This is a genomic window from Helicobacter cetorum, from assembly GCF_900198405.1.
Lineage (GTDB): Bacteria > Campylobacterota > Campylobacteria > Campylobacterales > Helicobacteraceae > Helicobacter > Helicobacter cetorum_C.
This window is the reverse complement of record NZ_FZMR01000006.1, coordinates 1-57671: the sequence shown is the minus strand read 5'-3', so window position 1 is coordinate 57671 and position 57671 is coordinate 1. Positions and strand designations below refer to the sequence as shown.

Below are 57671 nucleotides of genomic sequence, written 5' to 3'. Positions count from 1 at the left end.
ACTGCTAGTGGCTGTGCCTGTAAAAAACCTTTTCAAAAATCAAATCATTTTCATTAAACCCATCTAAAAATTCATGGATTTCTTCAATGTTCTTTAATAAGAAGATATGAGGGCCTTTTAGAACCACTAATCTATCTGCAATAAAAATATCTTTTTTTAAAAAGTTTAAATGTTGCTCACTAAACATGGTTAGAGAGTTTGTAATACACCCTCTCTAAAAGCGTAGCTTGAGATAAAAGAGCGCTGATTAGATAAGTCGTTACTTTTAATCTAAGGACTTCATTGATGTATTTCATATTCATAGACAATGACCCCCCACCATAATGCATTTCAATATTAGAAATAACTTCTAATTCGGCTGAAGTTGGTTCTTCTTTCATGTTTTTGCTCCCTTATTTAATTGTTTTGTTACAATTTTTTTATAAGATCTGACAATCTTTCTTCCAATGTGTTTTTTTGCGTTTTAAATGTTCTTCTATGGCCTCTTGAATAAATGAGCTTTTATTCTCATTGAATATGCCAAATTCTTTAAGATAAACTTCTAAATCTTGCATGGTCTTTATAGATAAAGAAATGGTAAAAATTTTCTTCCCATCTTTTTGCTTGGTATTTTTAAAATTCATTATTGTTCCTTTGTCTCTAAATTTAAATAGCTTTCTAGCTCTTTGTAAAAAGAACTCCCATTCATTTTTAGCCTTACTATCTTTTCTTTCCATAACTCCTAAGCCCTCGATCACTGAACGCTTATAGGCAATTCTCTCGCTCAGTATATTGTTCATTAAAAATATGCTCTCATTCGCATTATTTTCCTTGATAAAATCAATGAGAGCCTTTTTCTCTTTAAGGGTAGGAATGGTGGGAATGCGATTCATTACAATATAGACTTTTAAGTTCTCATTGAGCGTTTGAATATCACTCACTCTTTCTAACATTTCTAACAGCACGGCGGTATCTAATAGGTATTTAGCTAGTTAAGGTTGTGGCTAAAGCCAAGAATTTACCCTTTGTTAAAACAGGTAAGCAAAATACCGCAGTCTTTAAAAGCACGAGAAATTTTGCGGATAGCTTGTCTTATAGTCTAACTAGCCAAACTTTCCGCTCAATTAGAGGCTAATATCCAAGCTGAGCTTTTTGCAAGAAGTGCGCCTTTAATCAACAGACAAATCCAGCAGTTAGAAAGCTTAGGCGTAGAGGATATGAAGTATCAAGGCAAGTTCTGTAAAAAAGTAGTGAGTGATAGCGGAAAAACCACTTGCTATCCTATGAAATACATCACCGAGCAATTAAATAATGAATTACTTAATTATAAAGGCGAATTAGCCAAAGAGCTTCAAAAAGCAGGCACAGATAAAGCCAAACAAGCTCAAGTCTATGCCAATATGAAACAAAAATTTGAAATGCTAACGATTGATTATATCAAAGATATTGCGAGCAATCTCACTTTTTTAAACGAGACTATGAGCCTAATTTCTAACATGCTGGCTAAAGACTATCAAGAACAACATGGCTATGTGAATAATGTTAAGCCTGTAGCCGAGCAAAATGTCCAAATGCAAAAGTTAAACAATCAGTTGAGCCAAGCTTATCAAGCAAGTCTCAATCAATATGGTTTCCCTAAATCTAAAGCTCAAAGTGGCTCTAGCAGTGCTAGTAACAGCTCTAAATTAAAGATTGAATAAGAAAGTTTAGAAAGTTTGGGTATAATGGCAAGCGTAACCCATTTGGTTGGGCGAGAGCTTTCCCTTAGAGGTAAGTTACCCTACCTAGTAGTAGGGAGTATTCTCTTATATGATTTCTTCTCTTATTCTTTCTTTTAGAATTTCTAAAGTCTCACTTGATACTTCAGCGAGTTTGTTGCGCCTACGCCTAATATCAAACACTCTTAGTTGGTGCAATAGAGCCATTTGTTCGGTATGGTTGCTATCTATAAAAGAATAATGATAAGGGCGTGCTTTTTTATGTGTTTTACTGCTTAAGGGAATACCTAGAAAAAGAGATTTAGAGATTTTTCTCACTACTAAGACAGGTCTTACAAAATCATTAGACTTTCCATAGACTTCATAGCCTATGTTATAGCCAATGCTAACCCAATAAATACTCCCAGCTACTATGGTGCGTCTAGGGGGCTTAGTATGGATTTGTTTCTTTTGTTCGTTCCATTTATCAAAGGGTGCGTTCATACCGACTATTCCCAATCCCTAACAGGGGCAGAAAATCTCTCAACTGAGATTTTAGGTCTTAGCATGTTAGAGGCTTTAGAAATGCCCTCTTGGGCTAGATGAGACGCTCCGCCTGTAGCAACGCCTAATGCACTATTACCCACTGCACCTACGACACCTTTTGCAACGCCCATTGCCCCACCTTGTCCTCCACTAGCATTCACATAACCTCTCTTAGCCATGCCAGCAACCGCCGCTCCTATCATACCGCCAGTTTGAACGACATTAGAAATCATATTGCCTGCATCAGATACTGCACCTTGTGTGCCAAAAATGGCGTTAATCATTTCAGGGATTTTTTTGGCAAATAAAATTAAGATGATTGTAAGAATAATAGCAAAAACACAATGCATGAGAGTATTTGTAATGTTGGCATGATTAATGAATGCAGTTAAATCTAAATTTCCTAAAGCATAATCAATTCCAAACATATTAAAACTTGACACTATCATAATCAAAGGCATGTAAAAAGTCAAAGATACTAATTTTTTAACATAAGTCCAAGCAAAACCTCTTGTCTGCTGAAAAAAGACTAAGGGAATAAATAATACATAAAAGAGTTTATAAATAGTGTATTCTAGGAAACTAACTACAATGTAGAGCATGATAAAAACAAAAAGTGCAACATTGGCAATCAAATATGCACCAATAAATAAAAAACAAATTAAGGGTTTTAAGATATTGTTAATGCCCATCTTTATATCCCACATTTTATCAATTACTTGAGAAAAACTTTCCCATGTTTTTTGAATGTTTCTTTCTATAATAAAACTTCTATTTCTCAAGCTACTATTAATATTACCAACATAACCATTAATCTTTCTATCAGCTTTTTGAACAACATAGGCTACGAAATTTGCTGGGGTTTCAATTATCCCAATAAAGTTTTTTTGCGATTGAGCTGGATTGCTTATGCTCCAATTATAAAATACCAAGTATCCTAGAAAGACAGCAATCATAACTAAGTGTTTGCGTTCAACTAAATCTTGGTTTTTTACTCTATTGACAATATATAAGACAATAAGAAAGGCAAAAAGGCTATTCATAGCAGTATGAACCATACCACCCATTTCTTTTGAAAAAGTTTCAAGAAGAGTATTAAAAAAAGTTTCTATTTCGCCTATAAAGGCTTTACACCAATTTACATCATTTGCTAGCGTAGATTGAACGCCTAATGGATTACCACTAGCCATATCTTACTTCTCTTGTGAGACTAAATACGCACTTTTACATTTTAAATTATCATCTTTAAGCATAACGCCACTCGCTAAAAGATTGTCTGCAATTTGTTTGTAGCAAACACTAAGGGTAGTCTTTCTCAAAGTAGCATCTTTTTTAAAGCTTTCATAATAACTCAGCTCTTTGTCCTTTTCAATTTCTGTTTTTAAATCGTTTTTTAAATCTTGAAGTGCTAATTTATCGTTTTTTGGGTCATAACTATGCTTTAAGATTTCTTCTTGGTCTTTTATGTCTTGTTTGATAGACTTTATTTCTCTTTGTTGTTCTTTAATCTTGTATTTGTAATTTTCTAAATCAATATTTTTGCCATTATAATAATTGCCATAAACATAATCAGCCAATGAAACCAACAAAGCACATCGTTTATCATTTTTTAAACCATCATCACCATTCTTAGCTAGATTTTCGCTCATTTTAGCATAGCAAGGGGCAATTCTTTTGTTAAGCTCAATTGCATAACTACGACTACTGCTATTGAAACCTCGCACGCTGTTTTTTATCATCTCTTTGTCTTTTTCGCTGAAAGGTTGTCCTAAAGTGAGTTGTTTGTCTAGGTCTGCAAAAAATGCTCTTTTCTTTGTTAATTCTACTTTTTGAGCTGTAGCAATTTGTGCGTTCTCACAATTGCTTTGATAATTAGGGTGTGCCTTAACATAAGCAATTGCTTTTTCTGGGTTCATTTTGTCTAGCATGGCATCAACATTCTTACACTCCGCAATAGTCTTTTCCCTTTCTTTATCATTTTTTACAAAATAATCCACGCTTTTAGCACTTTCAGCATAGCTCACGCCCATTAAACCTACCAAACACAGCGAAATAAATTTCAAACGCATTGAATATCCTTTAACCACTAATTTTACATTGATTTTCTAAAGCCTTATTTTAGTATAATCTAGCTAATAATGTAGCAAATAAGGGGATAAAATGAACTATAAAGAACTACTAGAATTTAATGATTACGCTATGGATTTAACTATTAGAATGGCACATCATAGCACCGCAATAGAGGGTAATACCTTGACACAAAATGAGACAGCGAGTATCTTAATTGATGGGGTTATTCCAAAGGCTATGAGTGAGAGAGAGTATTATGAAGTTAAAAATTTTCAAAACTTTATCCCCATACTTTTAAAATCTTTGCAAGAAAAACAAATTATAGACAATGAATATATTAAACATATCCATTCAATCATTATGAAACATTTAATTGAAAATTGTGGGAAGTTTAAAACGATTGCTAATGTGGTTTTAGGGGCAAATTTTGAACCAACTGCTCCTTTTAAAGTGCCTATGGCTTTAAAAGATTGGTGCGATAATCTTTATTATCAGCTTAATAACGCTAAAGATGACACACAAAAATTAGAAATTATTATGGATAGCCATATTAAGTTTGAGCATATCCACCCTTTTAGTGATGGCAATGGTAGGACAGGGCGTATGCTAATCTTTTATAGTGTCTTAGAGCAAGATTTAGTGCCTTTTGTGATTTCTAAAGACAATAAAAAAGACTACATCTTAGCTATGAGAGAAGAAAATGTGCCTATGCTAGTAGATATAGCAAAAGAGGCTCAAGAAGTGGAAAGAAAAAGAGCTATGGGTTTTTTAGAAAAATACAACAATCAATTACACTTTGATAACAAAAGAGAGCAAAACAGAACTATCTCTTATCCAATAGCAAACCCCATTATAAAACCTAACCCCAAACACCCCTATAACAACCGATTTGCCAACAATAGAAATAAAGGGGGCAAAGATGATGATAGGTTTGGTTTGTAGGTAACTATCTAGTTACATTTCCATTCCGCCATTGTTTTTGTCATTTTTTTGGTATCTGTTATTGGGCGTATTATGGGCGTATCTGTTAGAGTGATTGTTTAAGGGCATGTTGTTGTGGCTTAGCTCTTTAGATAGTTTGTTTTCTAAGAAATTTTTAGCTGTTTGAATGTCTTTTTGGATTTTTGGGTTATCATCAATAATCTTATCTAGGCTTTCAATATTTTCAAAACTCTTGTTTTCGCTGACATTATAAAAGTTGAGCGATACGATAGGATAAAACTCTTTAATCTTATTGGCAACCTCTAATGATTGTAAGAATTTGGCATAAAAAGTATCTTCTTCAACTCTACGCCCTTCTTTATCCTCTCTAATTCGTGTGTATTCTTTAGCTGTTTCTAAATGGCGATAGATATAAAGGATTTTGACTTCATATCCCTTTTTAAGCGTTCTAGAAACATTGCTTTTTTGGATTTCTAAATGCGCAAAATTGCCATCCATAATAAAGCCATAGTGATTTTTTAGTGCCTCTGTAAAAAGATATTCTACGCCCTTAGAACTAGCCTTTTGAAATAAGGAGGCATTTTTGCCATTGTAGTGGGGTAAGATTTTTCTAATAGCATCCGCCTCTATGATGTCAATCTTGTGTTCTGTAAGCAGACTAAGTGATGCCTCACTTTTCCCAGCTCCAGGTCCACCAGCCATAAAATAAGCTATTTGGTTCATGGATTTATGCTTGATGAAAAAATCAATAATACCTTGTTTGTTGTTTTTAACATACTCCAAAGCCTCTTCTTTGATTTTCTCATCGGTCAAATCAATGGTTTTGTTTAAAAAATTATGGATACTCTTTATAAAATCTTCACTGCTCATCATCACTCCTAATATTAGTAGCCCTTATTATACCCAACCTATCTAACCTTAACTCGCCTTTCTCAACCCCTTAAACACTTCTTCATTAGGCTTTAAGGGAATGTTTAAGCATTTAAGCAATCTTTTGTTCTTAAAGTAATAGTTGGCTTTGAGCTTTAAAGGTGTTGCTTTATGCCCGCTTACTAGAATAATCACTTCATCTTTGTTGATATTCATAATATCTTGTGCAGAAACCAATTCATAGCCCTCTTCAGAATAAGAGCTTGTTCCACCAAAAATCACTTGATTTTTTTCAGTAGAGCGATTTCGTTTTTCTCGTGTATATTTGCCTATTTCTTCGCTAAGTTGTTTGGCATAATCTAAGTCGTCCATTTTAAAGACAATCTTATACGCTACGGTGCTATTAACAATCCTAGCCTCTTCTTTGCCGCAGTATTTTTCTATGAGTGCATTAGATTGCGTGATAAATATAATCACCACACCATAGCTCCTACTTAATGCTGGCATTTCTAATAAGAATGTAAGTTTTAAGCGTCCTCTAAGTTTCAAGTTAAATTCAATTAAAAATCATTTGGAAATATAGCACAAACTTTTTAAACAAAAGCTTAAAGAATAATTTCATTCCTTTAGCATTAGCTACAAGTTCTTATAAAATGAGCTGGAAGTTCTTTGGCTCTAGCTGTAAGTTATCATGCGAGTTTCTAGTAAGTTCTAAGGGTGTGTCATTCTAGTTCTTAATCGTATAGACAACCTAGTTCCTACCATTAGAGCAAACAAGTTCTTAATCTATGTTGATTATAAGTTCATACTACTTGCTTGTTAGTTCTTACATTTGGCTATAAGTTCTTTTTCTGTAGACACTTAGGTTCTAACTCATGGCTCTTAGTTCTCTAGCTTTTGCTTACAAATTCCTACCAATGTAGCTTACAAGTTCGTATCAATGGGCTGTAAGTTCTTTTTTGTTAGCTACTAAGTTCTTATTATTTAGCTATCTAGTTCTTAATGTTTTGGCTACAAGTTCTTTCAGTGAAAGCCTCTAAGTTTTTATAGCATTGCTGACAAGCTCTTGGCTATTAAATTTTTAGTAAGGGAGCTAAAGTTCTTGAATTAAATTTTTATCCTTTACTAGATTAAAAATTTAGCTCATCTCTCAAACCACTCTCTTTAAAAACTTTTAACAAAAAGTTAGCAAAAACCCTTTTTTTTTAAAATCTAGCTCTAAGCCCCTTGAATACGAAGTTTTAACCTAATGTGTGTTGACATTTGGTGTTATCCTGCACCTTTTTTGATTTGGTTCTCTTTTTTAATTCTTTGTGCTATTCTACAAGGAATTAAAAATCGCTAGATTTAAAATCAAAAGTCTAGCGTTTAAATTAGCGTTAGCTTGAATAAAATTTGGGCGTTTTTAACGCCTTGTTAGTAAGGGAATAAAGTCAGCTTGAAAGCATGTGTCTTAGATAAAAATTTAGCGTTGTTATTAGGCTTTAAAGGGCTTACTTGCTAGATAGAGCTATAAGAGATACTAAGCTAGATAATCACCCTATGGACTTGTCTTTCTTAGATGATATTTTAGAGCATATGCGAAAGCCTAGACCTAGTGATAGCGAAAAAATCGATAAAAGATTGCTCATTAAATTCAATCAATTTAGTTACAACAACAAACACATCAAATCAAATCTAATTGGCAATCAAAAAGCTAGTCCTGTGTTGATTAAAAACATAGGGCAAATGAAACGCTCCCATTTAGAAAATGCCCTAAGCTATACTTTAGAAAACAGCGAAACAGCCTATAATGAAATGTTTTTAGAGTGTGATAAGCAATTTATCTTAGAGACTTGGCTCAATGACTTTGATTTGACTAAGGATTATAATGAGGCAATGCACTTAGTCTTTTCTATCAAAGATAAACCAGATGAAGAAACTATGCATGGGCTTTTAAACTCTACTTGGGAGACCTTAAAAGTAAGGTTGCCTGAGTATAAATTCGCTCTAGTCCACCATACACACCAAGACCATGCCCATATCCATTGTTTTATCAATAAAACTAATCAACTAACACGAAGAAGACTGCGTTTTAAAACCCGTGAAGATTGTAAGGAATTTTTTAACGAACTAAGAAGTGAGTTTGCTTATAGGCTAAATGAGCAATTATTAAGCGAAGGATACCTATATGTCAATGAACCTAAGCTCAAGGAATTAGACAATATCAAACTTCAATTACAAGACTTAGAAAAAGAAGAGAAAGCCTTAGAACAAACCAAAACCCCACAAGATGAGTGGGACTTAAACAAGGCTTTACAAAGCGAATATTTACAAGAACTCAAAGATAAAAACAAAGCCCAAGCCCTAGACATTCAAAATAACCAAAGCTTGCCTTTGAGACAAAAGATTTCTGAATTTAAAATCGCTCTCTTTAACCACAAAGACACAAGCGATGATGAAAAAGAAAGCCTAGATATTGATAGAATAGACAAAAGAAAGCCAGTGAGCGAACACTTAAAAAACACAAGCAAACACGAATTATACGAGTTACTAGGCTTTTATCAAAAAGAGCTTGATAAAACAGAGAGCCATTCAGCCTTTAAGAACTTTCATATTCTCAATGACTTAGACAGAGACTTTGAAAGAGAGACTAAGGGCTTTTCTCTTTTAAAGAAAAAAGAAATGCTACTAAGTAAGCTAGAACACCTAGACAAACGCCTTTTAGATAAAAACTCACATTTACTATTAGCTCAATTAAGGAATGTTGTTAAAACCAAGCAAAACACACAATACAACACTCTAACTAATCCTGTCTTTTTAGCCAAAGCCTTAGAACTTCCTAAGGATAAACGCCCCACTCTCAAAACTTTTAAAAACGCTTATTTTAGTGCTAGAAAGTATCAATTCATACTAGAGAACTTTAAAGTTAAACAAGATGACCCTACTTATAAGCTTAATGACAATACTTGTGAGCTAGTGAGTAAGCAATTACAAGATTATCAAAAGACTATGCTCTTATTAGCCAAAGAGAGATTGCTCTTTTTAGAACAAGACTTAAAAACAAAAGAAGAAGAGTTTAAAAGAGCCAAAGAGAGCTATTTCAAAGCCCTAGAGAGCTATAAAGAGACCTTTTCGTTAAAAGAAAACCAAGACTTTCTCAAACAAAACAAACAATTTTCTAAACTCTCTAAGGATATTGTCTATATCTGTAATGAAATCATAGGGGCTAATAGGTTCTTAACCCACTATGACATTTCGCAACTTCAAAAAGTCCTAGAACACGCTAAGGATATTAAGCTAGAGCAAAAGGAAGTTCAAACTATCATTAAAGAACCTAACAACGATGAACCTTGGATTGAATTTGCCAAACTAGAACAAGCTAGAGCCAAAGTACACTATCAAGCTATGCTAGAAAAAGAAAGGGCTAAACAATTAGCTAAAGAGCCAAAGAAAACCTTGCACCCTGATGAGATTGTTTATGACCCTAAGGCTCATGCTGGATTGAAAGAAAATGATGACAGCAATAACGATACTATAAAGCATACTAGAAGATAAATCTTACTTGACTTTACAAAAAAAAAAAAACGATACACTCATTCTTTAATTTCATATAAAGGAATGGCATGTTTAAAACTTTGTTTAAGTTAGTGAGTATGGTTGGAATAACAACTCTCTTACTAAGTGGTTGTGGGGCTTATTTTGGCAATGGTTATGGTTATGTGGCTAAAGAGCAAACAAAAAATAGTTTTAGTGCGATAGGAAAATCTTGTAGCTGGAAATTATTAGGCTTTATCCCCATAAGTAAGGACAACACTATTCAAAGCGCTATTAGAGATGCTTTAAGAAATGGGGGTAATAGCTTACAAGATATGGTTGTGCAACAAAGCTTGACTTATTATCTAGGACTTGCTACGCAAAGTTGCACTATTGTAGAGGGCAATCTAGTTTCAAAATCTGTTAGCAAATAAAAATTCAGGAAATCTTATGCGTTACTTAATTGCTTTTTTTGTCCCTTGATTCGTGTTTTTTACGATTAAAAGATACATTAGTGGTTTTTGTTGTTTATTTTTGCAATTGACTATTATAGGTTGGATACCTGCAATGGTATGGGCGATTGTTGCAACAAGTAGTTATCTCACCGATAAAAAAATCAAAGAGGCTATATCGGATATGCAAAAAGAAAAATCAAAATAATGCTTGATTTCCTTTCATTGTAAATTTTTTTTATTGCTAAAATTTTTAGCAATATTTCTACAAATAAGTAACTTTCTAAAAAACTTAATGAACCGCTTTAATAAGCGGTTTATCATGACTTTAAAATCTCTTGTAACTTCTAAAATCAAATCTTCGTTAAAACCCAAATAAATCGCTCTAAAATGCCCTACAATCAAAATAAAGCCATAAGACAAGACAAACTATTAACTCACAATTAAAAACGCCTTAAAACGCCTTTTAGAGCTTAAATTTTTCTTAAGCGGCGCACTGAAATTTCTTAACCTTAAAGTTTTTTTAAACATCATAACAAAAACAAGCTCTTAACCTAACCCTTAAACCCCTTATCATTCAAGCTCAAACCTTTTAATGCTAAGAGCTAGAAACAAACCTAACCTTGCAATACTTCAAAACAAACCCTTCTAGTCCTAAATACTAAACAGACTATTCACAACCTAACTCTAACAACACAAACCTTAACTTAACCACTCCCCCCACAACTAACATGTCGTTGATAGATAATTCTTATTTTTCTTTTATTTTGATTTTTGTTCTTACTTTATCAATCTTAAATTAAAACCCTACTCTTAACTAAACATTACACTATCCTATGGGAACTCCAATTAGTTTATCCTCTTTAAATTAAAGAGTTTTTTCTTTTTTTAACTTTTTCTTTTTTTAGCAAAAACGCATTACATGATTTACATGATTTAATATTTTTTAAAAAAAAGAAATCCTCTCTCATGACATGATATTACTTATAACATGTTCACTTAATAGGTAAGGAAAGAAAGGTAAACCTTTCTTTCCCTTAATACAAATTATACTTATGCGGAACTTAAGTTCCGCTTTTATCTCTAATACCCATAAACACGCACTTCTTAATCTTAAAAAGTGCTTAAAGCTAACTTTCAAGAGCTATTTAATAGTTGCTAAATTCAATTTTTATATTTAGTAGGTAATACAAATAACCATGTATTTGATTATTTGCTTTTTAAGGGGGCGGAATTTCTGCTTTTATGCTTTAGTGAATGCGGAACTTTTTAAAAACTAAGATTTAAAAGCGGAACTTAGTAATCTCTAATGGATAATGCGGAATTTTTAAAATACCGCTTTTAAAACCTAACGAACTAAAAAAACATAAAACTCTCATTCTTTAAGATTTATTTTTACATTTTAATAAGGGAGCAATATGCCATATAACAAACTCACCAAATCTCAAAGAGAATTCTTTGACAATCTCAAAGCCTTTTTATATACTAAGGTTAAAAACTTCACGCCTATTCAAGATGTGAATGATATGGCTTTGATATTAGACACACAAGATAAAATCTTAAAATGCCATAACATAGAGCAACTCAAATCACTCTGTCATATTCTTTACAATCAAGGTATCAAACACACCATAATGATGCAAGGCTTGTTTTTATTCTTTGAATACTTTAGAGATAATCTCAAATTAAGAAGCTTTAGAACACTTAGCGAAGAACAAGTCATTAACTTTCTTTTTGAACTCGCTCAAAATAGAAAGCCTAGCTCTATGGCTAAGTATGTGATGTATTTAAGGCAATTTTTTGATTACTTGGATAGGAAAAAGCATTATAGCTTTGATTTTACACTTAAGAATTTAGCCTTTGCTAAAACTAAAGAAAGCTTACCCAGACATTTAAACTACAATGATTTAAAGGCATTCTTAAAAACGCTTTTAGACTATAAGCCCACAACTAGCCATGAAAAACGCAATAAATGTATTTTACTCATTGTGATACTTGGGGGGCTTAGAAAGTGTGAAGTGTTAAACATAGAGTTAAAACACATTCAAGTAGAAGAACAAAACTACTCTATTTTAATTCAAGGTAAAGGTAGAAAAGAAAGAAAGGCTTATATTAAAAAGAGTTTGTTAGAACCAAGCTTGAATGTTTGGCTTAGTGATGATTATAGACTAAAATATTTTAATGGAGCATATCTTTTTAAAAAGGATAAGCAAAAAGCACAAAATTCTTTAACGCTCTATAATTTTATCCCCTTAATCTTTAAACTAGCTCAAAACAAACACTATAAGCAATATGGCACAGGTTTGCATCTATTTAGACATAGTTTTGCAACTCTTATTTATCAAGAAACCCAAGACTTGGTTTTAACTTCAAGAGCGTTAGGACATAGCTCTTTATTATCTACTAAGATTTATATTCATACCACACAAGAGCATAATAAGAAAGTGGCTCTTGTGTTTGATAATTTGATAGAGAATAAGAAGTAAGGGGGTTAAAAATTGATTAGTTAATGTAGTTAATATAGTTAATGTAAATACTATAATATTAGATAGTTTTTATTTAACTATTTAATGTTTCATTGCTGATTAAAAATAATTAGGTTTTATAAAGGTCATTAAAATCATTGAGATTTTATAGAATTAGTTTAAGCTATAAAACACTCTAAAAATAATGTAATTATCGCTTGTTATTATTCATTAAGAAAATATTTAACAAACAATACAAATAACTAAATTCTATTCAATACTGATAAAAACAACTAAACACTATCAAATACTTTCTTAATGATATTATTTATCGCCTACGCTTAGGTGTGTGGGTGTATTCGTTAGTATTTTCTAAGTTATCGGTATTATCTAAATTGTCGGTGTTTTCATCATATGAGTTTGAATGCGTAGTTGTTTTAATTGGCTCTATTTTTTCTATTAAAAAATCATAAGCATTTAAAGAAAGGTCTTTGTAATGTGAAACAGGTTCTACCATATCTATTTCTATGTTATAACGCTTTTTATCTAGCTCTTGCAAAGAATTTTGAAGAGTTAGTAGGTCTTGTTTGCTTATCTTTTGAGTATCTAAAAGTTTATCAAATAAAATATTGTCATTATGTAGAGCCACTGCCATATCAAAAATATCTCTTGTTTTATTGTCAGTCTTTCTAAAAGTAATCTTTTTAGCGATAATATTTTCTAGGCTTTCTATATAAATATCAAAAGCAAAAATCTTTTTAGAATTATCTACATATCCCTCATTACTTGCATAATCCACTAAAACATCTATTTTAATGTTGTCTTTATTAGTTACGCCTATATGATTGTGTTGGTCTATATATTTCGCACTATCAAAATGATTGCAATCATCTATCCATAATTTAGGACTAAAAAATCCTAAATATTGAGCGTCATTAACAAACAAATCAATATCAAAGCTTAATCTATGCTGGAAGTAATACATGCTCAAAGCTGTGCCTCCGCCAAACTTAATACTACTAGGATTAAGCCCCAAATTTAAAGCACTCTTAATAATGGGGTAAAATTGCTCTAAGGCTTGAATTTGAGCTACAAAATTATTTTTGATAAAACTAAGGCTTTTTTCATTGATAGGGATTGATAGAAAGGACATGCTTAATATTCTCCATAGGGACATGATAATCTTGTGAAAACCATTCTATTTCTTGCTCTAGTGCCTCTTGCTGAATTGTGCCTATGATATACTTGTCAATATTGCTTAGATTAGTCGTTTTTTTATCCATAAAAAGCCCTATAAGATACTCTAAGCTTACATGCTTATTTTTATTGCTAATTGAGTTGTTAATTGTAGCTAGTAACATAGGAGCAAATTCCATAATTCATTCCCCTTAATATTGATTTGTTCTAGTTTAGCAAATTTTGTGTTGGTTTTGGTTTGACCTATAATGATTGTTTGGCTATAATACGCTTATTTCTTGCTTAGCAAATGTTTCATTATAGAACAAAGCGAATGATTAAGATTCTTTTGTTCTTCTTCATTGAATGTCTTTAATAGTTTTTCAAGTTCGCACCGAAAACTAAAATTGATAACACACTGATATTCTTGTTTCATTGTTTTTCTCTTTTAAAAAACACCATCATAATCTTCAAGGGTTATCAATGGAGCGGTGCTAGTGAAAAATAAACCACCATCTATTCCAATCAAATACTTGGTTGTATCTATAATGATTTGAGCGTTATTGCTGTCTGTTAAAATTTCTTCGCAAAGCTCACTCAATGTTTCTGTTAAATCCCTTTTTCTCAATTCATTAAACTCTAGTAGAGAGTTTGTTTGCTTAGCTTGAATAAAGGAATTTAAAAATTCTTTTTCACATTAAGGTTTTACAAATGGCTATTTAAAGCAGCGTAAAGATTAAATGATTGAAATCAACATGGAATTTGCTCCTTATGTTACTGGCTACAATTTTTGATAGAAAAAATAGAGCAAATTAAAACAGCTACACATTCAAACTCCTATGATGACAAAACCGATGATTTAGATAACACCGAAAACTTAGAAAATACTAATGAATATGTCCACACACCTAAGCATAGGCTATAAGCTAAATAGGGGGATAAAAACTAGATAATACTTAGTTATTTTATCAGTATTAAATAGAATTTAGCTATTTTAATTACTTGTTAAATATGTTCTTAATGAATAATAATAATAAGTTATAATTATATTATCTTTTAGAGTGTTCTATAACTTAATCTAATTCTATAAAATATCAATGATTTTAATAATCCTTATAAACTTAATTTTTTATTAGCAATAAAAATATTAGATAGTTAAGTAAAAATAATTGATTTTCATCTATAAAAACAATCTAGGATACATAAAAGATAGCCATGCACTATGACTATTGGCTCCCCTATTGGACCATTCTAGCACCCTATTAGCCTCTTTTTCTTCTATGCCTAGCTTTAATAAACTTTCTAAATCCCACGCTCTAGTGTCATTATAAACAAAATCTTTGTTATTTGTATTATAAGGGGGATCAATGTAAATCATTTGATTTTTTCGCTATAAGCCCTTTTTAAATGCCTTAAAACTTCTAAATTATCGCCCTTAATAAGAATATTTTGACTTTCTTTATTTTCATCTAAAAAATTATGCTTATTATCAGCGCAAATAATCGTGCTAGGCTTTAAATCCTTTAATTTACTAGCAACATTTTTACCGCTAAAATTCAAGCCATAGCTTTCATCGCTTATGGCTATTTCATTACTATCACAAAAACTCTTTAATTTTTCTACATTTAAAACATTATCTTTATCAAAGATTTCTCCAAAAAGCTCTTTTAAAGTTTCTAGGCGTTGTTTAGCGTTTTCTTGCATGCGTTTTCCTTAAAATCATTTAAAAATCATCAAAATATCATGTAAAACATCTCTTTTAATTGGGTTTTTGAGAATCTAGCCATTTTTCTTGATAGCTGATAGATTTTCTTAAAGATTCTTCTAGCTGAGAAAGCACTTCTTTTAAAGGCTTGATGTCAATATCAGCTTGTTTATAAGAATCTAGCTGTTTGTCAATTTGAGTAGCAATCTCTAACGCACTTGATGGGTCTATGGGACTTCCTAAAGCTTTTTTAATGGTCTCTCCAATCTCAATGACTTCAGGGCTTTCATGGTCTTGTAGATTAGGGTTATTCTTTTTATCTTTGGGCTTAGGCTCTAAAGATAGGCGCAAATGCTTGATTTTTTCATGTAAAGCGTTAAGCTCCTCAAGCTGTTTTGCATTTTGCCCTCTATCAACCGCCTTTTCTAAAAGCTTATCGCTCAAACTTACCAATTTATCGCTCAATTTAACGCTGTTTGCCTCTGCCTCAGAAAGCTCATCTACATCTATGGCTATTAAAGAGCTGACAAAAAAAGAGAGTAATAAAGCAAAAGAAGAGAGAATTTTATGCATCTGTATTCCTTAAAAGTATGTTTGTGAAAATATGCTATGAAACTTTATCATTTTTAAATGGTGGAGCTGTGGGGAATCGAACCCCAGTCCAAAAATCTTGTCCTAAACACAAATTTCTACATGCTTAGAAAGCTGATTGATTTTTAACCTTAAAGTTAGCTTTGGCTCAACTTTCTAAAACCTTAAGCTAATTCAAGGGTTCTTTAATCTTAGTTTAAAAGGCGAACCACCTTTTAAAAGCATCTAGTTAGGGTTATGGAGTGATTAAAACACTAGAAATTCTAATCAGTCCAGCTCCAAATGGAGGTTAACTTACGCAACTTTAGCGTAAGCTGGAGCGTAATTTGTATTGTTTACAGTTATTTTTGTTGCTGTTTTACAAGTAGCACTTGGCATGCCATCTATGCAACAAGAATCTTGTCGAAATCCAAGTCAGCCCCACTAATACAAATTACATAAAAACCTCGTTATTCTAACTAATTTTTTCTAATAAAGAGTTTAAATCACTGACGCACTATATCAATATTTTTATCTTTAGGGTTAAACACAAAGACTTCATTAGAAATTTTAGGATTAATTTCTACTTGAGAAAAAGTGATAGTTACCAAATTATTCATTTCATCTTTAAATTCCAAAAGAGCGGGCTTACTATCCTTAAAAACCAAACGATAAGTAGTCTTATTAATAGTCGTTTTAAATGAGCCGTCGGCTTGTTTTTTTAATTGCTTAAGAATAGTGAAAAAATCGGTCTTATCTTGCAGTTTAGTGATAGTTGCTTGAAATAAGTTAGGCTCATAAATAACCACTTCTTTAGCGTTCATATAAATTTCTTTTTTTAAAGGCTTATTATAAATCCATAAAGCTAGATTAGGAGCTTTAGCCTTTAAAGCCCCATAATAAACTAAGGGGCGTTCATTTTTTAAAACTTGCTTAAAATTCGCGCTAAAACTCTCTAAACTTTCTAAAACCTTTTCTTCTTTTGAAATGTTTAAAGAGGGGTTAGCATAAATAAAAGAATTGCCAAAGCTTAAAACAAGCAAGATTTTTAAAAAAAATGTTCTCATGCAAATAAAACCTTTAAAAATTTATGTTTTTAGCCAATAAAATAAGTCATTTTACAAGACTTTTATTATAAGCATGATAAAATCTTAGCAAAAACTGACGCTTTTATGATTGTAAGAGCGCTAATCTTAAGGATTGTTGTGCTAAAAAAATTAATTGGAAAAGTCATTGGAACTAAAAATGATAGGTGGGTAAAAAAATACAAAAAAAAAGTCCTAGCTATCAACGAATTAGAGCCTACTTATGAAAAGATGAATGATGTTGAACTTCAAGAGGCTTTTGAAGAGTTAAAAAAGCGTGTGCAATCTGTAGAAAAAGATTTGCAAGAAAAAACCCTTTTAGAAGTATTACCTGAAAGTTTTGCTATCACTAGAGAGGCGAGTAAAAGAATTTTAAATATGCGTCATTTTGATGTGCAACTCATTGGAGGCATGGTTTTAAATGATGGCAAAATCGCTGAAATGAAAACTGGCGAAGGCAAGACTCTAGTAGCCACTCTAGCAGTAGCTTTAAACGCTCTTAAAGGTGAAAGCGTGCATGTAGTAACTGTGAATGATTACCTAGCTCATAGAGACTCTAAAGAAATGGAGCCTTTATATAATTTCTTAGGCTATAGTGTAGGCACAATTACTGCTGATGTGCGAGATGATGACGAACGCTTAGATATTTATTCTAAAGACATTGTTTATGGCACTAATAACGAATTTGGCTTTGACTATCTAAGAGATAATATGAAGTATTCTTTAGAACATAAAGTGCAAAAATCTCATGCGTTTGCCATTGTTGATGAGGTGGATTCTATTTTAATTGATGAGGCAAGAACCCCTTTAATCATCTCAGGGCCTGTGGATAAACGCATGGAGAATTATAACAAGGCTGATGAAGTCGCTAAAAACATGCAAGCTGAAGTTGATTTCACCATAGATGAAAAAAATCGCACGATTATGATTACTGAAGAAGGCATCAAAAAAGCTGAAAATCTCTTTGAAGTGGATAATTTATACAAGATTGAAAACGCCGCCTTATCGCACCATTTAGACCAAGCCTTAAAAGCGAATTATCTCTTTTTTATAGATAAAGATTACATTGTAGCCAATAATGAAGTGGTGATTGTAGATGAATTTACAGGGCGTTTAAGTGAAGGAAGACGATTTAGTGAAGGCTTACACCAAGCTTTAGAAGCTAAAGAAGGCGTGAGCATTAAAGAAGAGAGTCAAACCCTAGCAGATATAACTTTCCAAAATTATTTTAGAATGTATTCTAAGCTTGCTGGCATGACAGGCACCGCTCAAACAGAAGCTACAGAATTTTTAGAAATCTACAATTTAGAAGTGGTGTCTATTCCTACAAACCTAGTGATTAAACGCAAAGATTTGAATGATTTAATCTATAAGAGTGAGAAAGAAAAATTTGATGCAGTGATTCTTAAGATTAAAGAATTACACGCTAAGGGTCAGCCGGTATTAGTTGGCACAGCAAGCATTGAAAAGAGTGAAACCTTACATGCCCTACTTAAAAAAGAGCGAATCCCACATACCGTTTTAAACGCTAAACAGCACACCAAAGAGGCTGAAATCATCAAAGACGCTGGGCTTAAGGGGGCGGTTACTATTGCGACTAATATGGCAGGAAGGGGAGTTGATATTAAACTCACTGATGAGATTAAAGAACTTGGCGGATTGTATATCATTGGCACCGAAAGGCATGAGAGCAGAAGAATTGACAATCAATTAAGGGGACGAAGTGGAAGACAAGGAGACCCGGGAGTTAGTCAATTCTATTTGAGTTTAGAAGATAATTTGTTACGCATTTTTGGAAGCGATAGGATTAAGGGGGTTATGGAAAAATTAGGGCTAAAAGATGGCGAACATATTGAATCAAAGCTTGTAACAAGAGCGGTAGAAAACGCACAAAAAAAGGTTGAAAATTTGCATTTTGAAAGCCGAAAGCATTTGTTAGAATACGATGATGTAGCCAATGAACAACGCAAAAGCGTGTATAAATTTAGAGATGAATTGCTTGATGTTAATTATGATATTAGAGCCAAAATTGCCGAAAACAGAGAATACGCACTCAATCAAATCTTTTCTAAAATCAAAGCCTTTGATAATCAAAATTTATCTAAAGATGAACTTTTAGGGCTTAAAAATATTTTAAAAGAAGATTTTAATGCCGAAATTGAATTGCAAGATTTAGAACAAGCTAGCAATATTGAAAGCTTTGTTGCTGAAAAACTAAAGAGCGATTATGAAAATAAAATGAAATCAATAGATAGCGAACAACGAAGTAGGATTGAACGCATTGTGTATCTACAGATTTTAGATAACGCATGGCGAGAACATCTCTATACTATGGATAATCTCAAAACCGGCATTAATTTAAGGGGCTATAACCAAAAAGACCCCCTTGTAGAATACAAAAAAGAGAGTTACAATCTATTCTTAGAACTCATTGAAAACATTAAAATGGAGGCGATTAAAACCTTTTCTAAGATTCAATTTGAAAATGAAGAAGATTCTAATAATGCAGAGCGTTATTTAGACCATTTTAGTGAAGAAAGAGAACAAGAACAAATAGCTTATCAACACCAAGAAAGTATTGATGAAGATTTGGTTGTGCCTATAAAAACTTTTGCTAAAACCCCCTCAAGAAATGATTTATGCACTTGTGGTAGTGGACAAAAATACAAGCATTGTTGCGGTAAAAGCGGGCCCAAAAAGGGTATATTTGCTAAATAAATCCTTGATTTTTTTTCTTATCAAGCGTTATTTGCGTTTTGATAAAAGCCAGCCTTTTATTAGTATAACCGCTTTATTAGCTTTCTTTGGAGTAGCTATTGGAGTTATGGTTTTAATTGTAGCTATGGCGATTATGAATGGCATGAGCAAGGAATTTGAAAAAAAGCTCTTTGTGATGAACTACCCCTTAACGCTTTATGCAACAAGCTCTTATGGCATTAGCGAAGAAGTGGTTCAAAAATTAGAAAAAGAGTTTCCTAACTTGCTCTTTAGCCCCTATTTACACACACAAGCTCTTGCTAGAAATAAAAGTGCAATGAATGGTGGTGTGGTTTTTGGGGTCAATTTTTCTAAAGAAAAACGCATTAATGAAGTTTTAAATGACGCCTTAAAAGATGTTGATGAAAAGGATTTATTAAAAAATCCTTTTAGTTTGATTGTAGGAAAAAGCTTAAAATACAGCTTAAATTTAAACCTTAATCAAAAGGCTGATTTATTTTTTACCGAACTAGAACCCACAGGTTTAACACTTTCACCGATTATGAAACGCTTTATTATAAAGGGTAATTTTGATTCGGGACTAAAATCTTATGATATGACTTACATGTATACTAGCCTTGAGGCTATCAGTGCTATTAGGCACTTACCTTTGGGGCTTTATGATGGGGTGCATATCTATTCTAAAACGCCTATGAAAGATATAGAATTATTGCGTAAAACCTTAAATTCTATCAATCATCATGGTATAGGTATTGAGGGCTGGTGGCAACAAAATGGGAATTTTTTTTCTGCTATGGAGCTAGAAAAAAGAGCGTTATTCATTGTGCTAATGCTAATTATTTTAATGGCATCTTTAAATATTATTAGCTCGCTTTTAATGGTGGTAATGAATAGACGAAAAGAAATCGCCCTCCTTTTTAGTATGGGAAGTAGCAAACAAGAAATCCAAAAAACCTTTTTTTATTTAGGCAATATTATCGGTTTAGGTGGTGTTATTTTTGGAGTAGTTTTAGCATTTTTAGGTATGTATATTTTAAGCACATTCCCTATCATCTCACTGCCTGCTGATGTCTATGGCATTAATACCTTGCCTTTAGATTTATCTTTAATAGATTTTATGCTTACTTTAATAGGCTCTGTAATAATCGTAGCATTTTCTTCTTATTATCCAGCCAAAAAGGCCTCTAGTATTGACCCCTTAAGCGTGCTAAGAAACGAATGAATTTGCATTTTTTTAATAATTATAATAAAAATATAAATTTATAAAAGCTTTTTAATTCGTTTTATATTGTTTTAGAAATCTTTAAGCTACTATCAAGTAGAATTTTTCATGCTCTTATAGTATTATTGTGTTAGGGTTTTAGAATTTGTTATTTTTCTATCATCTTATCATATTTTTCTATGAGTAGTCATTTTTGTCTAGTGGAGAATTTCATTGAAAAATATTTATGTAGGAAATTTGGTTTATAGTGCGACCAATGAAGAGGTTAAAGAGCTTTTTAGTAAGTTTGGTGAAGTGTTTAGCGTTAAACTCATTCATGACAGAGAGACTAAAAGACCTAAAGGTTTTGGCTTTGTTGAAATGCATGTTGAGGGTGCTAATCAAGCCATTAGTGAGTTAGATAACACAGATTTTATGGGGCGCACCATTAGAGTAACTGAGGCTAATCCTAGAAAATCTTAACCAATAAATCCTAAAGAGTGTGTTTGCTTTAGGATTGTTTTTATTCTTTAAACCTTATTTTCAAATCGCTTTAAAACTTGCCACTAAATTTTCTGTCAATAAATTAAACCCATCTACTAAAATAAACACTAAGATTTTAAAAGGTAGAGAAATCATTACGGGTGGGAGCATCATCATACCCATTGCCATTAAAATAGAGCTTATAACCATATCAATCACCAAAAAAGGTAAGTAGAGTAAAAAACCAATCTGAAACGCCGTTTTTAATTCGCTTATCATAAACGCTGGGATTAAAACACTCAAGCTCACATCATTAGGGGTTTTAGGATTAGGCAAGTTTCTAATCCTAAAAAAAAGGGCTAAATCCTTTTCTCGTGTGTTTTTAAGCATAAATTCTTTGAAGGGCAAAGCACTTTTTTCAAACGCTTCAGTATAAGAAATCTTTTTATCCATGTAAGGTTTAATGCCATTTTCGTAAGCCTTTTTCAAGCTAGGTTCCATGATAAAAAAAGTTAATATTAAAGAGAGTGAGACTAGAATTTGAGTGGGCGGGGTTTGTTGCGTGCCTAGAGCGGTTCTTAAAAAAGAAAATACAACAATCAAACGAGTGAAACTTGTCATCACTAAAATCAGTGATGGAGCTAAAACTAAGAGCGTGAGTAAGGCGACTACATTAAGCGTGGTTACAAGTTGCTTAGGCTCTGTGGGGGCGTTCAAAGAGAGATTGACACTAGGCAAGGTGCTATCTGCACTCATTAAAGGATAAATGATAGCAAGTATCAAAAGAATGATTTTTAAAAACCGCAAAATTCTAGCCTTAAACATTTGATTAAAACTTAGATTATAAGATAATGCATGTTAAAATTCCCTAAAATAACCCCCTAAATTTAAGGATTTCAATGCTTTCTGTAATCATATTAGCCGCTGGCAAAGGCACTCGCATGCATTCTAGCTTGCCCAAGACTTTACACACCATTTGTGGAGAGCCTATGTTGTTTCATATTTTAGAAGTGGCTTTTTCAATTAGTGATGATGTCCATCTCATCTTACACCATCAACAAGAGCGTATTAAAGAAGCGGTAATCAAGCGTTTTGATAAGGTCATTTTTCACACTCAAATGGTAGAAAAGTATTCTGGAACGGGTGGGGCTATCATGCTAGAAGATAAAACACCTATTCTTACTCAATATGAAAAAATTTTAATTTTGAATGCGGACATGCCCTTAATCACTAAAAACGCTCTAGCCCCCCTATTAGAAAGCAACAATAACGCCATAGGCATGCTAAATTTAGCTAATCCTAAGGGTTATGGACGCATTGTCTTAGAAAGTAATCAAGTTAAAAAGATTATAGAAGAAAAGGACGCCAATATTAAAGAAAAAGAAATTCAAAGCGTGAATGCTGGAGTGTATTTGTTTGAAAGAAAGTTTTTAGAAAAATATTTGCCTAAGCTAACTAATCAAAACGCTCAATCAGAATACTATCTCACGGATTTAATTGCACTAGGCACAAATGAAAAAAATAGAGGAATTGAAAAAATCAATGCCATTTTATTAGAAGAAGAGTATTTTTTGGGAGTAAATTGCCAAGTAGAGAGAGCTAGGGCTGAAGAGATTATGCTAGAGAGATTGAGAAAAAATGCTATGGATTTAGGGGTAGTGATGCAATTACCTAGCACGATTTACTTAGAAAAAGGCGTTAACTTTAAAGGCGCATGTATCTTAGAACATGGGGTGCGCATTAGTGGGATTTGTCAAATAGAAAACGCTCACATTAAAGCTTATAGCGTTATAGAAGATAGTGAAATTATTAATAGTAGTATAGGACCCTTTGCTCATGTGCGTCCTAAATCTGTTTTAAAAGAAAGTGTAATAGGAAATTTCGTAGAAACCAAAAACGCTCATTTTCAAGGCGTTAAGGCTTCTCATTTGAGTTATTTAGGAGATTGTGAGATAGGAAAAAACACCAATGTTGGAGCTGGCGTGATTACTTGTAATTATGATGGCAAGAATAAGCATAAAACCATTATTGGTGAAAATGTCTTTATAGGGAGCGATAGCCAGCTTGTTGCCCCTATCAATATCGGCTCTAATGTCTTAATAGGTAGCGGCACAACAGCAACTAAAGATATTCCTAGTGGTTCATTGAGTCTTTCACGCACCACTCAAACTAACTTTGAAAATGGTTATTTTAAGTTTTTTAAAAAGTCTTAAGGAATTATTTTTCCTTAATTTTTAATTTTTATTGATAGTAAAAATTTTCTTTTGAATGCTTTTACCACTATTTAAGCACCTTACTATTATAATGCCAAACTTAAAAAGTAACGATTTGATTTAAGGATAAGCTTTGATTACGGTAGTTAAACGCAATGGGCGTATTGAACCCTTAGATATTACAAAAATTCAAAAATATACTAAAGACGCCACAGACAATTTAGAAGGGGTTAGCCAAAGTGAGCTAGAAGTAGATGCAAGGTTGCAATTTAGAGATAAGATTACTACCGAAGAAATCCAGCAAACCTTAATTAAAACCGCTGTAGATAAGATAGATATTGACACGCCTAATTGGAGCTTTGTCGCTTCAAGGCTTTTTTTATACGATTTGTATCATAAGGTGAGCGGATTTACTGGCTATAGGCATTTAAAAGAGTATTTTGAAAACGCTGAAGAAAAAAATCGCATTCTTAAAGGTTTTAAAGAAAAATTTGATTTGGAATTTTTGAATAGTCAAATCAAGCCTGAAAGGGATTTTCAATTCAATTATTTGGGTATTAAGACTTTGTATGACCGCTATTTATTAAAAGATACAGACAATTACCCCATTGAATTACCCCAGCACATGTTTATGAGTATTGCAATGTTTTTAGCTCAAAACGAAGAAGAGCCTAATAAAATTGCCTTAGAGTTTTATGAAGTTTTAAGCAAATTTGAAGCGATGTGTGCGACCCCCACTCTAGCAAACGCTCGCACTACAAAGCACCAACTAAGCTCATGCTATATTGGTAGCACGCCTGATAATATTGAAGGGATTTTTGATAGCTATAAAGAAATGGCGTTATTATCCAAATATGGTGGGGGCATTGGCTGGGATTTTTCTTTAGTGCGTTCTATTGGAAGTTATATTGATGGGCATAAAAATGCGAGTGCTGGCACGATTCCTTTTTTAAAAATCGCTAATGATGTGGCTATTGCAGTAGACCAGCTAGGCACACGAAAGGGTGCGATTGCGGTGTATTTAGAAATTTGGCACATTGATGTGATGGAGTTTATTGACTTAAGAAAAAATAGTGGCGATGAGAGAAGAAGAGCCCATGATTTATTTCCAGCCCTTTGGGTGTGCGATTTGTTTATGAAAAGGGTTTTAGAAGATAGTATGTGGACTTTGTTTGACCCTTATGAGTGCAATGACTTAGCCGAACTTTATGGAGAAGAGTTTGAAAAACGCTATTTAGAGTATGAAAAAAACCCTTCAATCATTAAGGAATACATTAACGCTAAAGATTTATGGAAAAAAATCTTAATGAATTATTTTGAAGCAGGCTTACCTTTCTTAGCTTTTAAGGACAATGCAAATAGGTGTAATCCAAACGCTCATGCAGGTATCATTCGCTCGTCTAATCTCTGCACTGAGATTTTTCAAAATACCGCACCAAACCACTACTACATGCAAGTAGAATACACTGATGGCACCATAGAGTTTTTTGAAGAAAAAGAATTGGTTACTACAGATAGCCATATCACTAAAACGGCTAACAAGCTCACTAGCACAGACACCCTTAAAGGCAAGCAAATCTATATCGCTACTAAGGTTGCAAAAGATGGACAAACCGCTGTGTGTAATCTAGCGAGTATCAATTTAAGCAAGATTAACACTGAAGAAGATATTAAAAGAGTCGTGCCGATTATGGTAAGGCTATTAGATAATGTGATTGATTTGAACTTCTATCCTAACCGCAAAGTCAAAGCCACAAATTTACAAAATAGAGCGATAGGACTAGGGGTTATGGGTGAAGCCCAGATGCTTGCGGAAAATAAAATCGCTTGGGGTTCTAAAGAGCATTTAGAAAAAATTGATTGTTTAATGGAGCAAATCAGCTACTATGCGATTGATACAAGTGCGAATTTGGCTAAAGAAAAGGGGGTTTATAAGGATTTTGAAAATTCAGAGTGGAGTAAGGGTATTTTTCCGATTGATAAAGCGAATAAAGAAGCCTTAAAGCTTACAGAAAAAGGGCTTTTTAACTATACTTGTGATTGGCAAGGTTTAAGAGAAAAGGTCAAAACAAATGGCATGCGTAATGGCTATTTAATGGCGATTGCTCCCACTAGCTCTATTTCAATTTTAGTAGGCACCACCCAAACCATTGAACCCATTTATAAGAAAAAATGGTTTGAAGAAAATTTGAGCGGACTAATTCCTGTAGTTGTGCCTAATTTGAGTTTAGAAACTTGGAATTTTTACACTTCTGCTTATGATATTGATGCCAAAGATTTAATCAAAGTTGCAGCGGTGCGTCAAAAGTGGATTGACCAAGGGCAAAGCACTAATGTTTTCTTACGCATAGAAAATGCAAGCGGCAAAACTTTGCATGAAATCTATACGCTCGCTTGGAAACTAGGACTAAAATCCACCTATTATTTACGCTCTGAAAGCCCCACTTTAGATGAAAAAAGTGTCTTAGACCGCTCCATTGAGTGTCATAATTGTCAATAATACAAATCGCTACAATTGTGGGTGCAAGACCCCAATTGATTAAAGCGTGTGCTTTGAATCGTTTTTTTAAATCATCAAAAGATTTTAAAGAAGATTTAATCCATACTAACCAACATTATGATAAAGAATTAAGCACTATCTTTTTTGAAGAATTAAATTTAAAACCAACCATTATTTTAAAACGCCCTACTCAAAAACTTAAACGGCTTCATAGCATTGCTTTTATGTTTAAAGAATTAATTTCTATCCTTAAACAAAAAAAATATGATTATGTTTTAGTTTATGGTGATACTAATTCTACTTTAGCTGCTGCATTAGCAGCTAAATTTTTAAACATTAAATTGGTGCATATAGAAGCGGGTTTGCGTTCATTTGATTTTAGTATGCCAGAAGAGAGAAATCGCATCGCTACAGATAAAATGAGCACTTTATTATTCGCTCCTACTCAAGCGGCTATGTGCAATCTTAAAAATGAAAATTTTGAAAAAAGCCGTTATTTTTTAAGCCATGATATTATGATAGATAATGCTATTTATTTTAAAGATAAGACTAAAAAACCTCTTTTACTCCCTAAAAAACCCTATGCTTTTGTTACTATCCATCGCCAAAACAATACTGATAATATCAACTTTCTTTTAGAAATTTTAAACGCTTTAGAAGAAATAGCAAATTCTTTTATGAGCGTGTTTTTACCTTTACACCCTCGCACTAAACTCGCTTTAAAAAAAGCTAACTACTCTTTTAAGACTTCAAAAATTATTTTTAATAAACCTTTGAGTTATTTAGAAACCTTGCATGCCTTAAAACACGCTCACATCGTTTTAACTGATAGTGGTGGTTTGCAAAAAGAGGCGTATTTTTTCAATAAATTGTGCCTTGTCTTAAGAGACACAAGCGAATATGTAGAATTAATTGAAAAAAAATATGCAAAATTAGTGGGGCACTCTAAAGAAAAGATTATCCAATCTTTTGCTAACATGCAAGAAGACAAACGCTTAATATTTGAACCGTATTTTTATGGGAATGGAAAAAGCGCTGAAAAAATAGCAAATTTATTAAAGGAGTTTGCATGCTCTTTGCAATGATTGGTTCTGGGGGTTATGTCGCTCCCAAGCATTTAGAGGCGATTAAAGAAAATGGTCATATTTTGGATTGTTCATTTGATTTACATGATAGTGTGGGGGTATTAGATAGTTATTTTCCTGAATCAGAGTTTTTTACAAGTCTTGAAGAATTAGAAAGTTATTTAGAAAGATCTCAAAATGCTGGCAAGGAGATTAGCTATCTTAGTGTCTGCACCCCTAATCACACGCATTTTGATTATATTCGTTTTGGCTTACAGCATGGTTTGAATGTTATTTGTGAAAAGCCTCTAGTTTTAGACCCTAGCGAAATTGATGATTTAAGGGATTTAGAGAAAAAATATCAAAGAAGGGTTTTTAGTATTTTGCAATTACGCTTGCATCCAAGCGTTATTGTGCTTAAAGAAAAAATTTCGCAAGAATTAGAAAAAAATCCTAACAAAGTCTTTGACATCACTCTCACTTATATGACTGTGCGAGGAAAATGGTATTTTTCTTCATGGAAAGCAGATATAGATAGAAGTGGAGGCTTAGCCACTAATATTGGGATTCATATTTTTGATGTGCTTTTATATTTATTTGGTGGTGTTGTAGATAATGTTTTAGATATAGAACAGCCTGATTGTGTTGGGGGGTTACTTACTTTAGAGCATGCTAAGATTAAATGGTTTTTATCTATCAATCCAGAGCATATGGGAGTGGCAAATCAAAAAGTATATCGCAACATGGTTATGGAGGGAGAAGAAATTGATTTAACAAGAGGCTTTAGCGATTTGCATACCAAAAGCTATAGGCAAATCCTTACTGAAGGAGGATATGGCTTAGATGATGTAGCACCCTCTATCCAACTAGCCTATGATATTCGTAACCTTTCTGTTAGCAAACCTCATGAAGATTGCCATCCTCTATGCGTTAAATGTAATTGCTCGAGCGATTAATGAGTGTTTTTATCCATTCAAGTAGCTTTATAGATGAGGGGGCAATCGTTTTAGAAGGGAGTAAAATTTGGCATTTTTGTCATATTCTTACTAATACCCGCATTGGAAAAAATTGCACCATAGGACAAAACTGCATGCTTGGACCTGATGTTAGCATAGGCAATAATTGTAAAATTCAAAATAATGTGAGTGTGTATAGTGGCGTAACTTGTGAAGATGATGTTTTTATTGGGCCTTCAGTGGTTTTTACCAATGTCAAACGCCCTAGAAGTTTTATCAATCAAAAGCATTGTTTTTCAAAAACCCTTTTAAAAGAGGGTTGCACCATTGGGGCTAATGCGACTATCGTTTGTGGGATAAGTATTGGCAGATATGCTTTTGTAGGTGCTGGAAGCGTGGTAAATAAAGATGTGTTAGATTTTGAAATGGTTGTAGGCGTGCCAGCTCAATTTGCTGGTTGGGTGAGTAAAAATGGGAATATGCTTATATTTGACGCACAAAATATCGCCAAAGATAAAAGCGATAATTCAACCTATCATCTCAATAATGGTATCGTAAAGGAAATCACAAACTTTTGATAGAATTTAGCGGACTAAAGCGTGAATACGCACAATTAAGCGCCAAAATCACACCAAAAATACAATCCATGTGCGAAAAAGCACAATTTATTATGGGTGAAGAAGTGGCTTTATTAGAAAAAAATTTAGGTGCTTTTTCATCTAGTAAGCATGCTATCACTTGTTCAAGTGGGACTTCAGCGCTTTTATTAGCCTTTATGGCATTAGGGCTTAAAGAAAATGATGAGGTCATTACGAGCGCGTTTAGCTTTATTTCTGTGGTTGAAATGCTTAGGCTTTTAAAAATTAAGCCCATTTTAGTGGATATTGACCCTAAAACTTTTCATATGGATATTAATTTAGTTCAAAAAGCTATCACACCAAGAACTAAAGCGATTGTGCCTGTGAGCTTGTTTGGTCTAGCGCTTGATTATGACCCCCTTTTAGATATTGCTAAAAAACACCACCTCATTTTAATAGAAGATGCGGCTCAAAGCTTTGGAGCAACTTATAAAAATCAAATGAGTGTTTCATTGCCCCTACTAGCTACCACAAGTTTTTTTCCATCTAAACCATTAGGGTGCTATGGCGATGGAGGGGCGATTTTTTGCCAAGATGAAGAATTAGCTAACAAACTCAAATTCTTAAGGGTGCATGGGCAAACCAAACGCTATGAGCATGAATATTTAGGGCTTGGGGCAAGACTAGATGCCTTACAAGCTGGAATTTTAAATATCAAACTAGAGTATTATAAAGAGACTTTAAAAAAGCGTGAAAAAGTGGCCAAGCTCTATACACAATATCTTAAAAATAGCCCCTTTGAATTACCTAGCCCTTTAGAAAATCGCTCGCATATTTATGCGCAATATTCACTTTTAAGCTCTAAAAGAGAACAAGTTCTAAAAGCCTTAGAAAAAGCGCAAATTCCCTATGCTATCCACTATCCTAAAGGTTTGTATTTACAAAAATCTCTAAAAGATTTAGACTACAATTTACAAGATTTTCCAAACACTCATTTTGTAAGTGAGCGTATTTTTAGTGTGCCTATGCACCCTTATTTGAAAGAAGAAGAAATACTAAGCATTACTAAGGTTTTAAAAAGTATATGAAAGACTTAAAAGAATGCCAAATTGCTGTGATTGGCTTAGGATATGTTGGCTTGCCTTTAATTTTAGCCTTAGGGGAGCATTTTAAATGCGTGGGGTTTGATATTTCCAAAAAGCGCATAGAGGAATTACAAAATGCAAAAGATAGCAACAATGAAATGCAAATGCAAGATTTTAGGCAAAGCATTCATTGTTCTTTCACTGACAAAGAGAGTGATTTAAAAAGCACTGATATTTTTATCATTGCTGTGCCAACCCCTATTGATGAGGCTAAAAAGCCAGATATTTCTATGCTCTTAAAAGCCTCAAATCTTGTAGGGAGGCATTTAAAAAAGGGTAATATTGTGATTTATGAATCCACTACCTACCCTACTTGCACCGAAACAAAATGTGTCAAAGAATTAGAAAAAGCAAGCAAACTCATTTATAACAAAGACTTTTTTGTAGGTTATTCGCCTGAGCGCATCAATGTAGGCGATAAAGAACACACTCTAAAAAACACCATTAAAATCACTTCAGCAAGCACCAAAGAAAGCGCTATTTTAGTCAATAAACTTTATAGCACTATCACTCAAACTTATCTTGCCCCTAGTATTGTAGTGGCTGAAAGCGCTAAAGCGATAGAAAACGCTCAAAGGGATTTAAACATCGCTTTTTTAAATGAAATCGCTTGCTTGCTAGATAAATTAGAAGTGGATATTTATGAAGTGCTTAAGGCATGCCAAACCAAATGGAATTTTTTACCTTTTACACCCGGACTTGTGGGAGGGCATTGCATTGGTATAGACCCCTACTATCTCACACATATTGCAAAAATCTATCAAAGCCCTTTGCAACTATTAGAAAAAGCTAGAGAAATCAATGAAAATACACCTAAATTTGTAGCACACAAATGCGCTAAATTACTTGCTAAAAATAATATAGCAATTTTTAAAGCACGCATTTTAATTTTAGGAGCAAGTTTTAAAGAAAATTGCAATGACATACGCAACACTCCTATCACTAAACTTAAACATGAATTAGAACAACTAGGCGCTTGCGTGAGCGTGTATGACCCTTTAGTAAAAACAAATGCGTTTGAACTTTTAGATAAATTACCAACGACCCCAACTTATGAGGGCGTTATTGTTGCTATTAAACATGAAGTTTTTAAAACATTAAACATTTTAGATTTACTTTTAGAAAATGGGATTCTGTATGATTTAAAGGATTTTATTTCTAAAAACCACACTATAAACAAAAATTACTTTACTTTTTGAACAAATATCATTTTATACTTGACTTTATAGAGAAATTTTACTATAATCTTATCACTTTTTTAAAGATTCCAGATTAGCTCAGCGGTAGAGTAGGCGGCTGTTAACCGCTTGGTCGTAGGTTCGAATCCTACATCTGGAGCCATTTGTTTAGCAATCTATTCCAGATTAGCTCAGTGGTAGAGTAGGCGGCTGTTAACCGCTTGGTCGTAGGTTCGAATCCTACATCTGGAGCCACTTCTACTAACCAACTTATATATAAACCCCTTGAATATTACTTGATTTTTTAAATTTTTAGAATGATAAAAAATATCGTTTAGAATTTACTCGTTTGTTAGATTTATCTTAATAGCAATAAAAATTCTAAAGTTAGCATAAATTTCCCCCTACCTTTATATCAAAACATTCTAAGCACGCATAGCACGCATAGAATTAGCCAAAGCTAATAATGCCACTCCTACATCGCCAAAGACAGCCTCCCATAAAGTTGCAAACCCCATAAGCCCTAGCACAATAAACACTGCCTTAACCCCTAAAGCAAATAAAATATTTTGCCAAATAATGCTCTTAGTTTTTTTGGCAATCGCTAAAACTTTCACTAAAGAAGACAAAGAGTCGTTAGTGATGATAATATCAGCACTTTGCTTGCTTAATTCTGAGCCATGCCCCATGCTAATACCCACATCAGCACTTGCTAAAGTTGGGGCATCATTGATGCCATCGCCCACAAAAATAGCCGGTGTTTTATAGCGCTCTTTAAATTCCTTAAATACGGCTGTTTTCTCTTCTGGCAACAAACTTGCATGATATTCACAATCAAGCATTTTAGCAATGCTTTGAGTTGCACTCTTCCTATCCCCACTCAAAATGCAAAAATGCTCCACTCCATGCACTTTTAAGGTTTCTAAAGTCTCTAAGGCATCTTCTTTAATCTCATCGCTAATAACAATATGTCCAATACACACCCCATTAAAAGATACATACACCACCGTTCCTCTGTCTAAAACGCAATAATCATGGCAGACATGAAATTTTTCTAGCATTTTTTCATTTCCAGCAATAATCAAATCTGTATGGCATTTTGCCTTAACTCCAAAGCCACTAATCTCTTCATAATCTTCTATGCAATGCTCATGGACAACCTTATCTTTTAAAAGCTCTTTGCAAGCTTTATTGATAGATACAGCAATAGGGTGTGTGGATAAAAGTTGCGAACAGCTTGCATAGCGTAAGACATCTTCCTTGCTATAGCCCTCTTTAGGAGAGATTTCTACCACTTTAAACACTCCCTTAGTGAGCGTGCCGGTTTTATCAAAAGCAATGCTTTTTGCTTGGGTTAAGACCTCTAAAACATGCACGCCTTTCATTAAAATCCCCTTTTTGCTCGCTGCTCCAACTCCACCAAAATACCCTAATGGCACTGAAATCACAAACGCACAAGGACAACTCACCATTAAGGCCACAAGCCCCCTATAAATCCACTCATCAAAACTCCCCATGTTTAACAAAGGAGGGACTACTGCAATTAAAAACGCTATAAAAAGCACGCTTGGAGTATAGTAGCGTGAAAACTTAGTGATAAATTTTTCTGTTTCACTTTTTTCATTAGCAGCACTTTGAACTAAATCCACCATTTTAGCAATAGAAGAATCTTGATAAGTTTTTTTCACTTCCACTTCAATCACAGCTTTTAGATTCAAGCTGCCCCCAAGCACTTCTGAAGTCTCTTTCACATTAACAGGCATAGATTCTCCGGTTAAAGCACGCTGGTCTAATAAAGTTTCCCCCTTAATAATCATGCCATCTACAGGGACTTTCTCACCCACTTTAACCACCACAATATCGCCAATCTTTAATTCCTCTGGGGCTATTGTTATAAGCTCCTCGCCCTCTTTTAAGCATGCTGAATGGGGGGCAACATCTAAAAGCGCCTTAATGGATTTTTTAGAGCGTGAAACAGCAAGTTTTTGCAAAAATTCGCCCGCTGAATAAAACACCATAATAGAAACACTTTCTTCATAAGCCCCCACACAAAAAGCCGCAATAGTAGCAATCAGCATTAAAGCGTTTTCATCAAAAAAATGCGCCTTTTTAAAGCTATAAAACGCTCCTAAAAACACATCTTTACCCGCATATAAATACACTAAACCAAGCAACACATACATGCTTTTTTCGATAAAAGCATGCGGTTCAAAATGCAATACCAACAATGCGCTTAAAAAAACGATGATTGTTGCGATTAAAGGGGTGAAACTCAAAGGTTTTTCTTCAATCACATCTTCTACAAATGAAAGACTTAAATGAGGCTCACTCTTTTTGATAAAGCCTTTTACTTGCTCAAAATCATTGGTATCTAACAACAATTTATTGGTGCTAAAAATGATTTGAGCTTTTTTGACATAATCTAGCTTGTTTAAAGCTTTTTCTAACTTAGCTGCACAATCTGGGCAATCTAAGTTATGAATATAGTATTCTTGCATTATTTTCCTTTTACACCCTAATAGGTTTTTAAGCGAGTATTATAGGATATATTTTCTATTTTTAAGAAATTTTTCTAAAACTTAATGCTTTGAGTATATGGGATTTTTCTATCTCTTGACAATCATTTAAATCTGCTATGGTGCGAGCAACTTTTTTGATTTTATTTACCGAACGCATAGATAGCCCAAAACGCTCAATAGCTTGGTCTAATAAATTTTGATTTTCACTATTTAGGGGGCAAAATTGCAGAATTTCTGCCTCATTTAACTTCCCATTAAAAGCGCTTTGCTGACGCTCTTTTTGGTGCTTAAAGACTTGCAAAACTTTTTGATGCATGTTTTCAGAAGTCCAAACATTTTGGCTTGGATTTTCTTTTTTGGAAGTTTCTTCCATTTGCACAAATAAATCTATCCTATCTAAAAATGGCTCGCTTAAGCGGTTTTTATATTGCGTGATTTCTCTATCTTGGCAACGACACACTTTAGTTTGGCTGAGTAAATTTCCACATGGGCAAGGATTTAAAGCCCCTACAAATAAAAATGAAGTGTTATATTCAATTTTGCTATGCACCCTTGAAATCACTAATTTATTATTTTCCAAAGGCTCTCTTAAGGCTTCTAAAATATCTTTCTTAAAATGAGGTAATTCATCAAAAAATAATAATCCATTATGAGCTAGAGCCACTTCACCGGGTTTTGGTTCTTTTAGGGAACTTGAGCCTAAAATACTAGATTTTGACGCGCTTTGATGAGGGTTTCTAAAACTTCTTAAAGGGCTATATATGCCCTCTTGCTCGCTTAAAATACGCAATTTTGTGGTCTCTAGGATTTCATTCAAACTCAAAGGGGGTAGAATATAACGCATGCGATTAACCATCATGCTTTTTCCACAACCAGGACTTCCCTCTAAAAGCAAATTATGAAACCCTGCACTTGCAATTAATACAGCCTCCTTGGCAATATTTTGCCCTCTTACTTCCTTAAAGTCTAACTCATAATGATTAGAAAAATAATATTCTTTATTATCAATCTCTATTGTTTTAAAAGGTAAATTCTTAATGTAAGCATGCGCTTTACTCTCAGGGTTTTGCAAAATCTCTAAAGCCTCTTTAAAATGCTCCACAAAAAAACATTGCAAATTAGGGATTAAAGAAATAAGCTCTTTGCCTGCTTTAGGAACAATGATTTGAGCGTTAGGGTGCTTAATGGCAATATCTAAAAGCATAGGGAAGATATTTTGATTGTATTTAATCTTGCCATCAAGTCCTAATTCTCCAAAAGCAAACCACTCTTTAAGGGCTAATTCTTGTTTTTGTAAAGCTACCAAAAGAGCGATAGGCAAATCAAAATGACTGCCAGATTTTGGCAAATCAGAGGGCGAAAGATTAATAGTGATTTTTAAAGGTGGAAAAGTGAAGTTATTGTTTTGCAAAGCAGACTGCACCCTTTGCTTAGCCTCTTGAATAGAATTGTTAGCCAAGCCTGAAATCACAAATGCCGGTAAGGCTCTAGTAAAAGTTGCCTCTACAGCCACGACTTCTGCCAAACCTCGTTGCATGGTCGCACAATAAATTGTATTAATCATGGCTTGTTTTTATATTTTTGTTTTCTGCTCAATTCTTTTTCAAATTTTTTGCGCTTGATAATAGAAAGCTTATCTACAAATAATATGCCATCTAAATGATCCATTTCATGCTGAATGGCTATCGCTAACAAATCCTTTGCTTTTAAAACTTTTAACTCACCATAGCGGTCTTGATATTCTATGGTAACTTCCTCAAAACGCTCCACTTCTTCATAAAATTCAGGAACTGAAAGACAGCCCTCATTCCACTTCACAATCCCTTTAGTCTCTATGAACTTTGGGTTAATAATTTCTAGGCAGTCTTCTTTGTATTGTTTGTCATCTTCTCTAGGAAGATTGATAAGCAACATTCTTAAAGCTAAATTAACTTGAATACCAGCTAGTCCTATCCCCTTACCTACTATCATAGTCTCATACATATCGTCTAATTGCTGATGAAGTTCCTTATCAAAAGAGACCACTTCCTTAGAAATAGTTCTTAAGATTTTTGAAGGATAATGCACGATTTCTAATAAAGCCATGGGCTTATTTCTTCACCTTTTTTTGCAACACTTGGTCAATCAAGCCATAATTTTTTGCCTCTAAAGGATTCATATAGAAATCTCTATCTGTATCTCTTTGGATTTTTTCTAAAGTTTGATTGGTATTTTCTGCTAAAATAGTGTTCAATAACCCTTTAAGCCTTAAAATCTCTTTAGTGGTGATTTCAATATCAGTCGCTTGTCCTTGAGCCCCTCCTAAAGGTTGGTGAATCATAATGCGTGCATGGGGTAAAGAAAAGCGCTTGCCCTTAGCTCCAGAGCTAAGCAAAAACGCTCCCATTGAAGAGGCTTGCCCCATAGAGATAGTGCAAACATCAGGGCGAATGAAATTCATTGTATCATAGATACTAAAACCACTTGTGATAATGCCACCGGGAGAATTAATATACAAACTAATATCTTTTTCTGGGTCTTCAGCCTCTAAAAACAAGAGTTGTGCCACAATAGAAGAGGCTAAATCATCATTAATTTCGCCACTCAAAACAACAATGCGGTCTTTTAAAAGGCGCGAATAAATATCATAACTGCGTTCTCCACGCCCTGATTTTTCTATTACAAAAGGGACATAACTCATAATCCTAACCTACCTTTCTTAAAATTTATTGGGTATTTTTTGAAGTTTGTTTCAAACTTTCAATCATCTGTTGTTCTTCTTTAGACAATTTTTGGTCTAAAAAATGCGTAAGCACTCTATCTTCAATCATCGCCATTTTAACAGCTGGGAGCATGTTGTTTTGTCGGTATTGCTCAATGAGGTTTTGTGGGTTTTGCCCTGTCATCATAGCCTCATAATATAAGGTTTGAAATACTTCATTATCATGCACAAAAATTTCTTCTTGTTTAGCCAAAGCATCTACAATAAAAGTAACTTTCACACTCTTTGTAGCATCTTTTCTAAAAGATTCACGCTTTTCTTTAGCTTTTTCTTGATTTTCTTGGAGAGCCTTCATTTCTTCTTCTTGCATAGAATAGAATGCGTTTCTAAACAATAAATCCATTTCTTGTTCTACAATAGTTTTAGGCAAATCAAATGAAAACTTCTCATCTAAACTTTCAATGAACTTTTCTTTCAGCTCTTCATTATAAAGCTTGGTCTTATTCTCCACAAAAAGCTGTCCTTTTACTTTGTCTTGTAAGGTAGCAAGGGTAGCATTTTCTTCTTGAGCTAACACATTTTTAGCAAATTCATCATTGATTTCAGGAATATCACGCACTTGGATTTTATGCAACTTCACTTTAAAGCTTGCCCCTTTGCCGGCTAAATGCTGGGCATGATAGTCGCTTGGAAAAGTCAAAGGAAATTCTTTTTCTTCGCCTACTTTCATGTTTAAAATCGCTTTTTCAAACTCTTCTAACATTTGCTTGCTACCAAGTGAAAAACTAAAATTCTCAGCCTTGCCACCCTCAAAAGGTTCATTATCAATAAAGCCTTCAAAATCAATTGTTACCACATCATCATGTTGAGCCTCTTTATGCTCTTTAGCATCAATAAGTTTAGCATAGTCTCTAGCAAGCTTTTTTAGGCGTTCTTGAATCTTATCTTCAGTTACAGCCTCCACTTCAAAGCTAGGTGCACAATCTTTAATCGCATCTAAAATGATTGTTGGTTTTAACCCTACGCTCATTTGCACTTCAAAACAATCGTCTTTTTTTTCAAACTTAGTGATATGAGGGCTACCAATTAAATCCTTATTTTCAACCCCTAATTCTTTGAGAGCGTCTTTTAAGATTTCTTGCACCATTTCTTCTTGGGCATCTTGTTCAATATTGGCTTGGTAGCGAGTTTTAATAAGACTAAGAGGAACTTTACCCCTTCTAAAACCATCTATCTTAGCATTTTTGGCAACCTTTTGAGCGATTTTCTCATAGCGTTTTTGCATATCTTGCATAGAGGGTTTAGCGCTCACTTGAGCGTTAGCTGTATCAAGTTTTTTAACTTCAAGATTCATGCTTTTCCTTAATCATTAAAAAATAAAATGTTATAAGTTAGTTATTATAGCTGAATTTGCTTTAATCATAGTTTAGAAAAGCTAGTTCAATAACGCCTATAAATATCACCATAATAGCAAAAATCTTGTGCTTTTTGAGCGTTTTCAATACTCTCTAGGGCATTAGAATGTTCAGCTTTTTCTCTCTCTAGCTCTAAATTTTGATAGCTAAATGCCATATAAATTTGGCTAACCTCTTCTAATGCCTCTAAAGTTTTATAAATCTTTAATTCCGTATCCAAATTTTCACTCTCAATCACTACCACAAGTTTAGAAGACGCTTCTAGTTCAACGCTACAGCCTTTAATTAAACCAATCTTTTCTTTTAAGCTTTTGAGATTTTTAGATTCACATTCTAAAACCACGCTACTAATATTCATTATTTAGTCTCCTTCTTGGTCGTAGCACCTATTTTTGTTTCAATAAATCCACTAAATTAAAATTCAAAGCGTCATCATTGCACACTTCAATACAGCGAGCGCATTCAATGCACTCCCCATTTTTAACCCACTCACTTCTTTTGCCTATCATCGTTAACACTTGAACTTCAGGGCATACTGCAAAACAGCGATCGCACCTTGTGCATTTATGAGCTTGGTGTGAGATTTTTAATAATGAAAAGCGTGAAATAATGGCATAAAACGCCCCTAAAGGGCAAAGTTTAGAACAAATCAGGCGTTCGGCTAAAAATAAATCCACACAAAAAATCACAAACGCTACCATAAGCCATGAAAGCGAACCAAAAATAATGCCTCTATGCACCACGCCAATATAAGAAATCCCCTCAAATACAGGGAACCCTAGCACAAAAGAAAGAATAAGGCATAAAGCTAGTATGTAATAGCGGGTATTTCTATGGATATTTAAGGCTTGTGAACGCCTAAAAATGGTTTTTTCTCGCACAAAATGCGCCAAATCAGTAATCATGTTAATAGGACATACCCACGCACAAAACGCTCTTCCAGCAACAAGAGCATAAAACACCAGCACAACCACAGCCCCTATAAGAGCCTTAACCCCCATGCTAAAGCCTGCTAAATATAATTGCAAGATAGCAAAAGGGTCGCTTAATGGAATGGTAGAAAAAAGCACTGAAGAACTTAGATTCCCCTTAAAACCTAGTTCAAAAATAAATAAGACTAAAATCCCTACTTGCACCAATCGTCTAGCTATTAAATAACGCATTATAGCCCCTCATTGAGATAATCTATAGCCTTTTGTTCATTTTTTGGCAAAGTTGCACCTTGAGCTTTTTTGACACGCTCTTGGTCTTTAATATCCCAGCCTTTCACATAGTGGTTGCCTACTTCCCCCAATACAAACTCTCTAGGCAACACTCTAATAGCGGGTTCTTTAGTAATGCAAGCTCTCTCGCATAAACCACAACCTACACAAACATCATTTTTAACCACAGGCAATAAAAGTGCATGCCTATTAGTGCGTTCGTTATGCTTTTTTTCTAAAACAAGTGCTTCATCTATCAAAGGACAAGCCCGATAACACACATCACATTGTATTCCCCAAAATGCCACACATGATAGAGAATCTACAACAGCGATGCCTATTTGAACTGAACGAATGCCCTTTTTTGGCTCTAAATGGCTTTTTAAAAGTGCATCAGTAGGGCATTCTTTTATGCATGGCAAATCAGAGCATAGATAGCAAGGAATTTCTCTAGCTTTAAAATAAGGCGTTCCTATATTCGCTAAATCTAGCAAGCTTGCCAATTTCAAAGTGTCATAGGGACAAGCTTTTACGCATAGCCCGCAACGAATACAAGCCTCCAAAAATCGTTTTTCATTTTCAGCTCCGGGAGGACGCAAGAAATACCCCTCCTTACCTTTTAAGAAAAAACCCCCTACAAAGCCCGCACTCACACAAAGACTAGCACCCTTTAAAAAGGTGCTTAGAAATTCACGCCTAGAAGAACTCCCTTGCTCTTTTTCCATAACTTCATTCTTTGTTAGGCGTTAAGCACCTTAGTGATTTTTACAGCACACTTTTTATAATCAGTTTGCTTTGAAATAGGACAAGTAGCGTCCAAACAAACTTTATTGATATACACTTTTTCATCAAACCAAGGCACATACACTAACCCCATAGGTGGTTTGTTACGCCCTCTTAAATCCACTCTAGCCTTGACCTTACCACGCCTAGATTCAATCCAAACCAAATCGCCTTGTTCCACACCAAGCTTTTTAGCATCTTCTTCATGCATATAGCACCTAGCCTCTGGCACCGCACGATATAATTCTGGCACTCTCATAGTCATAGTGCCACTATGCCAATGCTCTAGAACACGCCCTGTAGCTAACCAAAAAGGATATTCTTTACTAGGGCGTTCAGGGGCTTTCATAAAGGGTCTAAAAAATACTTTAGCCTTGTTAGTGATAGCATGTGGCTCTTCATCTTTAGGAGCTTTTAAATCCCCATGCACTAACTTCTTATGAGCCTTTCCATAAAATGCAAAATCGCTATTAGGACTAGCTTTTTTAGCGTAAGGGTCATATTTAGTGTTAAAACGCCATAGAGTCTCTTTGCCATCAACCACAGGCCATCTTAAGCCCCTAACTTTATGGTAATCATCAAAATAAGCTAAGTCATGCCCATGACCAAAGCCAAATTTGCGGTATTCCTCCCACAAATATTTTTGAATGAAAAAGCCATAGCCCTTAAAGACTTTCCCATCACTCCCCACTACATTACGCTTATCCCCTAGCATATCAGAGTTATCAACCCCTTTAGTTACTAAATCACTTGCTAAAAATTTCTTAGCCTCTTTGTTAGCAAACAAAACTTCATAGAGCGTGGTATTTTCATTATAACCCATTTTTTTAGCCTCTTCTAACACACTAGGCAAGGTAAGCTTATTATCAATTTTATGCTCTTTCCACACTTCTTTGAGCTTGAAACGCTTAGCAAATTCCATAATCTGCCAAGTATCGCTCATCGCACTTCCTACAGGAACTACTTGTTGTTTCCAATGCTGGGTGCGTCTTTCAGCATTCCCATAAGCCCCCCATTTTTCATAAATCATGGCTGTTGGTAAAATCAAATCTGCTACTTTAGCACTAATACCCGGATAACAATCACTCACCACAATAAAATTATCCATTTCTCTTGCAGCTTTTATCCAATGGTTCGCATTAGCAGTATTTTGCCAAGGGTTATTGACAGCTACCCAAGCAAATTTAACCTTACCATCTTCTAAGGCTCTCATCATTTGTAAGAAAGGATAGCCGGGCTTTGGATTGATAGTCCCACTTGGAAGATTCCAAATTTTTTCAGCTAATTTTCGGTGCTCTTCATTAGTTACAACCATATCTGCCGGTAAGCGAGCGTTAAAAGTCCCCACTTCTCTAGCAGTTCCACAAGCACTAGGCTGACCGGTTAATGAAAACGCTCCACTACCGGGCTTAGCTTGCTTACCTAGTAAAAAATGCACCATGTAAGCTTGCTCATTCACCCAAGTGCCTCTAGTGTGTTGGTTAAAGCCCATTGTCCAAAAGCTCACTACTTTTCTATCTTTTTGAATATAGAGCTTTGCTAATTGCTTGAGTTTTTCACTAAAACTTTCTAAAGTCTCACTTCTATCCCCCTTAGCGACTTTTGCAACATATTCTAAAGTGTAAGGCTCTAAGCCTTTCTTAAATTCTTCAAATGAAATCTCCCAATGTTTACCGGCCTCTTTTTGGTGTTTCATCTCAAATTTATCGCCCTTTTTAACGCCTAAATGCTTTAGAGCGATAGCCTCTTCTTCATCTAAAATGATTTCATTTTGCTTTTTTACGGTATCTTTCTCACTTGCCTTGAAACTAGGGTGATTAGGATTATCTCGCATACCATAGCCAATGTCAGCAAACCCTGTAGCAAAAACAATATGTTTTTTTAAGAATTCCTTGTCCATAGCCTCTGGGTGGTTATATACAATCTCTCTAGCAATATAATTCCAAATCGCTAAGTCGGTGTTGGGCTTGAAAATAATTTCAATATCAGCGATACCAGAAGAGCGATTACTGAAGGTTGTTAAATTGACAACTTTAACTCTTTCAGGGTTACTCAGTCTTCTATCACTTACTCTAGCCCATAAAATAGGGTGCATTTCTGCCATATTTGCCCCCCAAGTGATAATAGTATCAGTCAATTCAATATCATCATAACACCCACTTGGCTCATCAATCCCAAAAGTCTGTATGAACCCCCCTACCGCACTAGCCATGCAATGTCTAGCATTAGAGTCAATATTATTGCTACGCCACCCAGCTTTTAATAATTTAACTGCTGCATAACCCTCTTGAATAGTGTATTGCCCAGAACCAAAAATCCCCACACTACTTGGTCCCATTTCGTTATAGGCTTTTTTGAATTGCTTTTCCATTTCATCAAAGGCTCTCTTCCATGAAACAGGCTTGAATTTCCCTTTTTTATCAAACTCGCCTTTTTCATTCACCCTTAATAGTGGCTCTACTAATCTGTCTTCGCCATACATAATTTTGGCATTAAAATAACCCTTAATGCAATTCAAGCCACGATTGACCGGAGCAATAGGGTCGCCCTTAACGGCAACAATTTTGCCATTCTTTTTAGCCAACATAATCCCACAGCCTGTGCCACAAAACCTACAAGGGGCTTTATCCCACTTCCAATTTTCTTGATTTTCGCCAGCTTTAGCCTCTAAGTCGCTAGGCAAGAACATTCCAGCACTACTAGCCGCACTTGCAACAGCAATAGATTTAATAAAATCACGACGAGAATACAAAGAAGCAGTTGAGGAAGTATTTTTAAGAAAATCTTTATCTAAATTTTGTCCCATAATTTTACTCCTTAGATTATGGCTTATCAACCTTTAGCTTAACATTTTGAGTGCATTATAACTTAATCAAATTAAGGTTTTCCTAACAAGTAAGAATTTTGCAACAACAAATTTTCTTAAAAATCATAAGTAGAAGTGAGATAAACAGATAAATTACGCTTAAAATTAAGAGTATATAAAGGAGTTTTAAAATAATGATTAGTTAAAAAAGGAATGCGTGTGCCAAACTCTATCGCCCAATTCTTATGTCTTGAAAAGCGGTAGCGATACCCCGTATTCAACATGACTTGAAACATAGTGGGCTTATAAGTTGCAAAAGGCTCTTTAGACCATTTTTTAAAAATATCAGTTTCATAAAACCAAGTTTCTCCCACTAAATTTACCCCTAAAATAAGCGTTCCAAAAGCACGCCTATATAAAATGTCAGCCCCTACACCATAAATAAGAGTGTTAATAAAGGTTTCTTTTCTTTCTAGCTTTTTTTGATAGCTATTAGGAATGCCCGCATCTTTCATCAAATCAGAACGATAAGAAAAATCATCTTTGGGTAAAAAACCATAAGCATAATCCAAAAAGGCATAGTAGCGAAAACCATAACGCCCCCTTTTATCAAAAAAATGCTTGTAACCAAGAATGAGACTGATTTCTGCAAAAGGAATATTTTTGTATTGCGAATGGCTTTTAAGTTTTTGCATACTTTGTAGCCATGACATTTGCACCACGCTTGTGCCATAATAACGAGAATTTTTATCTAAATTAAAGGGTTTTTTCTTGGCTATTTTAGGCTTGATAAAACATGGTGTCTTTGTCTCATCTCTTAAACATTTTTTCTTTAAAAATCTACGATAGCCTAACTCTTCTTTTTCGGGGATTGAATAGGTGTAATCATTCGCATCTAAAGCACACAAGGAGCTTAAAAAAACTCCTAAATAACCCCCTCCAATTTTCTTATTCAAGTGCTTTAAAGTTGCTTGTTTTTCTTATTTTTCAACTCTTGAGCGTCTTTTTGATAAGCCTCTAAATTGCTTTGAGTGAGTTTCCTGTCAATCTTTTCCATAATATCTTTAAAAATCTTATTTAAGGCGTTTTTAATCGCATCGTTAGAATTATCTAAGCCTTTAACCATAGTGCTAACTAATCCCCCACTATGACTTGAATGAGTGTTACGAATAAACTTTTCTTGAATATCTAACTCGCTCAAATCAATCATAAAAGAATCTAATGCTTCACCACTCATAGGCTCAATCAAAACCACTTTAATAAAGCCGGCTGAAACTAAAATCCCTTCCATTTTATCCAAACCGGTAGAAAATAATAATCCGGGTTCTGATTTTTTCTGCGTGGTTTTTTTAGGGTCAGGGCGTAAAACAATTTCTCCGCTCATAGCAATCGCTAAATACCCCTCTTTTTTCTGTGCAAAAGATAAATCACTCTTTTCACTACCCTCTATGCTAACAACCTTATACCCTTGATTTTTTAAAATATCTTCAGTTTTAAGTGTAACTTGGTTTTTAAATTTGTTCTCATACTCTTTAGCAATATTATCACTATATTGTAATGAAGGTTTTAAAAGCAAAATTTTCTTTTCCAAAGCCTTAGCACTATGCGTGTTTGTTTGATAAGCTAAGTTCAATGCAACATTATTTGTTTCTACAATATGCGGACTACAGCCTACTAATAAAGCCAACACACTCGCCCCAAAAATACATTGTCCTAATAAACTCTTCATATTATTTTGCATGTCTATCCTTATTTAAAACTTATATATTAGCTAACGACCCAATCGGCGTTCATAAACTATTCTAAAACTTTTATTCTACCTTAATATTGTTTAAGCCTAGCTAGAAAATTGAATATTTTTAAGCGTTTTCTTTATTAAAACCTTTTTGACAATCATAAATTCCGCTCTTCCCTCCACTCTTATACTCTAACATCACATCGCTAATAACCATGCTTTTATCTATCGCTTTTACCATATCATAAATGGTTAAAAGCCCAATGCTCACGCTAGTTAAAGCCTCCATTTCTACGCCTGTTTTAGCTTGAGTTTTCACTCTTGCATAGAGTTTAAAACTATAAGTCTCTTTTTCTTCTAAAATATCAATATCCACCCCATTAAGCGTGATTGAATGACACATAGGAATCAATTCGCTTGTCTTTTTAGCTCCCATAATCCCAGCAATAATAGCGGTTTGCAACACAGGGCCTTTTTTAACATAGTGATTAACAATGGCCTCATAAGCCTCTTTATTCATGCTAATACGACCGCTTGCTAAAGCAATACGCTCAGTTACTTCTTTATTTCCTACATCTACCATTTTGGGTTGGTTTTGCTCATTTAGATGAGAAAGTTCCATATTTTACCTTTAAGATTGTTTGGGGCGAAAGGCTTGAATGTTTTTTGTATTCACTTCCATATAACGCCCTAAAATCAAATCCACGCAATAAGGAATGGCTGGAAAAACCGCTTCTAAACATTCTCTAATACTTTTTGGCTTACCGGGTAAATTCACTATTAAGCTTTTATTTCTAATGCCAGCACTTTGGCGTGATAGAATCGCTGTAGGCACATATTTTAAGCTTGCCATTCGCATAAGTTCTCCAAATCCAGGCAACATTTTTTGACACACTTTTTCTGTAGCTTCTGGGGTTACATCTCTTAAAGCAGGCCCCGTGCCTCCTGTAGTAACGACTAAATCACACTGATACTCATCACACATTTTCATAAGCGATTTTTCAATCAAATCTTGTTCATCAGCTAAGACTTCATAATAAAATTCTAAAGGGTTTAACAAATACTCGCTTAAAACTTCTTTTATCGCTTGACCACTTATATCTTCATAAATCCCTTTTGAAGCTCTATCACTCGCACTCAAAACGCCTATATGAATGGTTTGCATACTAACTCCTTTGTTAAGCTAAAAGTCCACTTCCCTTTAAAGTGTGGCTTCTTTCTTTGGCATAAATGCGTTCATTATTGATTAAATCATATTTCCAAATGGGGGCGTTATGCTTAAAATCTTCAATAAAATTTTCGTATAATTCCAAGGCGTTTTTTCTATTTTTCCCCATTAAAACACACAAAAATGAGCTTTGTCCTACTAAAACATCGCCATTACTATGAGCCATTTTTAGCACCACACCCAAATTTTTAGCTCTAGTGTACCATTTTTCAAACCAAGTCTTTAATAACACTTCATAAATATCAAAACTCAAGCCTTGAATGTTATTTTCTTCTCTCACAATGCCAAGAAACACACAAAACGCCCCAAAATTTTGTGCTTGTGCCTCTTGTTGATAATCTTTTAAAAGTTCTTGTGTGTCTAATGCCCCTTGAATGATTTTTAACATCTATCCTCCACAGACCGGTGGCAACAAACTAATCACATCGCCCTCTTTTAATGGCGTATTGATATCTTCTATTATTTTATCATTGAGAGCTATAGCACAAACACTCAACCACTCTTTTACGCCCTCTTTTTCTTGTAAAATCGCTCTTAATTCCTTTAAATCACTTGCTTTAATTGAAAAATTTTCTTCTTTTATAGGTCCAAAAAACCGCACTTCTACCACAATCTTATCCTTAAATCAAATCTTTTAAAAGCATAGCTTTAATGAGACTATCTTTTTTAAACTCTAGCTTTTCTTCATCTAATAAAATAACCCCATGTTCACTAGGATTTCTGTAGGTCATAGGCTCTAAACTCGCATGCCATATGCCATTTTTAAGCTTGAGAGAGCAAAAACGAAACTCTAAGCGAGTGTCTTTACGCATAATTTCTTTTTCTAAAACCACATGCATAATAGGCAAAGTGCTTTCTGATTTTCCTAACAAACGATTCAAAACCACTCTCCCAAATAGATAAAAAGTCATTAAAGAGGCATCAGGATTTCCGGGCAGTGCTAAAATGGGTTTAACCCTTTTGTGTTGATGAAAAAGTCCAAAAGCCACCGGTTTTCCCGGTTTGATACGCACTTTTTTAAAACACACTTCACAAAGCTCTTCTAAAGCAGTTTGTGTGAAGTCATAATCCCCCATGCTCATGCCTCCTGTAGTAATAAGCATGTCATTTTCTAATAATACTTCTTGCATGATTTTCTTAGTAGCGTATAAATCATCGCCCATAAGTTCATACAACACACCCACTCCCCCCATGCTCTCTATAAGGGCTTTTAACATATGGTTATTTACGCTCCTTATAGCGTTAGGGTTTTGTGTCTCTTGCCCTACTTCAACTAGCTCATTACCGGTGCTTAAAATCGCAACTCTAGGCTTTCTAACAACCTCAACAAACACTTGATTAAGTTTGGCTAAAAGCCCTATACCATAAGCTGAAATCTTTTGCCCTTTAGAAAATAGCTTGTCATTTTGATGATAATTTTGTCCGCTCAAACGCACAAATTCATTTGGTTTAGGCAAGTTTTTCTCATTATCAATAAAAAGCCTTTCATTTTTAATCACAGCATGTTCTACAATTAAAAGTGAATTGCAATTTTTTGGCATGTTCGCTCCAGTAAAAGTCTTTATGGCATGACCTTTTTCTACCACCACTTCAAATGAATTGCCAGCCGGATTGTCATTAGGATATAGTTTTAACCCCTCTGTGATTAAAAGCTCACTATCCTTACTATTAAACGCATAAGCGTCCATGCTTGAAACATTGTATTTTGGGTCGTTATAAGGGGCTAGAATATCTGTAGCTACTATCCTATTTATCGCCTCATTAAAGATAACTTTTTCTTTTCCCAAAGGCGTAATACTTGCTTGTCTAACAATCTCTAAAGCCTCTTCAAAGCTAATTAAAGTAGGGTAAGCTTTCACAGCAAATGCCCCATTTTTAGCTTTTTTACTTCTAAATACCTTTGATTATGCTCATTAGCACACACAATCAAGCTTTCTCTTTCAATTTCAGCGTATTTTTCTAAAGCGGTGATTTTTTTAGGATTATTAGTAAGTAATCGCATTTTTTTAATGTGATAGTATTCTAAAATCTCTCCTACAATACTATAATCTCTCTCATCATCTTTAAACCCAATAGCCTCATTAGCCTGCACGGTATCATAGCCCTCATCTTGCAAAGCATAAGCATTGACTTTGTTAAACAGCCCTATACCACGCCCTTCTTGACGCAAATAAATCACTAGCCCTCCTTCTTTAGAGCTAATAATCCTTTCCATTGCTATTTGTAATTCCCCCCCACAATCACATTTTTGAGAGCCTAGAGCATCGCCGGTTAAACATTCTGAATGCAAACGCACTAAGGGTGTGCCAGAAAAATGGGGGGTAAAAATTACCAAATGGTCTTTAGAGCCATCAGAACCTTTTTCTCTAAAAGATTGGATATAGAACTCCCCAAATTTAGTGGGTAGCTTGGCTTTATTAGAAACTTCTAAATGTCGCAAAAGGAATGCTCCTTTGTAATATAATTAGAATTAAGTTCTTTCAAAATATTTCAACTATAGCGTTAAAAAGTAATTTTTCAAACTATTCTTTATCTTTTTAGCCTATTTTTTTAAAAATATTTTAAAAACATCAAAATTTATAAGTGATATTCAAGCCATTTGGGCTTAAGTTAGAATGCCATTCATTTTTATTATAAATCCCTAAAGCCTCGCCCAATCCCAAATCTCTAATAACAAAACCTATCGGATCCATTAAAGCAATCAATAAACGGCCTAAAAATAATGAGCCAAATAATTTTCCCCCATTATTTTGAATATAACGAGTGAGTTGATAAAATCCCTCTCCCAATAAAGAGCCTAACAAGGGCGTAATAACTAAATCTTGCCAGCTAGGCACTTCTACAAACGCCTCCAAACCATATTCCCAAAAAAGTGTAGAAGTAATAAAAGAAAAAAACGCTGAAGTCATCCAGCTAAAGCCTGCCATGCGTGGTTGCATATAATACATAGCTCCAAAATAAGGGTGTAAAATTTCATTAAAAATAAAGCTATCATTATCTAATTTAGGACCTACACGCACATCTTCAAACCAACTATTCACTCCAAAATGCTGTTTATCCCAATTCGTTACACTCTCTGGCATCAAATATAACCCTACAATCCCTAGCACTAAGGATACTCCCAAAATCCCTACACTTGTGCCTAAGTATTTCCAACGACTGCTTGGGGTATAGTAGATAGTATTGCTCCTTTTAAATCTTTCTTTAAAATGTTGCCAAACATGGTTTTTAGAATGGTTTTTAAGTGCCTCTTCAAGTTTTGTGCTTTTTGCATCCATTGCACTAAAATTTAAAATTAAAAAGATAATACACGCTATCCATAGTTTCTGCAATACTTTGAGTAAATCCAACATGCCTTAATTCATTAAATATTAATCAAATTCTCTTGTAGAGGGGTTCTTATAAAAGAATGTATTATACCTAAAAACTCAGCTTAAACCCTTTGAAATTTGAGTTTTTAGGCTTTTGGTAGTATTAAAAAATTTTAAAGATTAATGGTTTCTACAAGTTTAAGTCCAAATCCGCTTAAGGCTTTATATTCTTTATCTTCAGAAGAGCTTAGTAGCCTAAAACTCTCTATTCCAAGGTTTTTTAACACTAATGCTCCAACCCCAAAATTTTTAACCACATTGCTTTCTTTGGTGTGCGTGTGCATAAAAATCAAATAACCTCCCTCAAACTCTAAAAGCTCTAAAGCTTTGAAAAACACATCAAACGCACCAGAAGTTAAAAAATCAAAATCTTCTTTGATAGGATGGAAACGCACTAAGGGGGCTAAATCATTAGGTGCTGAACCTTTAAACTTAAAAGCATAATGGTTTTTTTGCTGGTGGTCTAAAAAAGTGTAGCATTGCACTTTGTGTTTTAAAAAATCTTTTTCTTCTTGGCAAAACATTTTAAGCAAATTCTCATGTTGCAAGCGATAGCTGATTAAATCAGAAACATAAAGGGTTTTAAGATTATGCTTAGTGGCAAAATCACTTAAGAATTTATCGCCCCTTCTAGCCATAGAGCCATCTTCTTTCATAATTTCACAAATCACACTTACAGGCTTTAATCCAGCAAGCTTACATAAATCCACACTAGCCTCAGTATGCCCTGTGCGCTCTAGCACCCCACCATCTTTTGCAATCAAGGGAAAGATATGACCCGGACGCACAAAATCGCTAGGTTTTGTGGTGTCTTTACAGAGCAAGTCAATGGTTAAATGCCTTTCAAAAGCAGAAATGCCTGTCTTTGCCTCTTTAGCGTCAATAGAAACCGTGAAAGCGGTCTCATGGTTAGAATCATTGTTATTAACCATAGGGGGTAATTCAAATTTTTTAGCTAAATCTTTGGTTAAAGACACACAGATTAACCCCCTTGCATGCGTAGCCATAAAATTAATTTTTTCAGGGCTAGAGAAAATCCCAGCTAAAACTAAATCCCCTTCATTTTCTCTGTCTTCATCATCCATAACAATCAGCATTTCGCCATTTTTATAAGCCTCTAAAGCCTCAGTAACTCGTTTTAAAAACATATAACTCCTAAAAAGTCAAACTAAAATTTTGATTATAAAAACAAATAATATAACATGTTTTAACTACCCCTATGATTTTATATGTAAAAATTCTATTTTTTAACCAAAAAGCGTTAAAATTGGCTATCAGTTTTAATTATCAAGGATTTTACCCTATGCGCCCTATGTTTAAAAAGCTCCTAACTCTTTTTTTATCTCTCTTTTTAGGTATGCTTATAGCCCAAGAAAAAGAAATAAAAGATTTAAAAATCGCTGCTGCAGCTAATCTTACCCACGCTCTAAAAGCCATTATTGAAGAATTTCAAAAAGAACACCCTAAAGATATTATTAGCACTAGCTTTGGCTCTTCAGGAAAGCTTTATACTCAAATCACTCAAAACGCTCCTTTTGATTTATTTATCTCAGCAGATGTTGCTAGACCTAAAAAGCTTTATGATGAAAAAATAACCCCTTTTAAAGAAGAAGTTTATGCTAAAGGGGTGTTAGTTTTATGGAGTAAGGATTTTAAAATTAATTCTTTAGAGATTCTTAAAGACTCTAAAATTAAGCATATCACTATGGCTAATCCTAAATTAGCCCCTTATGGAAAAGCAAGTTTAGAAGTTTTAGAGCATTTAAAACTCACTCCTAGTATTCAATCTAAAATCATTTATGGCACTTCTATTTCACAAGCTCATCAATTTGTTCTAAGTGGCAACGCTCAAATAGGCTTTGGGGCGTTATCTCTAATAGATAAAAAAGATAAAAATCTCTCTTATTTCATCATTGATAAAGCCCTTTATAGCCCTATCAAACAAGCTTTAGTTATCACTAAACACGGAGCTAATAGCCCTTTAGCCAAAGTTTTTAAAGACTTCTTATTTACTCCTAAGGCTCAAGCTATCTTTAAAAAATACGGCTACATTGTAGATTAAAACTTACAAAAAGAAAGGCATTGTAAGAGTGGATAATGAATTTTTAATTACCATGCGTCTAAGCTTTTCTTTAGCGTTGATTACCACTCTTATTTTACTTCCTATAGGCATTTTCTTAGGCTATTTTTTAAGTCTTAAACGCAATCTTTTAAGTAGCTTAGTAGAAACGCTTGTATATATGCCTTTAGTCTTGCCCCCAAGTGTGCTAGGGTTTTATCTTCTTTTAGCCTTTTCGCCTAATTCTTTTTTAGGGGCGTTTTTACAAGAGAGCTTAAATTTAAAACTAGCTTTTAGCTTTCAAGGGCTTGTTATAGGGAGCATGATTTTTTCCTTACCCTTTATGGTAAGCCCTATTAAGAGCGCGTTAATTTCCTTGCCTACTTCTTTAAAAGAAGCGAGTTATAGCTTGGGTAAAAGGGAGTGTTACACCCTTTTTTTTGTCCTACTTCCTAATATCAAGCCCAGTCTATTAATTGCTATTATTACAACTTTCACGCACACCATAGGGGAATTTGGCGTAGTAATGATGCTTGGGGGTGATATACTAGGTGAAACAAGGGTGGCTAGTATTGCAATTTTTAATGAAGCTGAAGCTCTTAATTATGCTAAAGCCCATCAATACGCCTTAACGCTTACGCTTATTAGTTTTAGTTTATTATTTATCACCCTATTTCTGAATAAAAAACAAAGCTCGTTTTTATGATAAAAGCACGATTCAAAAAATCCCTTTTAGGGGCTAGGGGTAAATTTGTTTTAGATATAGACTTAAAAATTGAAGAAAAAGAGATTGTAGCTTTATGCGGAGAATCAGGGGCTGGTAAAAGCACGATTTTAAGGGTTCTATCCGGACTTGAAAAGGTAGATGAAGGCTATATTGAAGTCAATCATTCCATATGGCTAGACACTCAAAAAAAGATTTTTTTAAAACCACAAGAACGAAAAATCGGCTTTGTATTTCAAGATTATGCCCTATTCCCACATTTAAATGTCTATCAAAATATCGCCTTTGCTAATCCTAAAGACAAAGATAAAATCAACGAAGTGTTATGCTTAATGCGTTTAGGAAATCTAAGGATGCAAAAAATTTCTCAACTCTCTGGCGGACAAGCCCAACGAGTTGCTTTGGCAAGAGCCTTAATAGGTGCGAAAAATTTATTGCTTTTAGATGAACCTTTGAATGCCCTAGACAACACCCTAAAAACCGAAGTAGAACTTGGTTTGCTTGATTTTATTAAGCGTGAAAATTTAAGCGTGATTTTAGTGAGCCACAATTTGAGCGAAATAACTAAACTCACACAAACCTCTCTCTTTTTAAATAATGGCGTTCTCAACACCAATCAAAAAAGTTCATTTTTTTCAAATCATTTGCTTGTCAAATCGCTCTTTGAAGATGAAAATTATTGCCATTATGAAGTTACATCTCAAATTATTGCCCTACCTAAGAACCAATTAACCCCTACTTTTGAACTTAAAATCAAATAAGCTAATTTTTAGAAGTAATATTAAGGATTTTATTGATAATTTTTACCACAGCTTTATGGAAAAACTTTCCTATTCTAATACTCAAAGACAATTTTTGAACCACTTTTAATCGTTGCACATTGGAAAGCTCACTCAAAGTTTCATCTTCAAAAATAGAAAAAGGCTCTAACACATAGTTTTTTACACCATGCCAATAATACCTATCCATAATGGTATCCACAGGCATAACCCATTTTCTAGCGCTATATTTTAATAGTTTATGAGCCATTATTGGACTAATTACATAACCTTGAGTGCCAATGCCATCTTTGAAATGCGAAATTTTAGACACACCTTCAATATGAGTGGAACTCTTAGGGACTTCCTCATACTCTAAGTGCATTAAGCGAATATAGCCTAACTCGCTCATGTGCTTTTTGCAAAATTCCAAACTCTCCTTAAAATTTTCTTTAATCTTAATATCATCTTCTAAGATACAAATAGGTTCATTTAATTCCGTGCATTTTTTCCACAAAGAATAATGACTCGCATAACACCCAAGCTCTCCTGCACTCATTCTCTTCCCACAATGCAAAAGCGCATAAAAAAAGTCTTTGACAACATTTTTAGAGTAAGGCTTATCTTTTAAATAAAGCTCTAGTAAATCATTGGGAATAAAGGAGGGGTGCGTGTGTTCTAAAACCAAAGAATGCAACCCCCCCCTTAAATTTTTAGAATAAATTGCATCAAAAATTTCATAAGAAACCCCTTGATTTTCAAGACTTTCTTTAAGAGGTTCAATATCAGTTTCTTGCAAACAAAAATCTTGGCAAGTCTTTTCATTTAAATGGATAATAAAAACACGCATGCTAATTTCATTGTCCTAATAAAATAGATTGAAAACAACGCATTTTAGCACATTTTTACAACCCCATTATTTTAAGATTAATTCTTAATTCAAATGATTTTAGGTATTATTTTGATTATACTTGATAGCCTTTTTTTATAAGGTGAGTAATACTACCGGCAAGGAATAGCATGGAGTTTTTAGGACTACTCTTAAGTTTAATCGCTATTTTTATAGTGTTTAAAAAGCCTGAAAAAGAGAATTTGGCGTTTGGGATTTTGATTGTGGTGTGGTTAGTAGAGTTAGTTATTTTTATAGCCCACAGCTCTAGTGTTTTACCTAATATCAATCTATAGGGGGATAACATGAATAAAGAAAACCATAAGTTTTACACCCTTTTTTCTTTAGCAATTTTAGGGATTTTGATTTTTCCTGTGGGTTTAGCGAATTTCTATTTTGGCTATGTTTTAAAAGATTCGCCCTGTATTTTTTGCTGGGCACAACGCATGAACATGATTTTTATAGGAGCTGTAGCACTTTTAGTGGTGCGTTTTGGTTTTAAGCCTAGATATATCGCCTTGCTACTACTCATTGCTAGTAGTGGGCTATATGAGAGTTTTTATCATACCGGTAGTCATGCTTTAGAAGATGTGGGGCAGGGCTTTGCATTAGCCATTTTAGGTTTACACACACAATTTTGGGCGTTTTTTATCTTTTTTAGCGTAGTGGTGCTTTTGAGTCTCATGCTCTTTTTTGCCCCTAGTATTCAAAATTTCAAAGAACGCTCCTTAAATACGCTCAATAAAAGCGCTTTTTGGGTTTTCTTTGTGGTAGTAGGCTCTAATGTGGTGCAAGCGTTTTTTTCTACAGGACCTTTTCCTTATATAGGGCAAAGCGACCCGGTGCGTTTTTCTTGGAATTTAAAAGAGGCTGTTTGGTCTATGGAAAATTGGGGTGATTTGAAATTCCCAAGAAGTCTTTTAGGTAGAAGAGATGTGGGTGAGCCTACTAAGTTAAGTGCCTTGCCTAAAGACAATGATTATCAACATTCACCTTTAGAAATCACCAAAACTTTAGAGATTGAAAAAAAAGAAGTGCTTTCTTTGAAGCTTAATGGAGCGATTACTGATTTAAGTTTTAAGGAAGAAAATGCGATTCTTACCACAGAAAATCAAGGTCTCTATCTTGTGAGTGATGATTTGAAAACCATTCATAGCCATATGGTTTTGGATAGCTATTATAGTGCTACGGTAGGTTCGTTTGTGGGAGCGGATTTTAACGAAGATGAAAATATTGTGATTATGGGTAATAATAAAACGAGCGTAGAAATTACCCCTAATAAAAACGCTAACGCCCTTAAAAATTACCCTTATTTTTTAGAGGGGGCTAATTCTTTTGACGAAGTGGAACGCAATCGCTTAAAAACTTCTAGGGCAAAAAATTATTATATTGGTAGTGCAAGGCGTGGGGATAAGGATACTTATTTGGTTACAATACCAAACAAGCGTTATAATGATTTGATTATAATTTCTATGCTTAATAGCGATAAGCAAGTGCATGCGGAGTTTGTCCCTGAACTTGGTGATACAAAGCTTAAAGAAAAGAGAAAATTAGGCGAGTTGCATATCAGTGCGTTAGCTTTAAAAGATAATAAACTTTATGCTATCAGCAAAGAATTTAACACTCTTTTAGTCTTAGACCCTAAAAAAGAAGAGATTGTTAAAGTTTATGGCTTGCCTAAAGAGATTAAAAACATTACTTCAGCAAGCTTTAGAGATGGCACACTTATTGTAACAAGTTATGAAGGGAATAAGAATATTCTCTATACCCTTTCATTTTAAACTCTTTTAAAGCTACTTTTTTCTAATATATTAAAGCATTAGAAGATGGTCGCTATTTTTATTAAATAGAGGAAAGTCCGGGCTACATTAGACAAAATTCCATCTAACAGATGGCTAGCGTAAGCTAAGGGAGAGTGCCACAGAAAGCAAACCGCCTTTTTAAGGTAAGGGTGAAAGGGTGGGGTAAGAGCCTACCAAAGTTAGAGCAATCTAGCTTGTTTGGGTAAACCCAATTTGTAGCAAGAAGTGCATGGTAAGTCTAAATTAATACACACTTCGCTTGAGAGATATTGCAAAATATTTCCTAGATAAATGACCATCCATTGACAGAACCCGGCTTATTCTAATGCTTAGTGCATAATACCCACTCATTATTTTTTTGCAACTTCTTTTTAACCTTTTTAACACTTTAATATCTAAACATTATGCTACACTAAAAAATAAACAAATTAGAAAGGTGGCAGTAATGAGAAACTCTTTTTTAAAAAATCAACCTTATATAAAACAAGCGTTCTTGTGTGGGATTGGATTATTGGTATTACAAGCTTGCACTTGTCCAAATACTTCGCAAAAAAATTCATTTTTGGAAAATGTGCCTTATTGGATGTTACAAAATCGTAGTCAGTATGTTACGCAAGGGGTGGATAGCTCGCATATTGTAGATGGCAAGAAAACTGAGGAAATAGAAAAGATTGCTACTCAAAGAGCCACAATTAGAGTGGCTCAAAACATCTTGCACAAACTTAAACAATCTTATATTTCTAAGAGTAACAAAATCAAACAAAAGCTTACCAACGAGCTTTTTGATAAGATGACACATGCTATCTATACTAGTTTAGTTGATGTGAATCGCTTAGGAATTTATATTAATCCTAACAATGAAGAAGTGTTTGCACTAGTGCGTGCCCGCTCTTTTGATAGAGACATCTTAAGCCAAGAGCTACACAAATTGCCCTTAGAAGAGTCAACCATTAAAATCTTGATTTCCAAAGTTGATGAGATTTTCAAAGAGTCTGTAAATTACGGCGATGTTAAAATCCCTGTAGGCATGTAACCCTTAAAAATAAACCAAAAAACTGAAACAGTAACCCAAATCATTTGGGTTACTACAGATTTAAAAATTCTTAATCCCCATTTGTGTAAAAGTAGGTTTGTGTAAAATAGTATAAAAAAATTACTCAAAATAACAAAACCCATTTAATCAAGTTAATATTCAACTCTTATAAGCACAAAATCATGCTATAATTAAATCAAAGTTTTTAAAAACATACACATACACATACACATACACATACACATACATGTGTTTTGAATGTGAATGGGATTATTAAGAATTTAATGATTTAAAGGAGTTTTATGCTACGCAAAAGCAAAGTTCTATTTTTTAGTCTTGTTGCTTGTATCAGCCTTAGTCATGCTGAAGATGATGGAGGCTTTTTTACCGTGGGTTATGAGCTAGGACAAGTAATGCAAGATGTTAAAAACCCGGGGAAATCTCAAGCTAACGCGTTAGCAAGAGAACTTAATTCCAATATGACGAATAATGTTTATATAAATCAAGGCAATAGTCAAGGGGGTAATATCGTAGGGGCTTTGAGCAACACATTTACAAAGTATCTATACTCTCTTCTAGGTGCTTATCAAGAAAGCCAACTAGGTATAAAATCCACCCCTAATCCCCAAATAGGTAGCAAAGTTTCGGTCATAAGCCTTGCTGTTGGTGCTCCTAATGTTTCTGATTCTCAAGTCACAGATGGTGGTAGCCCTCTTGTTAACCCCAATTCCTTAAACCAAATGGCAAAATTGCTCTTAGATAGTGTTTCAGGTGGTGGCTATTGTGGCGATTTAACAAGCCCTACCATTGCTCAATGCAAACAAGCAGGCTATAGTTGGACACCTAGCCTTAAATTAGATATTGCTAACAATCTCCAATCAGGCTATCAAAGCACTACTTTCCCAGGTCTAGCCAGCCAGCTCTCCTATCTCAGCTCAGCCAATGTATTCTTCAATGCTATCCAATCTTATCTAAACGGCTTGAGCAGTGGGAGTGCTGAAACTCAAACTGAAAGAAACCTTGCAAGTTTCATTACCGACCAACAAAAAGTCTTAGAAGAAGTCGCCCCTATGATACAAAAAGACGCTAGATTGCTTGCAGAGTTTAACGCAGCAAATAATGGCGATAGTCTCACTTCTGCACAGTTTAGCAACCTCGTGCAAGGCATCGTTAATGAGTCTCAATCCATTCTCAATAAACTTAAGAGTGGTGAGATTCTTTCAAAAGCTGGTTCAAGCTCTTTACAAGAAAACACTATCGTACAAATCACTAAAAACGCTACAGGCTTGAGTAATTATTTTGCTAACGCCCAAAACACTTTACAAAAAATTGAAAGTTTAAATGCTCAAGTAGAGTCCACCCCCTACCTCCCCCAATTTAGAGCTGGTAATAGCCGTCAAACTAACATTATGAATGGTTTTTACACCAAATGGGGTTACAAGCAATTCTTTGGTAAAAAGCGTAATATCGGTCTAAGATACTACGGTTTCTTTTCTTATAATGGAGCGAGTGTAGGTTTTAGAGACACTTATAATAA

General features: G+C 34.2%; 61 protein-coding genes, 2 tRNA genes, 2 other RNA genes and 2 pseudogenes. 27 read left to right on the top strand and 40 right to left on the bottom strand.

The genetic code is table 11. From position 1 onward, the window contains the following. Positions 1-4: 4 nt before the first annotated feature. The 4 genes and pseudogenes from C6H25_RS02515 to C6H25_RS02500 all read right to left on the bottom strand — a co-directional run. Positions 5-187, bottom strand: coding sequence for a hypothetical protein (locus tag C6H25_RS02515; protein WP_104747901.1), 183 nt, complete (start codon positions 185-187; stop codon positions 5-7). Then, positions 180-380 carry a hypothetical protein gene (locus C6H25_RS02510; protein WP_104747900.1) on the bottom strand — a complete coding sequence of 67 codons (201 nt, stop codon included), beginning with the start codon at positions 378-380 and terminating at the stop codon, positions 180-182. The genes C6H25_RS02515 and C6H25_RS02510 overlap by 8 nt, the downstream gene beginning before the upstream one ends. Before the next feature lie 39 nt (positions 381-419). Then, the gene (locus tag C6H25_RS02505; protein ID WP_233707309.1) at positions 420-623 is read right to left on the bottom strand and encodes a hypothetical protein; all 204 of its coding nucleotides are present in this window, start codon (positions 621-623) and stop codon (positions 420-422) included. Continuing rightward, positions 623-956, bottom strand: a pseudogene (locus C6H25_RS02500) (ParA family protein); the annotation flags it as partial. The pseudogene C6H25_RS02500 and the gene C6H25_RS02505, both read right to left, overlap by 1 nt. 240 nt (positions 957-1196) lie before the next feature. Here C6H25_RS02500 and C6H25_RS02495 point away from each other — a divergent pair. After that, positions 1197-1679, top strand: a complete 483-nt coding sequence (locus tag C6H25_RS02495; protein WP_233707308.1) for a hypothetical protein — start codon at positions 1197-1199, stop codon at positions 1677-1679. A 105-nt stretch (positions 1680-1784) separates the two neighbouring features. On the opposite strand, the gene C6H25_RS02490 is transcribed toward C6H25_RS02495, so the two are convergent. From C6H25_RS02490 to C6H25_RS02480, 3 genes are read right to left on the bottom strand one after another with little or no spacing between them, the layout of a single operon-like run. Next, positions 1785-2195 (bottom strand): type II toxin-antitoxin system PemK/MazF family toxin, encoded by a 411-nt coding sequence (locus C6H25_RS02490; RefSeq protein WP_233707307.1) that lies wholly within the window; start codon positions 2193-2195, stop codon positions 1785-1787. Beyond that, positions 2186-3412, bottom strand: coding sequence for a type IV secretion system protein (locus C6H25_RS02485; RefSeq protein WP_104747898.1), 1227 nt, complete (start codon positions 3410-3412; stop codon positions 2186-2188). Before C6H25_RS02485 ends, C6H25_RS02490 begins: the two co-directional genes overlap by 10 nt. 3 nt (positions 3413-3415) lie before the next feature. Next, positions 3416-4291: a hypothetical protein gene (locus tag C6H25_RS02480; protein ID WP_104747897.1), complete on the bottom strand. Its 876-nt coding sequence runs from the start codon at positions 4289-4291 to the stop codon at positions 3416-3418. Between the two features lie 91 nt (positions 4292-4382). On the opposite strand from C6H25_RS02480, the gene C6H25_RS02475 reads away from it, so the two are divergent. Further along, entirely contained in the window at positions 4383-5234 is an 852-nt protein-coding gene (locus C6H25_RS02475; protein WP_104747896.1) for a Fic family protein, read from the top strand. 12 nt (positions 5235-5246) lie between these two features. Here C6H25_RS02475 and C6H25_RS02470 read toward each other — a convergent pair whose 3' ends face one another. Both C6H25_RS02470 and C6H25_RS02465 read right to left on the bottom strand, forming a co-directional pair. Beyond that, positions 5247-6107 (bottom strand): zeta toxin family protein, encoded by an 861-nt coding sequence (locus C6H25_RS02470; protein WP_104747895.1) that lies wholly within the window; start codon positions 6105-6107, stop codon positions 5247-5249. Positions 6108-6152: 45 nt separating this feature from the next. Beyond that, positions 6153-6632, bottom strand: a pseudogene (locus tag C6H25_RS02465) (type IV secretory system conjugative DNA transfer family protein); the annotation flags it as partial. A 969-nt stretch (positions 6633-7601) separates the two neighbouring features. Between C6H25_RS02465 and C6H25_RS02460 the strand changes: the two are divergent. From C6H25_RS02460 to C6H25_RS08945, 3 genes are all read left to right on the top strand, one after another. Next, entirely contained in the window at positions 7602-9641 is a 2040-nt protein-coding gene (locus C6H25_RS02460) for a relaxase/mobilization nuclease domain-containing protein (RefSeq protein WP_199768917.1), read from the top strand. A gap of 68 nt (positions 9642-9709) precedes the next feature. Beyond that, positions 9710-10054, top strand: coding sequence for a hypothetical protein (locus tag C6H25_RS02455; protein WP_104747894.1), 345 nt, complete (start codon positions 9710-9712; stop codon positions 10052-10054). Positions 10055-10154: 100 nt separating this feature from the next. Beyond that, positions 10155-10280 (top strand): hypothetical protein, encoded by a 126-nt coding sequence (locus tag C6H25_RS08945; RefSeq protein WP_267891808.1) that lies wholly within the window; start codon positions 10155-10157, stop codon positions 10278-10280. A gap of 14 nt (positions 10281-10294) precedes the next feature. Here C6H25_RS08945 and C6H25_RS02445 read toward each other — a convergent pair whose 3' ends face one another. Further along, entirely contained in the window at positions 10295-10495 is a 201-nt protein-coding gene (locus C6H25_RS02445) for a hypothetical protein (RefSeq protein WP_104747893.1), read from the bottom strand. A gap of 995 nt (positions 10496-11490) precedes the next feature. Between C6H25_RS02445 and C6H25_RS02440 the strand changes: the two genes are divergently transcribed. Continuing rightward, a complete protein-coding gene (locus tag C6H25_RS02440; RefSeq protein ID WP_104747892.1) occupies positions 11491-12558 on the top strand; it encodes a tyrosine-type recombinase/integrase in 1068 nt (355 codons plus the stop codon). 307 nt (positions 12559-12865) lie between these two features. Here C6H25_RS02440 and C6H25_RS02435 read toward each other — a convergent pair whose 3' ends face one another. The 4 genes from C6H25_RS02435 to C6H25_RS08560 all read right to left on the bottom strand — a co-directional run bounded on the left by C6H25_RS02435 (position 12866) and on the right by C6H25_RS08560 (position 14314). Further along, positions 12866-13690, bottom strand: coding sequence for a nucleotidyl transferase AbiEii/AbiGii toxin family protein (locus C6H25_RS02435; RefSeq protein ID WP_104747891.1), 825 nt, complete (start codon positions 13688-13690; stop codon positions 12866-12868). Further along, positions 13662-13913: a hypothetical protein gene (locus C6H25_RS02430; RefSeq protein WP_104747890.1), complete on the bottom strand. Its 252-nt coding sequence runs from the start codon at positions 13911-13913 to the stop codon at positions 13662-13664. The genes C6H25_RS02435 and C6H25_RS02430 overlap by 29 nt, the downstream gene beginning before the upstream one ends. 92 nt (positions 13914-14005) lie before the next feature. Next, positions 14006-14149 carry a hypothetical protein gene (locus tag C6H25_RS08565; RefSeq protein WP_158653856.1) on the bottom strand — a complete coding sequence of 48 codons (144 nt, stop codon included), beginning with the start codon at positions 14147-14149 and terminating at the stop codon, positions 14006-14008. A 12-nt stretch (positions 14150-14161) separates the two neighbouring features. Then, positions 14162-14314 (bottom strand): hypothetical protein, encoded by a 153-nt coding sequence (locus tag C6H25_RS08560; RefSeq protein ID WP_158653855.1) that lies wholly within the window; start codon positions 14312-14314, stop codon positions 14162-14164. Positions 14315-14503: 189 nt separating this feature from the next. Here C6H25_RS08560 and C6H25_RS08940 point away from each other — a divergent pair, with 189 nt between their 5' ends. Then, entirely contained in the window at positions 14504-14638 is a 135-nt protein-coding gene (locus C6H25_RS08940) for a hypothetical protein (protein ID WP_267891807.1), read from the top strand. A gap of 255 nt (positions 14639-14893) precedes the next feature. On the opposite strand, the gene C6H25_RS02425 is transcribed toward C6H25_RS08940, so the two are convergent. The 5 genes from C6H25_RS02425 to lolA form a co-directional block, all read right to left on the bottom strand. Beyond that, entirely contained in the window at positions 14894-15091 is a 198-nt protein-coding gene (locus C6H25_RS02425) for a hypothetical protein (RefSeq protein WP_104747889.1), read from the bottom strand. Continuing rightward, entirely contained in the window at positions 15088-15417 is a 330-nt protein-coding gene (locus tag C6H25_RS02420) for a hypothetical protein (RefSeq protein ID WP_104747888.1), read from the bottom strand. The genes C6H25_RS02425 and C6H25_RS02420 overlap by 4 nt, the downstream gene beginning before the upstream one ends. 55 nt (positions 15418-15472) lie before the next feature. Next, positions 15473-15991, bottom strand: a complete 519-nt coding sequence (locus C6H25_RS02415) for a hypothetical protein (RefSeq protein ID WP_104747887.1) — start codon at positions 15989-15991, stop codon at positions 15473-15475. A 58-nt stretch (positions 15992-16049) separates the two neighbouring features. Next, positions 16050-16431: a transfer-messenger RNA gene (ssrA, locus tag C6H25_RS02410) on the bottom strand. A 63-nt stretch (positions 16432-16494) separates the two neighbouring features. Next, on the bottom strand, positions 16495-17055 hold the full coding sequence (gene lolA, locus C6H25_RS02405) for a LolA-like outer membrane lipoprotein chaperone (protein WP_104747886.1): 561 nt from the start codon (positions 17053-17055) through the stop codon (positions 16495-16497). 138 nt (positions 17056-17193) lie between these two features. On the opposite strand from lolA, the gene secA reads away from it, so the two are divergent. The 3 genes from secA to C6H25_RS02390 all read left to right on the top strand — a co-directional run bounded on the left by secA (position 17194) and on the right by C6H25_RS02390 (position 21475). Continuing rightward, positions 17194-19791, top strand: coding sequence for a preprotein translocase subunit SecA (secA, locus tag C6H25_RS02400; RefSeq protein WP_104747885.1), 2598 nt, complete (start codon positions 17194-17196; stop codon positions 19789-19791). Further along, complete coding sequence (locus tag C6H25_RS02395; protein ID WP_104747884.1) at positions 19781-21013, top strand: ABC transporter permease; 1233 nt, start codon at positions 19781-19783, stop codon at positions 21011-21013. The genes secA and C6H25_RS02395 overlap by 11 nt, the downstream gene beginning before the upstream one ends. 213 nt (positions 21014-21226) lie before the next feature. Continuing rightward, positions 21227-21475: an RNA recognition motif domain-containing protein gene (locus tag C6H25_RS02390; RefSeq protein WP_104747883.1), complete on the top strand. Its 249-nt coding sequence runs from the start codon at positions 21227-21229 to the stop codon at positions 21473-21475. Between the two features lie 60 nt (positions 21476-21535). Here the strand turns inward: C6H25_RS02390 and fliP are convergent, their stop codons facing one another. Further along, complete coding sequence (gene fliP, locus C6H25_RS02385; RefSeq protein ID WP_418904538.1) at positions 21536-22300, bottom strand: flagellar type III secretion system pore protein FliP; 765 nt, start codon at positions 22298-22300, stop codon at positions 21536-21538. A gap of 74 nt (positions 22301-22374) precedes the next feature. On the opposite strand from fliP, the gene glmU reads away from it, so the two are divergent. From glmU to C6H25_RS02335, 9 genes are all read left to right on the top strand, one after another. Next, on the top strand, positions 22375-23688 hold the full coding sequence (gene glmU, locus C6H25_RS02375; RefSeq protein WP_104747881.1) for a bifunctional UDP-N-acetylglucosamine diphosphorylase/glucosamine-1-phosphate N-acetyltransferase GlmU: 1314 nt from the start codon (positions 22375-22377) through the stop codon (positions 23686-23688). A 133-nt stretch (positions 23689-23821) separates the two neighbouring features. After that, on the top strand, positions 23822-26188 hold the full coding sequence (locus C6H25_RS02370; RefSeq protein WP_104747880.1) for a ribonucleoside-diphosphate reductase subunit alpha: 2367 nt from the start codon (positions 23822-23824) through the stop codon (positions 26186-26188). Further along, positions 26179-27273, top strand: coding sequence for a non-hydrolyzing UDP-N-acetylglucosamine 2-epimerase (gene wecB / locus C6H25_RS02365; RefSeq protein WP_104747879.1), 1095 nt, complete (start codon positions 26179-26181; stop codon positions 27271-27273). The genes C6H25_RS02370 and wecB overlap by 10 nt, the downstream gene beginning before the upstream one ends. Then, the gene (locus C6H25_RS02360; protein ID WP_104747878.1) at positions 27258-28208 is read left to right on the top strand and encodes a Gfo/Idh/MocA family protein; all 951 of its coding nucleotides are present in this window, start codon (positions 27258-27260) and stop codon (positions 28206-28208) included. The genes wecB and C6H25_RS02360 overlap by 16 nt, the downstream gene beginning before the upstream one ends. Continuing rightward, positions 28208-28786 (top strand): acyltransferase, encoded by a 579-nt coding sequence (locus tag C6H25_RS02355; protein ID WP_104747877.1) that lies wholly within the window; start codon positions 28208-28210, stop codon positions 28784-28786. Before C6H25_RS02360 ends, C6H25_RS02355 begins: the two co-directional genes overlap by 1 nt. Next, the gene (locus C6H25_RS02350; RefSeq protein ID WP_233707305.1) at positions 28783-29874 is read left to right on the top strand and encodes a DegT/DnrJ/EryC1/StrS family aminotransferase; all 1092 of its coding nucleotides are present in this window, start codon (positions 28783-28785) and stop codon (positions 29872-29874) included. Before C6H25_RS02355 ends, C6H25_RS02350 begins: the two co-directional genes overlap by 4 nt. Next, on the top strand, positions 29871-31130 hold the full coding sequence (locus tag C6H25_RS02345) for a nucleotide sugar dehydrogenase (protein WP_104747876.1): 1260 nt from the start codon (positions 29871-29873) through the stop codon (positions 31128-31130). The genes C6H25_RS02350 and C6H25_RS02345 overlap by 4 nt, the downstream gene beginning before the upstream one ends. A 67-nt stretch (positions 31131-31197) precedes the next feature. After that, positions 31198-31272: transfer RNA gene (locus C6H25_RS02340), tRNA-Asn, on the top strand. A gap of 17 nt (positions 31273-31289) precedes the next feature. Beyond that, positions 31290-31364, top strand: a tRNA-Asn gene (locus C6H25_RS02335). Positions 31365-31534: 170 nt separating this feature from the next. On the opposite strand, the gene C6H25_RS02330 is transcribed toward C6H25_RS02335, so the two are convergent. The 19 genes from C6H25_RS02330 to C6H25_RS02240 all read right to left on the bottom strand — a co-directional run bounded on the left by C6H25_RS02330 (position 31535) and on the right by C6H25_RS02240 (position 50017). Further along, positions 31535-33607, bottom strand: a complete 2073-nt coding sequence (locus C6H25_RS02330; RefSeq protein WP_104747875.1) for a heavy metal translocating P-type ATPase — start codon at positions 33605-33607, stop codon at positions 31535-31537. A 61-nt stretch (positions 33608-33668) separates the two neighbouring features. After that, positions 33669-35192, bottom strand: a complete 1524-nt coding sequence (locus C6H25_RS02325; protein WP_104747874.1) for a YifB family Mg chelatase-like AAA ATPase — start codon at positions 35190-35192, stop codon at positions 33669-33671. Beyond that, entirely contained in the window at positions 35189-35713 is a 525-nt protein-coding gene (gene def / locus C6H25_RS02320) for a peptide deformylase (RefSeq protein ID WP_104747873.1), read from the bottom strand. The genes C6H25_RS02325 and def overlap by 4 nt, the downstream gene beginning before the upstream one ends. Positions 35714-35717: 4 nt before the next feature. Then, entirely contained in the window at positions 35718-36308 is a 591-nt protein-coding gene (gene clpP, locus C6H25_RS02315) for an ATP-dependent Clp endopeptidase proteolytic subunit ClpP (protein ID WP_199768916.1), read from the bottom strand. Positions 36309-36333: 25 nt separating this feature from the next. Continuing rightward, positions 36334-37683, bottom strand: a complete 1350-nt coding sequence (gene tig / locus C6H25_RS02310) for a trigger factor (RefSeq protein WP_104747871.1) — start codon at positions 37681-37683, stop codon at positions 36334-36336. Positions 37684-37769: 86 nt separating this feature from the next. Further along, complete coding sequence (locus C6H25_RS02305; RefSeq protein WP_104747870.1) at positions 37770-38102, bottom strand: chaperone NapD; 333 nt, start codon at positions 38100-38102, stop codon at positions 37770-37772. A 28-nt stretch (positions 38103-38130) separates the two neighbouring features. Beyond that, complete coding sequence (napH, locus tag C6H25_RS02300) at positions 38131-38907, bottom strand: quinol dehydrogenase ferredoxin subunit NapH (RefSeq protein ID WP_104747869.1); 777 nt, start codon at positions 38905-38907, stop codon at positions 38131-38133. Next, positions 38907-39671, bottom strand: a complete 765-nt coding sequence (gene napG / locus C6H25_RS02295; RefSeq protein WP_104747868.1) for a ferredoxin-type protein NapG — start codon at positions 39669-39671, stop codon at positions 38907-38909. The genes napH and napG overlap by 1 nt, the downstream gene beginning before the upstream one ends. A 14-nt stretch (positions 39672-39685) precedes the next feature. Then, entirely contained in the window at positions 39686-42535 is a 2850-nt protein-coding gene (gene napA, locus C6H25_RS02290) for a periplasmic nitrate reductase subunit alpha (protein WP_104747867.1), read from the bottom strand. Positions 42536-42651: 116 nt separating this feature from the next. Continuing rightward, positions 42652-43491 carry an outer membrane protein gene (locus C6H25_RS02285; RefSeq protein WP_104747866.1) on the bottom strand — a complete coding sequence of 280 codons (840 nt, stop codon included), beginning with the start codon at positions 43489-43491 and terminating at the stop codon, positions 42652-42654. Positions 43492-43496: 5 nt separating this feature from the next. After that, positions 43497-44276, bottom strand: a complete 780-nt coding sequence (locus tag C6H25_RS02280) for an HpaA family protein (RefSeq protein WP_104747865.1) — start codon at positions 44274-44276, stop codon at positions 43497-43499. Positions 44277-44394: 118 nt separating this feature from the next. After that, a complete protein-coding gene (moaC, locus tag C6H25_RS02275; RefSeq protein ID WP_104747864.1) occupies positions 44395-44892 on the bottom strand; it encodes a cyclic pyranopterin monophosphate synthase MoaC in 498 nt (165 codons plus the stop codon). Positions 44893-44901: 9 nt separating this feature from the next. Beyond that, a complete protein-coding gene (gene mog / locus C6H25_RS02270; RefSeq protein WP_104747863.1) occupies positions 44902-45435 on the bottom strand; it encodes a molybdopterin adenylyltransferase in 534 nt (177 codons plus the stop codon). 13 nt (positions 45436-45448) lie between these two features. Next, a complete protein-coding gene (locus C6H25_RS02265; RefSeq protein ID WP_104747862.1) occupies positions 45449-45886 on the bottom strand; it encodes a molybdopterin synthase catalytic subunit in 438 nt (145 codons plus the stop codon). After that, entirely contained in the window at positions 45887-46108 is a 222-nt protein-coding gene (locus C6H25_RS02260) for a MoaD/ThiS family protein (protein WP_199768915.1), read from the bottom strand. Between the two features lie 10 nt (positions 46109-46118). After that, the gene (locus C6H25_RS02255; RefSeq protein WP_104747860.1) at positions 46119-47357 is read right to left on the bottom strand and encodes a molybdopterin molybdotransferase MoeA; all 1239 of its coding nucleotides are present in this window, start codon (positions 47355-47357) and stop codon (positions 46119-46121) included. After that, entirely contained in the window at positions 47354-47938 is a 585-nt protein-coding gene (ribA, locus tag C6H25_RS02250) for a GTP cyclohydrolase II (RefSeq protein WP_104747859.1), read from the bottom strand. The genes C6H25_RS02255 and ribA overlap by 4 nt, the downstream gene beginning before the upstream one ends. Before the next feature lie 130 nt (positions 47939-48068). Beyond that, positions 48069-48851, bottom strand: coding sequence for a DUF3943 domain-containing protein (locus C6H25_RS02245; RefSeq protein ID WP_104747858.1), 783 nt, complete (start codon positions 48849-48851; stop codon positions 48069-48071). A gap of 131 nt (positions 48852-48982) precedes the next feature. Next, positions 48983-50017 carry a bifunctional 3,4-dihydroxy-2-butanone 4-phosphate synthase/GTP cyclohydrolase II gene (locus C6H25_RS02240; protein WP_104747857.1) on the bottom strand — a complete coding sequence of 345 codons (1035 nt, stop codon included), beginning with the start codon at positions 50015-50017 and terminating at the stop codon, positions 48983-48985. A 155-nt stretch (positions 50018-50172) separates the two neighbouring features. Between C6H25_RS02240 and modA the strand changes: the two genes are divergently transcribed. The 3 genes from modA to C6H25_RS02225 are packed head-to-tail and all read left to right on the top strand — an operon-like array spanning position 50173 to position 52413. Then, positions 50173-50931, top strand: coding sequence for a molybdate ABC transporter substrate-binding protein (gene modA / locus C6H25_RS02235; RefSeq protein ID WP_418904540.1), 759 nt, complete (start codon positions 50173-50175; stop codon positions 50929-50931). A gap of 28 nt (positions 50932-50959) precedes the next feature. Then, positions 50960-51634, top strand: coding sequence for a molybdate ABC transporter permease subunit (gene modB / locus C6H25_RS02230; RefSeq protein ID WP_104747856.1), 675 nt, complete (start codon positions 50960-50962; stop codon positions 51632-51634). After that, a complete protein-coding gene (locus tag C6H25_RS02225) occupies positions 51631-52413 on the top strand; it encodes an ATP-binding cassette domain-containing protein (RefSeq protein WP_104747855.1) in 783 nt (260 codons plus the stop codon). Before modB ends, C6H25_RS02225 begins: the two co-directional genes overlap by 4 nt. A 1-nt stretch (position 52414) precedes the next feature. Here C6H25_RS02225 and C6H25_RS02220 read toward each other — a convergent pair whose 3' ends face one another. Then, complete coding sequence (locus C6H25_RS02220) at positions 52415-53260, bottom strand: glycosyltransferase family 25 protein (protein WP_104747854.1); 846 nt, start codon at positions 53258-53260, stop codon at positions 52415-52417. A gap of 170 nt (positions 53261-53430) precedes the next feature. Here C6H25_RS02220 and C6H25_RS02215 point away from each other — a divergent pair, with 170 nt between their 5' ends. The 5 genes from C6H25_RS02215 to C6H25_RS09005 all read left to right on the top strand — a co-directional run. Next, positions 53431-53595 (top strand): hypothetical protein, encoded by a 165-nt coding sequence (locus tag C6H25_RS02215; RefSeq protein WP_104747853.1) that lies wholly within the window; start codon positions 53431-53433, stop codon positions 53593-53595. A gap of 9 nt (positions 53596-53604) precedes the next feature. Then, positions 53605-55080 carry a disulfide bond formation protein B gene (locus C6H25_RS02210; RefSeq protein WP_104747852.1) on the top strand — a complete coding sequence of 492 codons (1476 nt, stop codon included), beginning with the start codon at positions 53605-53607 and terminating at the stop codon, positions 55078-55080. Between the two features lie 33 nt (positions 55081-55113). Next, positions 55114-55436, top strand: an RNA gene (rnpB, locus tag C6H25_RS02205) — RNase P RNA component class A. Positions 55437-55546: 110 nt separating this feature from the next. Beyond that, the gene (locus C6H25_RS02200; protein WP_104747851.1) at positions 55547-56134 is read left to right on the top strand and encodes a tumor necrosis factor alpha-inducing protein; all 588 of its coding nucleotides are present in this window, start codon (positions 55547-55549) and stop codon (positions 56132-56134) included. Between the two features lie 302 nt (positions 56135-56436). After that, the coding region (locus tag C6H25_RS09005; RefSeq protein ID WP_104747850.1) for an outer membrane beta-barrel protein at positions 56437-57671 on the top strand (1235 nt) is incomplete at its 3' end.

Excerpts from the sequence above, each read along its gene's own strand:
- napH (WP_104747869.1), bottom strand. The coding sequence starts at position 38,907 with ATGCGTTATTTAATAGCTAGACGATTGGTGCAAGTAGGGATTTTAGTC.
- napA (WP_104747867.1), bottom strand. The coding sequence starts at position 42,535 with ATGGGACAAAATTTAGATAAAGATTTTCTTAAAAATACTTCCTCAACT.
- C6H25_RS02280 (WP_104747865.1), bottom strand. The coding sequence starts at position 44,276 with ATGCAAAATAATATGAAGAGTTTATTAGGACAATGTATTTTTGGGGCG.
- def (WP_104747873.1), bottom strand. The coding sequence starts at position 35,713 with ATGGCTTTATTAGAAATCGTGCATTATCCTTCAAAAATCTTAAGAACT.
- C6H25_RS02355 (WP_104747877.1), top strand. The coding sequence starts at position 28,208 with ATGAGTGTTTTTATCCATTCAAGTAGCTTTATAGATGAGGGGGCAATC.
- C6H25_RS02345 (WP_104747876.1), top strand. The coding sequence starts at position 29,871 with ATGAAAGACTTAAAAGAATGCCAAATTGCTGTGATTGGCTTAGGATAT.
- C6H25_RS02425 (WP_104747889.1), bottom strand. The coding sequence starts at position 15,091 with ATGATTTACATTGATCCCCCTTATAATACAAATAACAAAGATTTTGTT.
- fliP (WP_418904538.1), bottom strand. The coding sequence starts at position 22,300 with ATGTTTAAGGCTAGAATTTTGCGGTTTTTAAAAATCATTCTTTTGATA.
- C6H25_RS02435 (WP_104747891.1), bottom strand. The coding sequence starts at position 13,690 with ATGTCCTTTCTATCAATCCCTATCAATGAAAAAAGCCTTAGTTTTATC.
- C6H25_RS02420 (WP_104747888.1), bottom strand. The coding sequence starts at position 15,417 with ATGCAAGAAAACGCTAAACAACGCCTAGAAACTTTAAAAGAGCTTTTT.
- C6H25_RS02265 (WP_104747862.1), bottom strand. The coding sequence starts at position 45,886 with ATGTTAAAAATCATTCAAGGGGCATTAGACACACAAGAACTTTTAAAA.
- modA (WP_418904540.1), top strand. The coding sequence starts at position 50,173 with ATGCGCCCTATGTTTAAAAAGCTCCTAACTCTTTTTTTATCTCTCTTT.
- C6H25_RS02240 (WP_104747857.1), bottom strand. The coding sequence starts at position 50,017 with ATGTTTTTAAAACGAGTTACTGAGGCTTTAGAGGCTTATAAAAATGGC.
- C6H25_RS02495 (WP_233707308.1), top strand. The coding sequence starts at position 1,197 with ATGAAGTATCAAGGCAAGTTCTGTAAAAAAGTAGTGAGTGATAGCGGA.
- C6H25_RS02505 (WP_233707309.1), bottom strand. The coding sequence starts at position 623 with ATGAATTTTAAAAATACCAAGCAAAAAGATGGGAAGAAAATTTTTACC.
- C6H25_RS02220 (WP_104747854.1), bottom strand. The coding sequence starts at position 53,260 with ATGCGTGTTTTTATTATCCATTTAAATGAAAAGACTTGCCAAGATTTT.
- C6H25_RS02480 (WP_104747897.1), bottom strand. The coding sequence starts at position 4,291 with ATGCGTTTGAAATTTATTTCGCTGTGTTTGGTAGGTTTAATGGGCGTG.
- tig (WP_104747871.1), bottom strand. The coding sequence starts at position 37,683 with ATGAATCTTGAAGTTAAAAAACTTGATACAGCTAACGCTCAAGTGAGC.
- C6H25_RS02325 (WP_104747874.1), bottom strand. The coding sequence starts at position 35,192 with ATGATTAATACAATTTATTGTGCGACCATGCAACGAGGTTTGGCAGAA.
- C6H25_RS02415 (WP_104747887.1), bottom strand. The coding sequence starts at position 15,991 with ATGCATAAAATTCTCTCTTCTTTTGCTTTATTACTCTCTTTTTTTGTC.
- C6H25_RS02330 (WP_104747875.1), bottom strand. The coding sequence starts at position 33,607 with ATGCAAGAATACTATATTCATAACTTAGATTGCCCAGATTGTGCAGCT.
- glmU (WP_104747881.1), top strand. The coding sequence starts at position 22,375 with ATGCTTTCTGTAATCATATTAGCCGCTGGCAAAGGCACTCGCATGCAT.
- C6H25_RS02470 (WP_104747895.1), bottom strand. The coding sequence starts at position 6,107 with ATGATGAGCAGTGAAGATTTTATAAAGAGTATCCATAATTTTTTAAAC.
- lolA (WP_104747886.1), bottom strand. The coding sequence starts at position 17,055 with ATGAGAACATTTTTTTTAAAAATCTTGCTTGTTTTAAGCTTTGGCAAT.
- C6H25_RS02475 (WP_104747896.1), top strand. The coding sequence starts at position 4,383 with ATGAACTATAAAGAACTACTAGAATTTAATGATTACGCTATGGATTTA.
- C6H25_RS02430 (WP_104747890.1), bottom strand. The coding sequence starts at position 13,913 with ATGGAATTTGCTCCTATGTTACTAGCTACAATTAACAACTCAATTAGC.
- napG (WP_104747868.1), bottom strand. The coding sequence starts at position 39,671 with ATGGAAAAAGAGCAAGGGAGTTCTTCTAGGCGTGAATTTCTAAGCACC.
- C6H25_RS02515 (WP_104747901.1), bottom strand. The coding sequence starts at position 187 with ATGTTTAGTGAGCAACATTTAAACTTTTTAAAAAAAGATATTTTTATT.
- C6H25_RS02510 (WP_104747900.1), bottom strand. The coding sequence starts at position 380 with ATGAAAGAAGAACCAACTTCAGCCGAATTAGAAGTTATTTCTAATATT.
- C6H25_RS02225 (WP_104747855.1), top strand. The coding sequence starts at position 51,631 with ATGATAAAAGCACGATTCAAAAAATCCCTTTTAGGGGCTAGGGGTAAA.
- clpP (WP_199768916.1), bottom strand. The coding sequence starts at position 36,308 with ATGAGTTATGTCCCTTTTGTAATAGAAAAATCAGGGCGTGGAGAACGC.
- moaC (WP_104747864.1), bottom strand. The coding sequence starts at position 44,892 with ATGGAACTTTCTCATCTAAATGAGCAAAACCAACCCAAAATGGTAGAT.
- C6H25_RS02455 (WP_104747894.1), top strand. The coding sequence starts at position 9,710 with ATGTTTAAAACTTTGTTTAAGTTAGTGAGTATGGTTGGAATAACAACT.
- C6H25_RS02360 (WP_104747878.1), top strand. The coding sequence starts at position 27,258 with ATGCTCTTTGCAATGATTGGTTCTGGGGGTTATGTCGCTCCCAAGCAT.
- C6H25_RS02305 (WP_104747870.1), bottom strand. The coding sequence starts at position 38,102 with ATGAATATTAGTAGCGTGGTTTTAGAATGTGAATCTAAAAATCTCAAA.
- C6H25_RS08565 (WP_158653856.1), bottom strand. The coding sequence starts at position 14,149 with ATGAAACAAGAATATCAGTGTGTTATCAATTTTAGTTTTCGGTGCGAA.
- C6H25_RS02440 (WP_104747892.1), top strand. The coding sequence starts at position 11,491 with ATGCCATATAACAAACTCACCAAATCTCAAAGAGAATTCTTTGACAAT.
- C6H25_RS02200 (WP_104747851.1), top strand. The coding sequence starts at position 55,547 with ATGAGAAACTCTTTTTTAAAAAATCAACCTTATATAAAACAAGCGTTC.
- C6H25_RS02485 (WP_104747898.1), bottom strand. The coding sequence starts at position 3,412 with ATGGCTAGTGGTAATCCATTAGGCGTTCAATCTACGCTAGCAAATGAT.
- C6H25_RS02210 (WP_104747852.1), top strand. The coding sequence starts at position 53,605 with ATGAATAAAGAAAACCATAAGTTTTACACCCTTTTTTCTTTAGCAATT.
- mog (WP_104747863.1), bottom strand. The coding sequence starts at position 45,435 with ATGCAAACCATTCATATAGGCGTTTTGAGTGCGAGTGATAGAGCTTCA.
- C6H25_RS02215 (WP_104747853.1), top strand. The coding sequence starts at position 53,431 with ATGGAGTTTTTAGGACTACTCTTAAGTTTAATCGCTATTTTTATAGTG.
- C6H25_RS02245 (WP_104747858.1), bottom strand. The coding sequence starts at position 48,851 with ATGTTGGATTTACTCAAAGTATTGCAGAAACTATGGATAGCGTGTATT.